This is a genomic window from Galactobacter valiniphilus, assembly GCF_003575975.1.
In the GTDB taxonomy this organism is placed as follows: domain Bacteria; phylum Actinomycetota; class Actinomycetes; order Actinomycetales; family Micrococcaceae; genus Galactobacter; species Galactobacter valiniphilus.
The window spans coordinates 112,958-162,356 of record NZ_QQXK01000004.1 but is presented as its reverse complement, the minus strand read 5'-3'; the positions used below and the strand labels follow the sequence as shown (position 1 = coordinate 162,356).

The 49,399-nt window shown below is 71.2% G+C and carries 46 protein-coding genes and 1 tRNA gene (1 of these 47 only partly in view); 26 read left to right on the top strand and 21 right to left on the bottom strand.

The window, feature by feature from the left end:
• The first annotated feature begins 356 nt into the window (after nt 1-356).
• Complete coding sequence (locus tag DWB68_RS03310; protein ID WP_233548585.1) at nt 357-2,285, top strand: M13 family metallopeptidase; 1,929 nt, start codon at nt 357-359, stop codon at nt 2,283-2,285.
• Nucleotides 2,286-2,367: 82 nt separating this feature from the next.
• Here the strand turns inward: DWB68_RS03310 and DWB68_RS03305 are convergent, their stop codons facing one another.
• Nucleotides 2,368-3,297: an alpha/beta hydrolase gene (locus tag DWB68_RS03305; RefSeq protein WP_158588191.1), complete on the bottom strand. Its 930-nt coding sequence runs from the start codon at nt 3,295-3,297 to the stop codon at nt 2,368-2,370.
• Nucleotides 3,294-4,214 carry an alpha/beta fold hydrolase gene (locus tag DWB68_RS16135; RefSeq protein WP_158588190.1) on the bottom strand — a complete coding sequence of 307 codons (921 nt, stop codon included), beginning with the start codon at nt 4,212-4,214 and terminating at the stop codon, nt 3,294-3,296. Before DWB68_RS16135 ends, DWB68_RS03305 begins: the two co-directional genes overlap by 4 nt.
• Nucleotides 4,215-4,271: 57 nt before the next feature.
• Between DWB68_RS16135 and lysS the strand changes: the two genes are divergently transcribed.
• The 6 genes from lysS (at nt 4,272) to DWB68_RS03275 (ending at nt 11,196) form a co-directional block, all read left to right on the top strand.
• Nucleotides 4,272-5,789 (top strand): lysine--tRNA ligase, encoded by a 1,518-nt coding sequence (lysS, locus tag DWB68_RS03300; protein WP_267896919.1) that lies wholly within the window; start codon nt 4,272-4,274, stop codon nt 5,787-5,789.
• A gap of 1 nt (nt 5,790) precedes the next feature.
• Entirely contained in the window at nt 5,791-6,078 is a 288-nt protein-coding gene (locus tag DWB68_RS03295; RefSeq protein ID WP_119423706.1) for a hypothetical protein, read from the top strand.
• A 429-nt stretch (nt 6,079-6,507) separates the two neighbouring features.
• Nucleotides 6,508-6,810, top strand: coding sequence for a histone-like nucleoid-structuring protein Lsr2 (locus tag DWB68_RS03290; protein ID WP_119423705.1), 303 nt, complete (start codon nt 6,508-6,510; stop codon nt 6,808-6,810).
• A 112-nt stretch (nt 6,811-6,922) separates the two neighbouring features.
• On the top strand, nt 6,923-9,490 hold the full coding sequence (locus DWB68_RS03285) for an ATP-dependent Clp protease ATP-binding subunit (protein ID WP_119423704.1): 2,568 nt from the start codon (nt 6,923-6,925) through the stop codon (nt 9,488-9,490).
• A 229-nt stretch (nt 9,491-9,719) separates the two neighbouring features.
• Nucleotides 9,720-10,238, top strand: coding sequence for an amino-acid N-acetyltransferase (locus DWB68_RS03280; RefSeq protein ID WP_119423703.1), 519 nt, complete (start codon nt 9,720-9,722; stop codon nt 10,236-10,238).
• Nucleotides 10,239-10,341: 103 nt separating this feature from the next.
• Complete coding sequence (locus DWB68_RS03275; protein WP_233548584.1) at nt 10,342-11,196, top strand: HNH endonuclease family protein; 855 nt, start codon at nt 10,342-10,344, stop codon at nt 11,194-11,196.
• A gap of 6 nt (nt 11,197-11,202) precedes the next feature.
• On the opposite strand, the gene DWB68_RS03270 is transcribed toward DWB68_RS03275, so the two are convergent.
• Together DWB68_RS03270 and DWB68_RS03265 are read right to left on the bottom strand one after the other, a co-directional pair.
• A complete protein-coding gene (locus DWB68_RS03270) occupies nt 11,203-11,511 on the bottom strand; it encodes a hypothetical protein (RefSeq protein ID WP_199700365.1) in 309 nt (102 codons plus the stop codon).
• Nucleotides 11,512-11,556: 45 nt separating this feature from the next.
• Nucleotides 11,557-12,534: an HhH-GPD family protein gene (locus DWB68_RS03265; RefSeq protein WP_233548583.1), complete on the bottom strand. Its 978-nt coding sequence runs from the start codon at nt 12,532-12,534 to the stop codon at nt 11,557-11,559.
• Nucleotides 12,535-12,654: 120 nt separating this feature from the next.
• Here DWB68_RS03265 and DWB68_RS03260 point away from each other — a divergent pair, with 120 nt between their 5' ends.
• From DWB68_RS03260 to DWB68_RS03250, 3 genes are all read left to right on the top strand, one after another.
• Nucleotides 12,655-13,299, top strand: a complete 645-nt coding sequence (locus DWB68_RS03260; protein WP_119423702.1) for a hypothetical protein — start codon at nt 12,655-12,657, stop codon at nt 13,297-13,299.
• Nucleotides 13,300-13,432: 133 nt separating this feature from the next.
• Complete coding sequence (locus DWB68_RS03255) at nt 13,433-14,338, top strand: DUF1295 domain-containing protein (protein WP_119423701.1); 906 nt, start codon at nt 13,433-13,435, stop codon at nt 14,336-14,338.
• On the top strand, nt 14,335-16,134 hold the full coding sequence (locus DWB68_RS03250) for an AMP-dependent synthetase/ligase (RefSeq protein WP_119423700.1): 1,800 nt from the start codon (nt 14,335-14,337) through the stop codon (nt 16,132-16,134). The genes DWB68_RS03255 and DWB68_RS03250 overlap by 4 nt, the downstream gene beginning before the upstream one ends.
• Before the next feature lie 19 nt (nt 16,135-16,153).
• Here the strand turns inward: DWB68_RS03250 and disA are convergent, their stop codons facing one another.
• The 4 genes from disA to DWB68_RS03230 all read right to left on the bottom strand — a co-directional run bounded on the left by disA (nt 16,154) and on the right by DWB68_RS03230 (nt 21,120).
• A complete protein-coding gene (disA, locus tag DWB68_RS03245; RefSeq protein WP_119423699.1) occupies nt 16,154-17,248 on the bottom strand; it encodes a DNA integrity scanning diadenylate cyclase DisA in 1,095 nt (364 codons plus the stop codon).
• A 78-nt stretch (nt 17,249-17,326) separates the two neighbouring features.
• Nucleotides 17,327-18,850 carry a DNA repair protein RadA gene (gene radA / locus DWB68_RS03240; protein WP_119423698.1) on the bottom strand — a complete coding sequence of 508 codons (1,524 nt, stop codon included), beginning with the start codon at nt 18,848-18,850 and terminating at the stop codon, nt 17,327-17,329.
• An 88-nt stretch (nt 18,851-18,938) separates the two neighbouring features.
• The gene (locus DWB68_RS03235; protein WP_119423697.1) at nt 18,939-19,922 is read right to left on the bottom strand and encodes an alpha/beta hydrolase; all 984 of its coding nucleotides are present in this window, start codon (nt 19,920-19,922) and stop codon (nt 18,939-18,941) included.
• A gap of 73 nt (nt 19,923-19,995) precedes the next feature.
• Nucleotides 19,996-21,120: an FUSC family protein gene (locus tag DWB68_RS03230; protein ID WP_158588189.1), complete on the bottom strand. Its 1,125-nt coding sequence runs from the start codon at nt 21,118-21,120 to the stop codon at nt 19,996-19,998.
• A gap of 267 nt (nt 21,121-21,387) precedes the next feature.
• Between DWB68_RS03230 and DWB68_RS03225 the strand changes: the two genes are divergently transcribed.
• From DWB68_RS03225 to pstB, 4 genes are all read left to right on the top strand, one after another.
• Nucleotides 21,388-22,551 (top strand): phosphate ABC transporter substrate-binding protein PstS, encoded by a 1,164-nt coding sequence (locus DWB68_RS03225; RefSeq protein ID WP_119423695.1) that lies wholly within the window; start codon nt 21,388-21,390, stop codon nt 22,549-22,551.
• A gap of 115 nt (nt 22,552-22,666) precedes the next feature.
• Nucleotides 22,667-23,602, top strand: a complete 936-nt coding sequence (pstC, locus tag DWB68_RS03220) for a phosphate ABC transporter permease subunit PstC (RefSeq protein WP_119423694.1) — start codon at nt 22,667-22,669, stop codon at nt 23,600-23,602.
• Nucleotides 23,602-24,801, top strand: a complete 1,200-nt coding sequence (pstA, locus tag DWB68_RS03215; RefSeq protein WP_119423693.1) for a phosphate ABC transporter permease PstA — start codon at nt 23,602-23,604, stop codon at nt 24,799-24,801. Before pstC ends, pstA begins: the two co-directional genes overlap by 1 nt.
• A 32-nt stretch (nt 24,802-24,833) precedes the next feature.
• Entirely contained in the window at nt 24,834-25,613 is a 780-nt protein-coding gene (gene pstB / locus DWB68_RS03210; RefSeq protein ID WP_119423692.1) for a phosphate ABC transporter ATP-binding protein PstB, read from the top strand.
• 385 nt (nt 25,614-25,998) lie between these two features.
• Here pstB and DWB68_RS03205 read toward each other — a convergent pair whose 3' ends face one another.
• From DWB68_RS03205 to DWB68_RS03185, 5 genes are all read right to left on the bottom strand, one after another.
• Entirely contained in the window at nt 25,999-27,015 is a 1,017-nt protein-coding gene (locus DWB68_RS03205; protein WP_119423691.1) for an inorganic phosphate transporter, read from the bottom strand.
• 4 nt (nt 27,016-27,019) lie between these two features.
• Nucleotides 27,020-27,634 carry a hypothetical protein gene (locus DWB68_RS03200; RefSeq protein ID WP_119423690.1) on the bottom strand — a complete coding sequence of 205 codons (615 nt, stop codon included), beginning with the start codon at nt 27,632-27,634 and terminating at the stop codon, nt 27,020-27,022.
• Nucleotides 27,635-27,926: 292 nt separating this feature from the next.
• On the bottom strand, nt 27,927-28,565 hold the full coding sequence (locus DWB68_RS03195) for a hypothetical protein (RefSeq protein WP_199700364.1): 639 nt from the start codon (nt 28,563-28,565) through the stop codon (nt 27,927-27,929).
• A gap of 290 nt (nt 28,566-28,855) precedes the next feature.
• Entirely contained in the window at nt 28,856-29,617 is a 762-nt protein-coding gene (locus DWB68_RS03190; RefSeq protein WP_119423689.1) for an ABC transporter permease, read from the bottom strand.
• A 3-nt stretch (nt 29,618-29,620) separates the two neighbouring features.
• The gene (locus tag DWB68_RS03185; protein ID WP_119423688.1) at nt 29,621-30,055 is read right to left on the bottom strand and encodes a hypothetical protein; all 435 of its coding nucleotides are present in this window, start codon (nt 30,053-30,055) and stop codon (nt 29,621-29,623) included.
• 161 nt (nt 30,056-30,216) lie between these two features.
• On the opposite strand from DWB68_RS03185, the gene DWB68_RS03180 reads away from it, so the two are divergent.
• The 4 genes from DWB68_RS03180 to DWB68_RS03165 all read left to right on the top strand — a co-directional run bounded on the left by DWB68_RS03180 (nt 30,217) and on the right by DWB68_RS03165 (nt 34,384).
• Nucleotides 30,217-30,289 (top strand) — tRNA-Lys (locus DWB68_RS03180).
• A 93-nt stretch (nt 30,290-30,382) separates the two neighbouring features.
• On the top strand, nt 30,383-30,970 hold the full coding sequence (locus DWB68_RS03175; protein ID WP_147391564.1) for a hypothetical protein: 588 nt from the start codon (nt 30,383-30,385) through the stop codon (nt 30,968-30,970).
• Nucleotides 30,971-31,014: 44 nt separating this feature from the next.
• Nucleotides 31,015-31,677, top strand: a complete 663-nt coding sequence (locus DWB68_RS03170; RefSeq protein ID WP_119423686.1) for a CueP family metal-binding protein — start codon at nt 31,015-31,017, stop codon at nt 31,675-31,677.
• A gap of 235 nt (nt 31,678-31,912) precedes the next feature.
• Nucleotides 31,913-34,384, top strand: coding sequence for a bifunctional lysylphosphatidylglycerol flippase/synthetase MprF (locus DWB68_RS03165; protein WP_158588188.1), 2,472 nt, complete (start codon nt 31,913-31,915; stop codon nt 34,382-34,384).
• A 47-nt stretch (nt 34,385-34,431) separates the two neighbouring features.
• Here DWB68_RS03165 and DWB68_RS03160 read toward each other — a convergent pair whose 3' ends face one another.
• Together DWB68_RS03160 and DWB68_RS03155 are read right to left on the bottom strand one after the other, a co-directional pair.
• On the bottom strand, nt 34,432-35,394 hold the full coding sequence (locus DWB68_RS03160) for a polysaccharide deacetylase family protein (protein WP_158588187.1): 963 nt from the start codon (nt 35,392-35,394) through the stop codon (nt 34,432-34,434).
• A gap of 284 nt (nt 35,395-35,678) precedes the next feature.
• A complete protein-coding gene (locus DWB68_RS03155) occupies nt 35,679-36,662 on the bottom strand; it encodes a polysaccharide deacetylase family protein (RefSeq protein WP_147391563.1) in 984 nt (327 codons plus the stop codon).
• 37 nt (nt 36,663-36,699) lie between these two features.
• Between DWB68_RS03155 and DWB68_RS03150 the strand changes: the two genes are divergently transcribed.
• Nucleotides 36,700-36,993 carry a hypothetical protein gene (locus tag DWB68_RS03150; RefSeq protein WP_147391562.1) on the top strand — a complete coding sequence of 98 codons (294 nt, stop codon included), beginning with the start codon at nt 36,700-36,702 and terminating at the stop codon, nt 36,991-36,993.
• Nucleotides 36,994-37,209: 216 nt separating this feature from the next.
• Here DWB68_RS03150 and DWB68_RS03145 read toward each other — a convergent pair whose 3' ends face one another.
• From DWB68_RS03145 to DWB68_RS03125, 5 genes are all read right to left on the bottom strand, one after another.
• Nucleotides 37,210-37,935 (bottom strand): hypothetical protein, encoded by a 726-nt coding sequence (locus DWB68_RS03145; protein WP_119423681.1) that lies wholly within the window; start codon nt 37,933-37,935, stop codon nt 37,210-37,212.
• A 12-nt stretch (nt 37,936-37,947) separates the two neighbouring features.
• On the bottom strand, nt 37,948-38,853 hold the full coding sequence (locus tag DWB68_RS03140) for an ATP-binding cassette domain-containing protein (RefSeq protein ID WP_119423680.1): 906 nt from the start codon (nt 38,851-38,853) through the stop codon (nt 37,948-37,950).
• The gene (locus DWB68_RS03135; RefSeq protein ID WP_119423679.1) at nt 38,850-39,212 is read right to left on the bottom strand and encodes a GntR family transcriptional regulator; all 363 of its coding nucleotides are present in this window, start codon (nt 39,210-39,212) and stop codon (nt 38,850-38,852) included. Before DWB68_RS03135 ends, DWB68_RS03140 begins: the two co-directional genes overlap by 4 nt.
• Before the next feature lie 250 nt (nt 39,213-39,462).
• Complete coding sequence (locus DWB68_RS03130) at nt 39,463-40,803, bottom strand: D-arabinono-1,4-lactone oxidase (RefSeq protein WP_199700363.1); 1,341 nt, start codon at nt 40,801-40,803, stop codon at nt 39,463-39,465.
• Nucleotides 40,800-41,999: an alanine racemase gene (locus DWB68_RS03125; protein WP_119423678.1), complete on the bottom strand. Its 1,200-nt coding sequence runs from the start codon at nt 41,997-41,999 to the stop codon at nt 40,800-40,802. The genes DWB68_RS03130 and DWB68_RS03125 overlap by 4 nt, the downstream gene beginning before the upstream one ends.
• Nucleotides 42,000-42,113: 114 nt before the next feature.
• On the opposite strand from DWB68_RS03125, the gene DWB68_RS03120 reads away from it, so the two are divergent.
• The 5 genes from DWB68_RS03120 (at nt 42,114) to DWB68_RS03100 (ending at nt 46,614) form a co-directional block, all read left to right on the top strand.
• Complete coding sequence (locus DWB68_RS03120) at nt 42,114-42,470, top strand: ArsR/SmtB family transcription factor (RefSeq protein WP_119423677.1); 357 nt, start codon at nt 42,114-42,116, stop codon at nt 42,468-42,470.
• Between the two features lie 143 nt (nt 42,471-42,613).
• Entirely contained in the window at nt 42,614-43,534 is a 921-nt protein-coding gene (locus tag DWB68_RS03115; protein WP_233548582.1) for a cation diffusion facilitator family transporter, read from the top strand.
• A 293-nt stretch (nt 43,535-43,827) separates the two neighbouring features.
• Entirely contained in the window at nt 43,828-44,991 is a 1,164-nt protein-coding gene (locus DWB68_RS03110) for an endonuclease/exonuclease/phosphatase family protein (RefSeq protein WP_119423675.1), read from the top strand.
• A 4-nt stretch (nt 44,992-44,995) separates the two neighbouring features.
• Nucleotides 44,996-45,622 (top strand): alpha/beta hydrolase, encoded by a 627-nt coding sequence (locus DWB68_RS03105; protein WP_233548581.1) that lies wholly within the window; start codon nt 44,996-44,998, stop codon nt 45,620-45,622.
• 113 nt (nt 45,623-45,735) lie between these two features.
• Nucleotides 45,736-46,614, top strand: a complete 879-nt coding sequence (locus DWB68_RS03100) for a hypothetical protein (protein WP_199700362.1) — start codon at nt 45,736-45,738, stop codon at nt 46,612-46,614.
• 66 nt (nt 46,615-46,680) lie between these two features.
• On the opposite strand, the gene DWB68_RS03095 is transcribed toward DWB68_RS03100, so the two are convergent.
• Nucleotides 46,681-47,958, bottom strand: coding sequence for a DUF445 domain-containing protein (locus DWB68_RS03095; RefSeq protein ID WP_119423674.1), 1,278 nt, complete (start codon nt 47,956-47,958; stop codon nt 46,681-46,683).
• 135 nt (nt 47,959-48,093) lie between these two features.
• Here DWB68_RS03095 and DWB68_RS03090 point away from each other — a divergent pair, with 135 nt between their 5' ends.
• Nucleotides 48,094-48,951 (top strand): glycerophosphodiester phosphodiesterase, encoded by an 858-nt coding sequence (locus DWB68_RS03090; protein ID WP_119423673.1) that lies wholly within the window; start codon nt 48,094-48,096, stop codon nt 48,949-48,951.
• 64 nt (nt 48,952-49,015) lie between these two features.
• Nucleotides 49,016-49,399: the 5' portion of an AzlC family ABC transporter permease gene (locus DWB68_RS03085; protein WP_119423672.1), read on the top strand. 315 nt of this gene lie beyond the right edge of the window; only the first 384 of its 699 coding nucleotides appear in the window; its start codon is at nt 49,016-49,018; its stop codon lies off the right edge, out of view.

The following is a 49,399-nucleotide window of genomic DNA, read 5'->3' as shown; positions in this document are numbered from 1 at the left end:
AGAGTAGGACGCCGCCGGACACAACCACACGAAGAAGGCCCCGCAGCCCCCACCAACACACGGTGGAGAGGCGCGGGGCCTTCCTCACGTTAACAACCCAACACCCACCCAGGCCCAGCCCGGCGCCGCCCCAGTCGACAGTTCGCACTCCGATCGGGGGGGAGGGCGAAGCACGGGGGCGGGGAGCTGTTCGCTCATCGCGTCACCACAGCCAGAGCAAGGGCGTTCCGGGTAGCCTCCTGAACAGGATGGAGGGTCTCGTGTCCGGTGCAGCAGCGCCCGGCCAGCCCTTCGACGTTTGGCAGCGGTCGGCCCCACAGGCGCCGCGCCTCGAGAATCTCGACAAGGAGCAGCGCGTGAGCCAGAGCCCCCGCCCCCAAGACGATCTCTACCGTTCCGTGAATCACAGTTGGTTGAGCGAGGCCAGCATCCCGGGTGACCGCGGCAGCTATGGTGCCTTCGAGATCCTGCGGGATCAGGCCGAGGCGGACGTGCACTCGCTCATCGAGGAGGCGGCCGCCTCCGGCGCCGCTGACGGCCCGGCCGGCCGCATCGCCGCCCTGTGGTCTTCGTTCATGGACGAGGCCGCCATCGAGGCCAAGGGCGCACAGCCCCTGCAGGCCACGCTGGCGCAGATCCGCGGCGTGGAGCATCTCGAGGACTTCGTCTCGCTCTCGGGAGAGCTCGCCCGCCGCGGCGTCTCGTCGTTCGTGGAGGTGGGCGCCAGCAGCGACGCGGGAAACCCCGACGTCAACCTTCTCTCCTTCCTCCAGAGCGGCCTCGGCCTGCCCGACGAGTCCTACTACCGGGAGGACTCCTTCGCCGAGATTCGCCAGGCTTACCAGGAGCACCTCACCCGCCTCTTCACGCTGGTGGGGGAGGGGGCCCCGGATGCCCAAGCGGACGCCGTCGTGCGCGTGGAATCGGCCCTGGCCTCCCATCACTGGGACGCCGTGAAGTGCCGCGACGCCGTAGCGCGATACAACCGCATGAGCGGCGACGAGCTCCTGAAGCTCGCCCCGTCCCTGGACGCCTGGCTCGCCGGTGCCGGCGTGGAGCGCCGCTACTGGGATGTCGTGGACGTGTGGCAGCCCTCCTTCCTGCAGGGCTTGCAGGAGGAGCTGACGGCCCAGGACCTCGAGGCCTGGAAGGCCTGGCTCACGGTGCAGTACGTGCGCTCGCGCGCCCCGTATCTCTCAAGCGACTTCGTGACCGAGAGCTGGAGCTTCTACTCCAAGACGCTCGGCGGCGCCACGGAGCAGCGCCCGCGGTGGAAGCGCGGCGTGGGCTTCGTGGAGGGCGGCGTGGGCGAGGACGTGGGCCAGCTGTTCGTGGCCCGCCACTTCCCGCCGGCCTCCAAGGAGCGCATGGATCAGCTCGTGGAGCAGCTGCTGGAGGCGTACCGGGTGTCCATCGAGCAGCTCGAGTGGATGTCCCCCGAGACCCGGGAACGCGCCCTCGACAAGCTCGGCAAGTTCCGCCCCAAGATTGGCTACCCGGTCAAGTGGATCGACTACTCCTCTCTCGTCCTGCACGCCGACGACGTGGTGGGCAACGCAGAGGCCGTGGCCGAGTTCGAGTTCCGCCGCGAGCTGCAGAAGATCGAGGACGGCGTGGACAAGGACCTGTGGTTCATGTACCCCCAGACCGTAAACGCTTACTACCACCCGCTGCTCAACGAGATCGCCTTCCCGGCGGCCATCCTGCGCCCGCCGTTCTTTGGTGCAGACCGCGACGACGCCGCCAACTTCGGTGCCATCGGCGCCGTCATCGGCCACGAGATCGGCCACGGCTTCGACGACCAGGGCTCGCAGTTCGACGGCGACGGCGCGCTGAACAACTGGTGGAGCGACGCAGACCGCGCGGCCTTCGAGGAACGCACGAACAAGCTCGTGGCCCAGTACGAGGCGCTGGTCCCGCCTGAGGCCCCCGAGCATCATGTCAACGGCAAGCTCACGCTCGGCGAGAACATCGGCGACCTGGGCGGCCTGGGCATCGCGTACAAGGCCTACAAGGCGGCGGTCGCCGCCCGCGGCGGGGACGCCGAGGACATCGTGGACGGCGTGAGCGGCGACGTCCGTTTCTTCGAGTCATGGGGTTCTGTGTGGGCCGTTCTCACCCGCCCGGAGACCATGGTCACGCGGGTGACCACGGATCCGCACTCGCCCGGCGAGTTCCGCGCCAACCAGGTCCCGAAGAACCTGGATGCCTTCCATGCCGCGTACGGCACCTCCGAGGGGGACGGCATGTGGCTTGCCCCCGAGGAGCGCGTCACCATCTGGTGACCCCCAGGACATAGCGCGACGCCGCCGTCCCCGTGTTGCGGGGGCGGCGGCGTCGCGCTGTTGTGACTGGTGCCCGGGGACCTCAGCGGCGGGCCACCTGAGCGTCCGAGGGCGGGGGATCGCCGCGGAAGAACGCGGCGAGCCCCGTGACGACGTCGTGCCGAACGGCCGGGATGGAGCCGTGCACGCCCTTGGGGGCGATCTCCAGCAGGGATCCGGGCACGGCCGCCGCGAGCGCCCGGGTGGTCGCCTGGAAGTACTCGGCGCTGCGCTCGCCCGTCATGAAGAGGGTGTCGGTGGGCAGATCGGCGAAGTCGGAGGCCGCCGCGCGCTCGCCGAGGGCCGCCTTGAGTTCGGCGGCCCCAGCCGGGAACACCGAGCGGGCCACGCGGGCCAGGGGCGTGCGCAGGCTGAGCGCAAGCACACCGGCCACCATCCAGGAGGGAGCCTTGGAGAGCGTGGGCGTGGCGCCAAACTCGCGGTCGGCCAGGGCCAGGGCGCGGCCGAGCTTGCCCTCGTCCACGAGGCGGGAGAAGTCCTCCACCCAGCGGGTGTCGAGCGAGCCCTCCACGTTGATGGCCGGGTCGTAGACCGCCGTGCGCGCCGGGACCAGGGCCGGGTCGTCGAAGTGGCGGTCGCCGCGGTCCTGGCCCGCGAAGGCCTGCACGGCGTTGAGCGTCACCGAGCCGCCGAGCGAGTGGCCAAGCAGGTGCCGCGCGCCGGTGGACGTGAGGACGGCGGCGACATCGGCGATCTCCGTGTCCATGGAGTAGCCCTCCGGCAGCGGGGAGGAGGCACCCTTGCCGCGGCGGTCGTAGACGTGCACGGCCCAGCCGCCCGGAAGGTTCTTCAGGAGGCCGGCCGCGAACGGCGCGTAGATCGCGGCGGGCAGGAAGGCCCCGCAGACCACCACGATGGAGTGTTCCGGGCGCGCGCCCGCGTGCCCGTGCGTGACGAGCCGCAGGGTTCCGCCGTCGGCGCTCGTGACGGTGCGACTGGGGTTCGGGCTCACTGCTCGGGCTCCTGCTCTGCGGGCCTCGGCCCGGCGTGGGTGGGGGTGGGGAAGGTCAGTCCGGCGGGGTGGCGCAGCAGGCCGCGCACCACGAGCCGGGCCAGCGAGGTCAGCGGCAGCATGACCCCGTTGTGCAGCAGGCCGGGCAGGCTCAGGTGGTCGATGCCTGGACGGGAGAGCGTCACGGCGGCGCTGGCGTCGTGGAAGTAATCGGGGGAGAGGCCGCCGTTGAGCATGAGCCCGCGGCGGGGCAGAGGGAAGGGGGCGGTCTGCTGCAGGATCGACTCCATCTCCCGCAGTGAGCCGGGCAGGGCGGCATACATGCGCCGGCCCACGGGCGTGGCGGAGCTGAGGGCGTGGCCAGCCACGCGCAGCAGCGGCAGGGGCAGGCGCGAGACGGCGCCGGCCGTGCCGAGGCCCTGCACCAGCAGCGCCCAGCCCTCATCCAGGGCGCCGGCGTCGACGAACTCGCGGAACTCGGGTTTCCACTTCTCCTGCAGCACGCCGCCCGGGTTCAGCGCGGCGTCGTAGGTGACCCACGGCCACGCATCGGGCGCCTGGCCGGCGGCGTACAGCGTCACCGTTCCGCCGTAGGAGTGGCCGAGCACCCCGCCGGCGCCGACGGCGGAGACCACGTGCACCAGATCGGCGGCCTCGGAGGCGAGCGAGTGTTCGGGCAGCTGCGGGAGCACATCGCTGCGCCCACGCCGGTCGTAGACGATCACCTCGCCGCCCCAGGCCCGCGCCAACAGCGGAGCGAAGGCGCGGTAGTCGCGCCGCGAGACGAGCGTCCCGTGCACCAGAACCAGCGGCGCTCGCCCCAGCGAGCGCCGCGGTGAGTGAACATCGGCACGCAACGCCACGCCGTCGGGCATCTGAATTCTGCGCCCGGTCCGCACCCCCATGAGCAGCACCATGTGCCCTACCCTACGACCCGCCCCGGGGCGGGCCCCGCGCCGGTAGAATGGTGAACCGTGAGCGCAGAGCAGACGATCGATACCCAGGCCGTGGACAACAACGACCAGCGTGCGGTGCGCATGGCCAAGCGTGCGGAGATCATCGCCGCAGGTGGCCAGGCCTACCCCGTTGGCGTGCCGCGCACCCATTCCCTCCTCCAGGTCCGCGAGCTGTGGGAGCACCTCGCCCCCGGCGAGGAGACCGAGGACGTTGTGGGCGTCGTGGCCCGTGTGGTGTTCCAGCGCAACACCGGCAAGCTCTGCTTCGCGACCCTCCAGGAGGGCGGCCCCGAGGGCGCCGGCACGCGCCTGCAGGTCATGCTCTCCCTCGCCGAGGTGGGCCAGGAGTCCCTGGACGCCTTCAAGCACCTCGTTGACCTGGGCGACCACGTCTTCATCAAGGGCCGCGTCATCTCCTCGCGCCGCGGCGAGCTCTCCATCATGGCCACCGAGTGGACCATGGCGAGCAAGGCGCTGCGCCCGCTGCCGGTGCTGCACGCCGACCTCAACGAGGAGACCCGCGTGCGCCAGCGCTACGCCGATCTCATCGTGCGTGACGAGGCCCGCGAGATGATCTACAAGCGCTCCAAGATCACCAAGGCCATCCGCTCCGTGCTGGACTCCCACGACTACGTCGAGGTCGAGACCCCCATGCTGCAGCTGGTGCACGGCGGCGCATCGGCCCGCCCGTTCACGACGCACATGAATGCCTTTGACCAGGACATGACGCTGCGCATCGCCACCGAGCTGTACCTCAAGCGCACCGTGGTGGGCGGCATCGACCGCGTCTACGAGATCGGCCGCATCTTCCGCAACGAGGGCGTGGACTCCACTCACTCCCCGGAGTTCACCACCCTCGAGTGCTACGAGGCCTACGGCGATCAGTTTGTCCTCGCCGCGCGCATGAAGGAAATGGTCCTGGCCGCCGCCGACGCGATCGGCGCGGGTCGTCAGATCGAGACGCCGGCCGGCACCATCGACCTGGACGGCGAGTGGAAGTGGCTCTCCGTGTACCCGGCGCTCTCCGAGGCCGTGGAGCAGGAGATCACCCCGGGGACCTCCGAGGAGGTGCTGCGCGGCATCGCCGAGCAGCACGAGGTCAAGCTCGATCCCAAGTGGGGCGCAGAGAAGATCGTCATCGAGCTCTTCGGCGAGATCGTGGAGCCCACGCTCCTGAACCCCACCTTCGTCTACGACTACCCGCCGGCCGCGCAGCCGCTGGCCCGCCCGCACCGCTCCAAGCCCGGCGTGATCGAGGCCTGGGACCTCATCATCGGCGGCATGGAGCGCGGCACGGCGTTCTCCGAGCTGATCGACCCGGTCATCCAGCGCGAGCGCCTCACGGAGCAGTCCCTCCTGGCCGCCGGCGGCGACGATGAGGCCATGAGCCTGGACGAGGACTTCCTGCGCGCGCTCGAGTACGGCGCACCGCCGATGGGCGGCCTGGGCCTGGGCATCGATCGCCTCGTCATGCTCTTCACCAACGTGGGCATCCGCGAGACCATCCTCTTCCCGCTCCTGAAGCCCGAGGCCTGACATGGCAGCCTTCTGGGACGCCGTCATGCCGTACGTGCAGGTGCTCCTGCCGACGATCGTGCTGGCCCTGCTCTTCTGGTTCGTCATGCGCGGCATCTTCAACGCCGATCGCCGCGAGCGCGAGGCGGAGGCCCGCGCCGACGCGCAGTACGCGGAGCTCCTGGCCGCCGCCAAGGCGCGGCGCCAGGGCTCGGAGGGGGCGGGCGGCGCGGCCGGTCCCGCCGGTCCCTCCGGTCCCGCCGGTCCCTCCGGTTCCTCCGAAGGGAACGACGGCGCCCAGGCCTCCTAGGCGCGTGGCGCGCCACGGCGCGTCCCGGCCGGCCCCGGCCGCGCGCCGTCGGGCGGTGGACGGACGGGTGCGCGTCCGACGCAAGCGAACGAGGGCGGGTGCCCTCCCTGTGAGGGAGGGCACCCGCCCTCGCCGTGCGCCCGGCCCGCGGCGCCCCGCGGGCGTAGAAGAATCTTTTCGACACAATTCTCATTCGACATTCTTTATTCCGCCGTACGGAGAAGTAAAAAACCGCATCAGCTCGCGGAAAACGAGTTTCCGACGCTGTCTTCATCTTTCGAGGGAAAGAAGCGGACAAGAATGCCCTTCCGGCAACGCGATGACACCGTGTTGATTAGTGGATAAGGTGCCGTTTGTCCACATGTTTTGTTGACAGTCTTCCTTCCTGTTCCTGTCATCGGAAGGCTGTTCCGCAAGAAGGAGAACGACATGGCGCGCAAGGTAGAGGTCTCGTTGATCGACGACATGGACGGCTCCGTCGCGGCCGACACCGTGAAGTTCGGCATCGACGGGCTGCACTACGAGGTTGACCTCTCGGACAAGCACGCGGATGAACTACGCGAGCTCCTCGCCCCCTACATCAAGGCCGGTCGCCGGGCCACGCCCTTCTCGGCCGAGGACGCCTCGGAGATCCGTTCCTGGGCGCAGAAGAAGGGCTTCTCGGTTTCCGATCGCGGCCGCCTGAATCAGGACATCATCAGCGCTTACCGCAAGGCCCACGGCTCGCGCTGACGTTCGTCGCGAACGGCCGCAGCGCCGACCGTTCGCCCCGTGGCGAACAGGCACCCACGCTGGGGCGCGACTGCGTAGCATCGAGAGCAAGTCAGTCGTAAGGAGTATGCGCATGTTCGAGAGATTTACCGACCGTGCTCGTCGCGTTGTTGTGCTCGCCCAAGAAGAGGCGCGCATGCTCAACCACAACTACATCGGGACCGAGCACATCCTGCTCGGCCTGATCCACGAGGGCGAGGGCGTCGCAGCCAAGGCCCTCGAGGCCCTCAACATCTCGCTCGGCGCCGTGCGCGAGCAGGTGCAGGAGATCATCGGCCAGGGCCAGCAGGCCCCCACCGGTCACATCCCCTTCACCCCCCGCGCGAAGAAGGTGCTGGAGCTCTCGCTGCGCGAGGCCCTGCAGCTCGGCCACAACTACATCGGCACCGAGCACATCCTGCTCGGCCTGATCCGCGAGGGTGAGGGCGTGGCCGCCCAGGTGCTGGCCAAGCTCGGCGCCGACTCGCAGGCCGTGCGCCAGCAGGTCATCCAGCTCATCTCCGGCTACCAGGGTGGCCAGGAGAAGGCCGGCGCAGGCGTGTCCTCCGGCGGCCAGTCCGAGGGCACCCCGGCCGGCTCCGTGGTCCTGGACCAGTTCGGCCGCAACCTCACCGCCGCCGCGCGCGAGGGCAAGCTGGACCCGGTCATCGGCCGCTCCCACGAGATGGAGCGCGTCATGCAGGTCCTCTCGCGCCGCACCAAGAACAACCCCGTGCTGATCGGTGAGCCCGGCGTCGGCAAGACCGCCGTCGTCGAGGGCCTCGCCCAGGCGATCGTGCGCGGCGACGTGCCGGAGACCATCAAGGACAAGCAGCTCTACACGCTTGACCTCGGCTCCCTCGTGGCCGGCTCCCGCTACCGCGGTGACTTCGAGGAGCGCCTGAAGAAGGTGCTCAAGGAGATCCGCACGCGCGGCGACATCATCCTCTTCATCGACGAGATCCACACCCTCGTGGGTGCCGGTGCCGCCGAGGGTGCCATCGACGCGGCCTCGATCCTGAAGCCCATGCTGGCCCGCGGCGAGCTGCAGACCATCGGCGCCACCACGCTGGATGAATACCGCAAGCACATCGAGAAGGACGCCGCGCTGGAGCGCCGCTTCCAGCCGATCCAGGTCGCCGAGCCCTCCGTGGAGCTCACCGTGGAGATCCTGCGCGGCCTGCGCGATCGCTACGAGGCGCACCACCGCGTCTCCATCACGGACGACGCACTGCAGTCGGCCGCCTCGCTGGCGCACCGCTACATTTCGGATCGCTTCCTCCCGGATAAGGCCGTCGATCTCATCGACGAGGCCGGAGCCCGCCTGCGCATCCAGCGCATGACCGCCCCGCCGGCCCTCAAGGAGATGGACGAGTCCATCGCCGAGGTGCGCCGCGAGAAGGAAGCCGCGATCGACGCGCAGGACTTCGAGGGTGCCGCCGAGCTGCGCGACAAGGAGCAGAAGCTCACCGCGGAGCGCGCCGACAAGGAGCGCGCTTGGAAGAACGGCGACCTGGACGATGTCGCCGAGGTCAACGCCGAGATGATCGCCGAGGTCCTCGCGTCCTCGACCGGCATCCCGGTGGTCCAGCTGACCGAGGAGGAGTCCTCGCGCCTGCTGAACATGGAGGACGAGCTGCACAAGCGCGTCATCGGCCAGGACGAGGCGATCAAGTCGATCGCCCGCTCCATCCGCCGCACGCGCGCCGGCCTCAAGGACCCCAACCGCCCCGGCGGCTCGTTCATCTTTGCCGGCCCCACGGGCGTCGGTAAGACCGAGCTGGCCAAGGCCCTCGCCGAGTTCCTCTTCGGTGACGAGGACGCCCTCATCACCCTGGACATGTCCGAGTACTCGGAGAAGCACACGGTCTCGCGCCTCTTCGGCGCCCCTCCCGGCTACGTCGGCTACGAGGAGGGCGGCCAGCTCACCGAGAAGGTCCGCCGTTGCCCGTTCTCCGTGGTCCTGTTCGACGAGGTGGAGAAGGCGCACGCCGACCTCTTCAACTCGCTCCTGCAGATCCTCGAGGACGGTCGCCTGACCGACTCGCAGGGCCGCGTGGTGGACTTCAAGAACACCATCATCATCATGACCACGAACCTCGGCACCCGGGACATCTCCAAGGGCGTCATGACCGGCTTCCAGTCGGCCACGGACGCCCGCACCGGGTACGAGCGCATGCAGGCCAAGGTGCAGGAGGAGCTGCGTCAGCACTTCCGCCCCGAGTTCCTGAACCGCGTGGACGACGTGGTGGTCTTCCCGCAGCTCACCCACGAGGAGATCGTGCAGATCGTGGACCTGTTCACGGGCCGCCTGCAGAAGCGCCTCGACGAGCGTTCCATGCAGCTCGAGGTCTCGCAGGCCGCGCGCGATCTGCTCGCGGACAAGGGCTACGACCCGTCCATGGGCGCCCGCCCGCTGCGCCGCACCATCCAGCGCGAGATCGAGGACGTTCTCTCCGAGAAGATCCTCTTCGGCGAGGTGCTGCCGGGCCAGACCGTTCACGTGGACGTCGAGGGCGAGGGCGACGATCGCCGCTTCACCTTCACCGCCACGGGCGGCCAGGGCCAGCTTGAGGGCGAGCTCTCGCAGGCCGCCATCCTGGCCGGTGCCCCGGCCGAGTCGGCCGATGGCCACGCCCCGGAGGCTGGCGCGGGGGAGTGATCCCCCTCGGTTTCTAGAGCACGACGACGGGCGCTCACCTCTTCGAGGTGGACGCCCGTTGCGTTGCGCCCGGGGAGGCGGGGGCGGCCGAGATGGTCCGAAAAACCGGCGTTGCGGGTGTTGCGGGCGGACCTACTGGTCAGTACGCGGACAAAAGGTGAGTGTCACACAGCGCCGCGCTGGGGGCTACGCGGGGGGCGTGCCGGGCGGGCGGTCCTAGCATGGGGGCATGGACAATACAGCAGGGATCACCATTCGCAAGGCGCGCTCGCAGGACGTCAACGCCATCCGATCCCTCGTGTCCCCCTATGCCGCCGAGCGCATCCTCCTGGAAAAGGAGGCCGTGGCCTACTACGAGGCCATCCAGGAGTTCCGGGTGGCCGAGGACGCCGAGGGCAACGTGATCGGCTGCGGCGCCCTGCACTGCATGTGGGAGGACATCGCCGAGGTGCGCACGCTGGCCGTGGCGCCCTCCACCCGCGGCACCGGGACGGGGCATCGCATCCTGCAGGCGCTGCTGCAGGACGCGCGCGAGCTGGGCATCCACCGCGTCTTCTGCCTGACCTTCGAGGTGCCCTTCTTCGAGCGCAACGGCTTCGAGGTCATGGCGGAACAGTCGGCCGTGGACCCGGAGGTCTTTGCCGAGCTGCTGCGCTCGCCCGACGACGGCGTGGCCGAGTTCCTGGACCTCGCGCGCGTCAAGCAGAACACCCTCGGCAACACGCGCATGATCACGACCCTGAGCTGAAAGCCCTTTCGCGCGGCGCCGGAAGGGACCGGGCAAAGCAAGACGTCGGGGGCTGCAAATACAATCAAGGGATTGGTTGTTTGTGTCGTTGAAAGCTTGAGTAGTGCCCTTCCCCCGCTCCCCCCGCCGTGCCCTCCTGCCCCTTCTTCTCGTTTCAGCCCTCGGTCTGAGCGCCTGCTCGGCCCTCGGTACCCTCCCGATCGGCGCCGACGGCGCCACGGGCTCCGCGACGGCGGGTGCCGCCACGGCGACCACCGCGCCGGGCGGCACGCCCGGCACCCAACCCAGCCCCGCGCCGTCGAGCACCCAGGCCAAGCCCGCGCCGTCGAGCACCGCGGCAGCGCCGAGCGTGAGCGCCCCGGCCAGCGTTGACGGGCGGCCCACCGTGGCCGCCGCGCTGAAGCAGATCCCGACCAAGGGCCGCGCCCCCAAGACGGGCTACGTCCGCACCGAGGTCTTCGGGGTCGCGTGGAAGGACGTGGACCGCAACGGATGCGACACCCGCAACGACATCCTGGCCCGCGACCTCACGGCCGTGAAGTACAAGCCGGGCACGCGCGAGTGCGTGGTGCTCTCCGGCGCCCTGGCCGAGCCATACACGGGCACGACCATCCACTTCGTGCGCGGCCAGGGCACGAGCCAGGCCGTGCAGATCGATCACGTCGTGGCGCTCTCCGACGCGTGGCAGAAGGGTGCCCAGGAGCTCACCCAGGCCCAGCGCGAGCAGCTCGCCAACGACCCGCTGAACCTGCTGGCCGTGGACGGGCCGAGCAATGCGCGCAAGTCGGACGGCGACGCCGCCACGTGGCTGCCGCCCAAGAAGAGCTACCGCTGCTCGTACGTGGCGCGGCAGGCGGCCGTGAAGCTCAAGTACGGGCTGTGGATGACGCAGGGCGAGAAGGACGCCATCACGCGCGTGATCTCCTCCTGCCCCACCCAGACGCTGCCGGCGGCCTAAGCGACCTTAGGGGCGCAGGGCGGCCAGGAACTCCTCCGGGGTCGTGACGGGCAGCGGCGGCTCGAGCTCGCCCGCGGCCTGCATGAGTCGGGCCGAGGCCGTCACGAGGGCGTCCGCCTGCAGGCGCGCCACGGCGAGGATCTCGGCGTCGGTGGGGTCGTGCCAGCCGAGGGTCTCGGCGATGGACCACGAGGTGGAGCGCGAGACGTCGGAGCGCAGCGCCGCCGTGCCCACGAGCTGATGCCCCTCCGGCGCGCTCAGGCCCTCCTCCAGCAGCAGGAGGGCGGTGGGCGCGTCCACGGCGAAGCGGGTCATGCCCGGCAGTCTTCCCCTTGAGCGGTGGTGCGGCAAGGGCGCCGCTCAGGCGGGCAGCGCCACGCCCTCGCCGTCGGCGACGGCCAGGCCGTCGGCGAGCAGCCCCGCGAGGCAGCGCTCGCGTTGCTCGGCCCCGGCGGCGAGGCGACGCAGCGCGCGCAGGGTCGGCACGGCGTCGGGCTCAAGACCCGCGTCCTGCGGAGCCGAGCCGGCCTCGGCCGGGTCCCCGGGCGTGCGCAGCGCGGCGGCGGGGACCGCTCCGTCGGCGGCGCGCAGCACGGCCATCATGGCGCCGCGCACCTGGCGATCCGTTCCCTCCCAGGCCTGGCCCTTGGGCGTGTAGTGCGGGGCCGGGCGCCCGGCGGCGATCCACGCGCAGCTGGCCTGCACGGGGCACTCGTCGCAGCGCGGGGAGCGGGCCGTGCAGATCAGCGCGCCGAGCTCCATGGAGGCGGCGTTCCAGGCGTTCGCCTCGGCGATGCCCTCCGGGGTGGAGGTGTCCGGCATGAGCTCGTGGGCCAGCCGGGCCTCGGCGCGCGTGTAGGACGGCTCGGGGAGGGCGTTGCCCGTCCAGGCCCGCGCCTCGACGCGGCGAACGTTGGTGTCCACCACGGCGGCGGGGACCCCGAAGGCAAAGCTCGCCACGGCGGCCGCCGTGTACTCTCCGACGCCGGGCAGGGCCAGGAGCTCCTCGAGATCGGCGGGCACCTCGCCGCCGTGCACCTCCACGAGCTCGCGCGCGCACGCGTGCAGGCGCAGGGCGCGGCGCGGATAGCCGAGCTTTTCCCACGCGCGGACGGCCTCGCCGGCCGGCTCGGCGGCCAGATCCTCCGGCGTGGGCCAGCGTTCCATCCAGCTCTCCCACACGGGCAACACGCGCACCACGGGGGTCTGCTGCAGCATGACCTCGGAGACGAGTACGCCCCACGGGCTGCACTCCGGCCGCCGCCACGGCAGGTCCCGGCCGTTCTCCTGGAACCAAGAGATGATGCTGCGGCGCAGGGCGCTGGCCTGAGGTGACACGGTGCTCCAACGGGTCGACGAGGGGATGCCTCGATCCTAGGCGGCTCGCGTGGCCGCGAGCGCCCGAATTCCCCGGCGCGCCGGGCCGGGGGCCGCTCCGAACCACCTATCATGGGCCACATGACCTCCGCCCCCGGTCCGCAGCGCCCGTCCGCTGCCGTGTACCGCCGCCGCCGCATCGTGGTGGGCGTGGCCGCGCTCGTGATTCTTGGTCTCATCGTCTGGGGCGCCGTGGCCGGCATCGGCGCGCTCGCTTCCGCGATCGGTGGTAATCCCGAGGCCAGCCAGAGCCAGAGCACCCAGGCCCCGCAGGGCTCTGCCACCCCCTCGGACGAGGCCAGCTCGCCCAGCGGCACGCCGGCCGGCGCGAACCCGGATGGTTCCTGCCCCGCGGCGGCCGTGCAGATCAAGGCCTCCACGGACAAGGCGAGCTACACGGCCAAGGAGAAGCCGGTCCTGCAGCTGGAGCTGGTCAATACCCTGAAGGTCGCGTGCAAGGCCAACGTGGGTCCCTCCGTGCAGGAGTTCATCGTGACCTCCGGCTCGGACCGCATCTTCTCCACGAAGGACTGCCAGAAGGACGCGCAGGACTACGAGATCCAGCTGGAGCCCGGCAAGACCGAGCAGGCCAACTTCACGTGGCAGCGCAACCGCACCCAGCCCGGCTGCACGCCCGTCGCAGCCGAGCCGCGGCCCGGCACCTACACGCTGCAGGTCAAGCTGGGGAAGACCACCTCAGAGAAGGTGCAGTTCCGGCTCAACTGAGCCGTTCGAGGTCGGAGCGGGTCATCCGGCGTCCCGCAGCCTTTCGCGGGCGTTGGCTCTCCCGTAGTCTCGGAGTAACCCGCACGCCCGTGCGGGGAACCGAGGCGGCACGGCCGCGACAAGGACCCCTCCCATGCAGTCTTCGTCCCGGTCCTGGATCGTCATCGGCGTCGCCGTCCTGCTCGGGGCCGGGTTGGCGTGGGCCGGAAGCACCGGTTCGGCCGCGCTCGGCCCGTTGTCCCTCTTCGCGATGGCCGTGGCCGCCGCCTATCTCCTCCAGTGGCTGGCCTTTGTGCCGTCGTGGTTGGCCAAGACCGAGCGCTTCTACGACCTCACGGGCGGCATCAGCTATCTGGCGATCACGGTCTTCCTGCTGCTCGCGAACCCCGGCCGCGGCGCCGCCGCGTGGATCGTCGGCGCCATGGTCGTCCTGTGGTCGGCCCGGTTGGCGCTCTTCCTCTTCACCCGTGTGCTGCGCTCCGGCGGCGACGGCCGCTTCGACGAGATCAAGCAGCAGCCGGTGCGGCTCCTGCAGACCTGGACACTGCAGGGCCTGTGGATCACCGCCACGGCCGGCACGGCGTGGGCCGTGCTCAGCGATCCCTCGGGCCGCGGGATCGACGCGTGGCTCGTGATCGGCGCCCTGATCTGGGTGGTTGGTCTCGGAGTCGAGGCCGCGGCCGACGCCCAAAAGCGGGCCTTCGCGGCGCGCAAGGAGAACCGAGGCCGCTTCATCACCACGGGGCTGTGGGCGAGCTCGCGCCACCCCAACTACCTCGGTGAGATCGTGCTGTGGATCGGCGTGGCCGTGGCCGCCGTGCCGAGCCTGCACGGCGCCGCCTGGGTCCTGCTCGTGTCTCCGCTCTTCGTGACGCTGCTGATCACCAAGGTCAGCGGCGTGCCGCTCCTGGAGAAGCGCGCCGAAGCCCGGTGGGGCGGCGACCCCGCCTACCGCGCGTACGTCCAGTCCACCCCGATCCTGCTCCCGTGGGTGGGGCGCAAGGGCCCCTGGGCGGCAAGCAAGGAGGCCACGGCGTGAGCGAGCAGACCGAGCTGAGCAGCCCACCCGCCGCCCTCGACGAGGCGCTGCGCACCACGGCGCGCATGTTCGAGGCCCGCCGGGTGGCGGCCCCGGATCACGTGGCCTTCCGCGTCATCGAGGAGGGGCCCGACGGCGCTCCCTCCTCCCTGCGCGATGTCACCACCGAGGAGTTTGCAGCCCAGGCGGAGAACGCCGCCTGCCTGCTCGCCGAACGCGGCGTGCAGCCCGGGGACCGCGTCCTCATCATGGGCCGTACGAGCTTCGCCTGGGCCGTGGCCGACTTCGCATGCTGGTACGCCGGCGCCGTGGTGGTGCCGCTGTATCCAGGCTCCCCCGCCACCCGGCTGCGCGAGGCCATCGAGGTCGTGGGCGCGGCCGCCGTGCTCACCGAGGCCGGCGACCCGGCGTTGACGGACGGCGTTCCCGCCGGGATGCCGCGAGTCGATCTCGCCGAACTCGCAGCGGCGCCCGCCGCGACCGAGCGGCAGCGTTCGGCGCTGCGCGAGCGCTGGGAGGCCGTCTCCCCGGCCGACGCCGCCACGGTGGTCATGACCTCCGGCACCACGGGCGAACCCCGCCCCGTGCTCATCACCCACGCCAACCTGACGGGCGTTGCCCAGAGCATAGGCCAGGAGTACGCGCGCTTCCTTCACGAGGGGGCAAGCACCGTCATCCTGCTGCCGCTCGCGCACATCCTGGCCCGCGGGCTGCAGCTCGTGTGCGTGCACGCAGGCATGGCCATCACGCACCTCGACGACCCCTCCCGCGTGCTCCCGGTGCTCAAGCTGGCCAAGCCGACGTTCCTCGTGGTGGTCCCGCGCGTCCTGGACAAGGTGCGGGAACGGATGCGAACGCTCGCCGCGCGCGCCAAGCTCGGCGCCGTCATGCGCTCGGCCGAGCGCCTGGCGGTCTCCCGCGCCCGGCGGGAGCAGGCGGCGAGCGGGGCTGGAAGCCGCCCCGCGTCGTCGGGCAGCGTCCTCGCCACAGCGGGAACGGCGCTCGCCGACCGGACCATCTACGCCCTCATGCGCCGGCTCTTCGGCGGGCGCGTGCAGGTGCTGCTGTCCGGGGCGGCCGCCCTGCCGGCGGAGCTGGGGCTGTTCTTCCAGGGCGCGGGCCTTCCCGTCATCCAGGGCTACGGGCTCACCGAGACCACGGCGCCCGCCGCCGGGCAGCGCTGGGGTGCGCTGCGCGCCGGCGCGGTGGGGCCGCCCGTCCCCGGCACCACCATCCGGATCGCCGCAGACGGCGAGGTCCTCGTCAAGGGACCTGGCGTGTGCGCCGGCTACGGAGTGGACCCGAAGCACGCGGAGAGCGCCACCGATGCTGAGGGCTTCTTCGCGACGGGGGACCTGGGCCGCCTCGAGGACGGCCAGCTCGTGATCACGGGGCGCAAGAAGGACCTCATCACCACGGCCTACGGAAAGACCGTCTCGCCCGCGCGGTGGCAGGACGGGATGGAGCGGGCCCCGGAGGTGGAGCACGCCATGGCCGTGGGGGAGGGGCGCCCGTTCCTGCTCGGAGTGGTGCTGCTCGGGTCCGCCGGCACGGGTGTCGGCGCACCGCTGGAGCCGCTGGGCGCCGCCCCGACGGATCTGCGCGAGCTCAGCGAAAGGCTGGGCTCCGAGGTTGCCCAGCCAGAGCGCGTGCGCTCGCTCCTCGTGTTGCGCGGCGGCATCGACGAGGACCCGGAGCTGGTGACGCGCACGGGCAAGCTACGGGCCGGGGCGCTGCGAGAGCGCCTGGCGGAGCTGATCGACGCCGAGTACGCGCGGCTGGGCGCCGAGCGCTGAGCCGGCCGCCGACTCAGGGTCAGCGGTAACGCTCCAGCAGGGAGTCCTCGGCGAAGCGACCGAGCCCCTCGCGCACGCTCTTGGCGCGCAGATCGCCGATGCCCTCCACGGCGCGCAGGTCCTCGATGCTCGCCGCCATGAGCTGCTGCAGCCCGCCGAACTGGTCGACGACGCGCTCGGCCACGGCGCGCGGCAGCGAAGAGAGACGGGTCAGGAGCCGGTAGCCGCGCGGCTGCACGTGCTTCTCCAGCGCGTCCGGGCCGCCCGTGAAGCCGAGCAGGCTCGCCACCGTGCCGAGGTCGACGATCTCGGTGCCGGAGAGCAACGGCAGCCCGGCCGCGGCGGCCTCCACGTCGATGGGGCCGTCCGCGAGGCCGGCTTCCTGGGCCGCGGCCGAGTAGTCGCGCAGGACCACTTCGGCGCCCGGGCCAGCGGAGGCCGCGAGCTCCTCGAGCTGCAGGGCGATGAGCCGGCCGTCGGTGCCGAGCTCCAGGACGTACTGCGAGATCTCCTCGCTGATGCGCCGGACCATCTCGAGGCGCTGCAGCACCAGCGCGACGTCGCGCACCGTGGTGGTGTCCTCGATCTCTTGCGTGGAGAGCGCCGCCGTGACCTGGTCCAGACGGGAGCGGTAGCGCTCCAGCGTGGCGAGGGCCTGCATGGCGCGAGCCAGGATGGACTCCGAGCCCTCGAGCTGGTGGCGGATGCCGCCCACGTAGATCGCGATGATCTGCATGGATGCGGAGACGGTGATGACGGGGTGACCGGTCTGCACCGCGACGCGCTCGGCGGTGCGGTGGCGCGTGCCGGATTCCGAGGTGGGGATGGAGGCATCGGGGACGAGCTGCACGCCCGCCTTGTGGATGACGCTCACGTCCTTGTCCAGCGTGATGGCACCGTCCATCTTGGCCAGCTCACGCAGGCGCGTGGGGGAGAACTCGATGCCGATGTCGAAGCCGCCCGTGCACAGGGACTCGACGAGGCGGTCCTGGCCCAGGACGATGAGCGCGCCGGTGCGGCCGCGCAGGATGCGCTCGAGGCCGTCACGCAGGTCCGTGCCGGGGGCCACCCTGGCGAGCGTTTGGCGCAGCGTCTCCTCAGGAGTGCGTGCCATGGTCTGCCTTCTTCCCCCGGGCTGTCCCCGCATCGGTGGTATCCCGCCCAATCCTACGTGCGGGAGCGGGCGCGCCAGCTAGTCGTTGCGCGGGGTGCGGAAGGGCAGCGGCTCGGGGGAGCCTTTCTCGCGCCACGGTGCGCCGCCCGGGGCGCGCTCGCCCGCGCCGGCCGGGTGCTGCTGGGGGCGGGGCGCGCCGTAGCGGCGCCCTCCGTCAGGCGCGTCCGGCGGGAACACCGCCTCGAGGGCCTCCAGGAGCGTGGAGACCTCCTTGACGCGGAAGCCGTTCGGCACCTTGCCGGGGCCCTGCGGGGAGGCGGGGACCACGGCGCCGCGGAAGCCGAGGCGCTCGGCCTCCGTGATGCGCCGGTTGATGTCGTGGACGCGGCGCACCTCGCCGGCCAGCCCCACCTCGCCGAACGCGACGATGCCGGTGGAGATGGGGCGGTTCAGCTGAGCGCTCGCGATGGCCAGCGCCGCCGCGAGGTCAACGGCGGGCTCGCTCAGCTTCACGCCGCCCACGGTGGCGACGTAGGTGTCCTGGCGCGAGAGGTTCAGGCCCGCGCGCGAGGAGAGGACGGCGAGCACCATGGCGGTGCGCGAGGCGTCCAGGCCCGAGGTGGCGCGGCGGGGCTGCCCGCCCGCCGCCTCGTCCAGGAGCGCCTGCACCTCGGCGACGAGGGGGCGGCGGCCCTCCACCGTCACCGTGACGCACGTGCCGGGGACGGGGTCCTTGGTGCGCGTGACAAACAGCCCGGAGGGGTCGGCGAGGCCCTCGATCCCGTCCTCCGTGAGGTCGAAGCAGCCCACCTCGTCCGTGGGCCCGTAGCGGTTCTTGATGGCGCGCAGCAGGCGCAGGCGCGAGTGGCGGTCGCCGTCGAACTGGCAGACCACGTCGACGAGGTGCTCGAGGAGCCGAGGCCCGGCCACGGAACCGTCCTTGGTCACGTGCCCCACGAGCAGCGTGGCGATGTTGCGCGCCTTGGCGGTGTTGATGAGGGTCGCGGCGACCTCGCGGACCTGCGATACGCCGCCCGCCGTGCCGTCCACCTCGGCGGAGGAGAGGGTCTGCACGGAGTCGACGATGAGCAGGTCGGGCTGGGTCGCGTCCACCTGACCCAGGGCCATGGAGAGGTCGTTTTCGGCGGCGAGGAAAAGCGTGGGTGCGAGCGCGCCGATGCGCTCGGCGCGCAGCTTGACCTGCGCCGCCGATTCCTCGCCCGTGACGTAAAGGACGCGCATCCCCTCGCGTGCCGCGCGGGCCGCGACGTCGAGGAGCAGGGTCGACTTGCCGACGCCCGGCTCGCCGGCCAGCAGCACCACGGCGCCGGGCACGAGGCCGCCGCCGAGCACGCGGTCCAGCTCGCCCACACCCGTGGAGCGGTACGCCGCCTGGGTCGCGTCCACCTCGGTGATGGGCAGGGCGGGGGAGGCCACGGTGGCCGCGGCGGTGGTCCGGGCGGAGGCGACGACGCCCGTCTCCTCGAGCGTGCCCCAGGCCTGGCACTCGCCGCAGCGGCCCACCCATTTGGCCGCGGTCCAGCCGCATTCCGAACAACGGAAGCTGGGTCCCTTGGGCGCGCGCGAGGTCTTGCTAGCCATAGGCCACACAGTACCGGCGGGCCCCGACGACGCGGCGGGCGCCCACGCGCCGTCGTGCAGTGAAAACTGCACGACGGCGCCCGCTCTCCTAGAGCGGGTGGCCCACCGCCCAACGAGTCAGGGCGGCGTACGCCGCCCCGCGCACGGGGGCCGGCGAGAGGAAGACGTCGTGGAGGGCGCCGTCGAGCCGCTCGATCGTGACGGAGCGGCCCAGCCGCGTGGCCCGCTCGGCGATCTCGTCCACCACCAGCACGGAATCGGAGCTGGCCATCTCCGGCGCCCAGCGCGTGGAGAAGGTGGAGCGGGATGAGAGCAGCGTGAGGATCGGCGCGTCGATGCTCAGCCGCGCGGCCACGGTGGCGTGGCCGGCGAGGATCGCGCGCAGCCAGCCCGGGCGCACGGGGAAGCCGCGCTCGGGGCGCCAGGCCTCGTTGTAGTCCCACTCGCCGTCGAAGCGCGAGGACACGGCGCGGGAGTAGAAACCGAAGTCGACATTGGGCAGCGTGGCGCGCGGGTCCACCCTGGCACCGGCCTCCACGAGGGGCGCGAGCGCGTGGCGCCCGGCGCCGGAGGCCTGGAACTCGAGCCACGGGGCGTTCAGGACCAGCGCGTCGGCGCGCCCGGGGTGGCGGTGCGCCCACAGGCTCAGCGTGAGCCCGCCGGTCGAATGTCCCAGGAGGACGAGCCGGCGCCCCGAGTGCGCCGTGCGCATGGCGCGCAGGGCGGCACCGATCTCGTCGTCGTAGCCGGAGAGGTCCTCGATGTAGCCGGGGGTCTGGCCCTCGCGCAGGCTGCGGCCGTACTTGCGCAGGTCCAGGGCAAAGAAGCGCGCGCCGAGCCCGGCGATCCGGCGGGCGAGCTCCGTCTGGAAGAAGTAGTCGGTCCACCCATGCACATAGAGCACGTCGGCGCCCTCCCACGGCGCGTCCGGGCCGGAGGCGCGCTCGCCGAGGTAGCGCACCAGGGTGGCGCTCAACTCGCCCTCCGCGTCCTGGCCGAGGGGAAGTGACAGCGCGGCGAAGTCCGGGCCGAGGAAGTCCTGGGCCCACCCAGCTGGAAGCCGATCGTTCATGCGCTCATTGTGCACCGCGGAGCGGCGCCGCCGCCCCGGGGCAACCTCGCTCGGTGCGCGGAGGGCGGCCGCGTCAGTCCCCGACCGAGCGCAGCGAGGGCAGGTAGGCCACGGCCTCCTCGTGACGCACGCCGGCGGCCTCCAAGAGGTCGACGGCGAGCGGGCGCAGCTGCATGAGCAGGCCCGTGAGCTGGGGGTCGTCCCCACCCAGGCGATCCGGGTCCAGCGCGGCGGCGGAGTTGACGAGCGTGTCCCGCGCCTTGGCGCGGAGCCGGTCCCTGGCGCCCGGCGAGGTCTCGGCGACCGACGCGCCCAGGAGGGCCACGCCGTCGGCCAGCGAATCCAGGAGCTCGGAGAGCGACGCGCGCGCGGCGGGGTCCAGGGCCCCGTAACTCATGAGCGAGGCCGTGCGGCGGCACGTCATGCGGACGTTGCGCACGGCGAGGTCCGCCTGCCGGCTCAGGTCGCGCAGCCCCGCGACCTCGCCGCGGTGGCGGCGGGCCGTGGGGAGCAGACGCGCGAGCTCCTCGGCCTCCGTGAGCTCGCGCGCCGAGAGGTCAACGAGGCCTTGCGTCCCGCGTGCCTCGACGAGCGTGTGCCAGGCGCGCTGAGCATCGTCGGCGGCCACGGAGGTGCCGAGGTCCCGCAAGATCCCGGCCACCGTGCGCAACAGGCGCGAGAGATCCTTGGCAGGGGCCCGGCGTGGATCCCGCGGCCACAGGGCGATGAGGATGAGCGCTACGACGCCGCCAACCACGGCGTCCAGCGAGCGGGTGAACGGGCCGCCCGGCGGCGCCGGGAGCAGCACGACGAGCAGGGCCTGGAGCCCGAACTGCATGGAGAAGACCACGCCGGAATCCAGGAAGCGCGAGATGACGAGCGAGGCAAACACGACCACGGCCGCCTGCCAGAGCCCGTGGCCCAGGCCCATGAGCATGAGGTCGCCCACCGCGATGCCGAGCGTGCATCCAAGCGCCACCTCCAGCGTGCGGCGCACATGGGAGGTGGAGGCGAAGTTCAGCGAGATGAGCGCGCTCGTCGCGGCAAAGAGCGGGCCGGGGTGGCCCAGCACCTCCTCGGCGAACCAATAGGAGAACACCGAGCCCACCGTGGCCAGGACGATCTTCGGGAGCGAGACGCGGACTCGCCGCAGGCCCGCCCTCCAGCGTGAACTGAGCCGGTGTCCGGTGCGAGTCAAGGCCGGGTGCTTCATGGCCTCATCCTCGCACCGGGGCGTTAATCCGCTGTTTCTTGACGGTATCCCGGGGCGACGTGGCGGGTCTCACAGGCGTGTCGGTCGCACAGTTCACCTGGTGTTCACCTTGGGCGGGGACTCGATTCACCCTGCCTGCTTAGCGTCACTGGTGCGGGTCGGGAACGGCGCGCCAGCCCGGGCACTCGAACGTGCGCGGTAGTGACCCGGGGACACTCCCCCCTTGATCGGCTCTGAAAGAGGAACCAGCTCGTGAAGCTCACCCGTATCGGCCAGGCGGCCGCCGTTCTCTCCATCGCTGCCCTTGGCCTGACAGCCTGCGGTGGCTCGAACAACCCCGGCACCTCCAGCTCCGGTGCGGGCACCTCCGGCTCCGGCTCCGGCTCCGCCTCGGGCTCCGCCAGCGCCTCGGATGCCCCCCAGGTCACCGGCACGCTGACCGGCTCCGGCGCCTCCTCGCAGCAGTCCGCCATGGCCGCCTGGGCCGAGGGTGCCGACGGAATCAAGTCCGTGCAGTCCGGCCTCAAGGTCCAGTACTCCCCGGACGGCTCCGGCGCCGGCGTGAAGAAGCTCATCGCCGGCCAGGTGCAGTTCGCCGGCTCCGACGCCGCGCTGGATGCCGACGAGCAGAAGCAGGTCCAGACCTTCTGTGGCCCCGAGGGCGCCATGAACATCCCGGTGTACATCGCCCCGATCGCCGTCAGCTTCAAGCTCTCCGGCGTGGACAAGCTGAACCTGGATGCCTCCACCGTCGCCAAGATCTTCTCCAACAAGATCACCAAGTGGAACGACCCGGCCATCGCCGCCCTCAACGAGGGCGTGACCCTGCCGGACGCCAAGATCACCCCGATCCACCGCGCCGACGAGTCGGGCACCACCGACAACTTCACCGAGTACCTGCACTCCGCTGCGGCCTCCGATTGGTCCTGGGACCCGGCCAAGGCCTGGCCGTCCGACCTCGCCGGCGAGTCCGCCGCGAAGACCTCCGGTGTGGTCGGCCTCGCCGCCCAGACCGAGGGCTCCATCACCTACGCCGACCTGGCCGCCGCCACCAACCTGAGCCACGCCTCCATCAAGGTGGGCGAGGAGTACGTGGTCCCCACCGAGGAGGCCGCCGCCAAGATCGTCGAGGCGTCCAAGCGCGTCGAGTCGACGAACAAGAACGACATGGCCGTCGAGATCGACTACTCGAACGCGCCGGCCGGCAGCTACCCCGTCACGATGGTCAGCTACCAGATCTTCTGCCAGACCTACAAGGACCAGAACACGGTCGACATGGTTAAGGCCTGGGGCACCTTCGTGTCCTCGCAGGCCGGCCAGACCGCCGCGCAGGACGAGGTCGGCTCGGCGCCGCTCGCCGCGTCCATCTCCGACGAGGCCGCCAAGGCCATCGCGACCATCACGGTCGCCAAGTGATCCGAGCCTGAGCACCGGGGAGGGTGCGGCGAGCGCCGCCCGTCCCCGGTCTCGGGCCGGACGCGTTGGATCCCCCTCACCGATCCGTCCCCCCCACTAAGCCTCAGGAGTCCGCGTGACCACCGTTACCGCACCCTCGCCGCTGACCGCGGGCGAGAAGGGTCGTGCCGGAGACAAGTTCTTCTCCGGTCTGACGTTCGCGGCAGGCGCCCTCATCCTGGTTGTCCTGCTGTTCGTGACGCTCTTCCTGGTCGTCAACGCCTACCCGGCCCTCGTGGCCAGCCCGGCCGAACTGACAGGCGAGTCCTTCTTCAGCTACGTCTGGCCGCTCGTGCTCGGCACGCTGCTGGCCGCCGGCCTCGCGCTGCTCTTCGCCACGCCGGTTGCCATCGGCGTCGCCCTCTTCATCTCCCACGTGGCTCCGCGCAAGCTGGCCAAGCCCGTGGGTTACGTGATCGATCTGCTCGCCGCCATCCCCTCCGTCGTCTACGGCGCGTGGGGCATGCTCTTCCTGGCGCCGCTGCTCGTCCCGATCTACGACTGGCTGCACACCTACCTCGGGTGGATCCCGCTCTTCGGTGATCCCTCGGCCACGGGTCGCACCATCCTCACCGCCTCGATCGTGCTGGCCGTCATGGTCCTACCGATCATCACGGCGCTCTCCCGCGAGATCTTCGTCCAGACGCCCAAGCTGCACGAGGAGGCCGCCCTGGCCCTCGGCGCCACGCGCTGGGAAATGATCAAGATGGCGGTGCTTCCCTTCGCCCGCCCCGGCGTGATCTCCGCGATCATGCTCGGCCTGGGCCGCGCACTCGGCGAGACGATGGCCGTGGCCCTCGTCCTCTCCTCCGGTGCCCTGGGCTGGAACCTGCTCTCCGAGGGCAACAACACCATCCCCGCCGAGATCGCGGCGAACTTCCCCGAGGCCTCCGGCCTGCGCTACAACGAACTCATCGCCGCCGGCCTGGCCCTGTTTGTCATCACGCTCGTCGTGAACCTGGCCGCCCGCTGGATCGTGAACCGCCACAAGGAATTCTCGGGGGCCAACTGATGACCACGCAGAAGACACCCCTGGAGGATTCCGTGTCCCAGCCGATCGCCGCCACCGCCTCCGGGGACGCCCCGGCCGGTCCCGAGCGCAGGCACGGACGCTCCCGCCTGACCGCGGGCCAGCTGCCCAAGTGGACGCCGTACGCCGTCGGTGCGGGAGCCCTCGTGCTCTCCGCCGCGATCATGGCGCTCATCGGCTTCAACGTGGCCGGCTGGGTCATCATCGGTGCCATCGCCTACGTGGTGGGCATGTACGTGGTGACCCTCGTCAAGGAGAACCGCCGCAAGGCCACCGACGGCCTGTGGCGCAACCTCATCATCGGCGCCTTCCTCATCGCGCTGGTGCCGCTCATCTCGGTGATGTGGACCGTCATCGCCAACGGCTGGCAGGGCATCACGCAGCCCGGCTTCTTCGCCTCCGACATGCAGGGCATCACGGGCAAGTACGACCGCGCCGCCGAGGCTGGCACCGGCCCGATCCTGGGCGGCATCGCCCACGCGCTCGTGGGAACGCTGCTCATCACGGCGGCCGCCACGATCATCTCGGTCCCGATCGGCCTGCTCGCCTCGATCTACCTCGTCGAATACAGCAACGACAACGTGTTCTCGAAGGTCATCCGCTTCTTCGTCGACGTCATGACGGGCATCCCGTCCATCGTGGCCGGCCTCTTCGCGGCTGGCTTCATGCTCGCGGTGTTCAAGCTCTTCGGGGCGCAGCCCGGCGCGCAGACCATCGGCCTCTCCGCGGCCATCGCGCTCTCGGTGATCATGATCCCGATCGTGGTCCGCTCCACGGAGGAGATGCTCCGCGTGGTCCCGAACGAGCTGCGCGAGGCCTCCGCGGCCCTGGGCGTGCGCAAGTGGCGCACCACCCTCAAGGTGGTCCTGCCCACGGCCATCTCCGGCATCGCCTCGGGCGTCACCCTCGCCATCGCCCGCGTGGTCGGCGAGACCGCCCCGATCCTCGTGACCGCCGGCTTCACGGTGGCCACCAACTGGAACCTGGTCAAGGATTGGATGATGGCCCTCCCGGTCTACATCTACTACCAGCTGACCACGCCCACCGCGCCACAGGCGCCGGAGCCCTCCATGATCCGCGCGTGGGGCGGTGCCCTGGTCCTGATCATCCTGGTGATGCTCCTGAACCTGCTGGCCCGCGCCGTCGCGAAGTGGCTCGCTCCCAAGACCGCCGGTCGCTGATCCCCCTCACTTTTCACGAAAGAAGACACCTCATGGCCAAGCGCATCGACGCCAATGACCTCAACGTTTACTACGGCAAGTTCCTCGCCGTGGAGGGCGTGAACATCAACATCGAGCCCCGCTCTGTGACGGCCTTCATTGGCCCGTCCGGCTGCGGTAAGACGACCTTCCTGCGCACGCTCAACCGCATGCACGAGGTCCTCCCCGGCGCCCACGTGAAGGGCAAGGTCCTCCTGGATGGCGACGACATCTACGGCCCCGGCGTGGACCCGGTGACGGTCCGCAGCCAGGTCGGGATGGTGTTCCAGCGCCCTAACCCGTTCCCCACGATGTCCATCAAGGAGAACGTCCTCGCCGGCTTCAAGCTCAACGGCAAGCGCCTCTCCAAGTCGGATGCGGACTCCATCGTGGAGAAGTCCCTGCGCGGCGCCAACCTCTGGAACGAGGTCAAGGACCGCCTGGACAAGCCCGGTTCCGGCCTCTCCGGCGGCCAGCAGCAGCGCCTGTGCATCGCCCGCACCATCGCGGTGGAGCCCTCCGTGATCCTCATGGACGAGCCTTGCTCCGCGCTCGACCCGATCTCCACGCTGGCCGTGGAGGACCTGATCAACGAGCTCAAGAACGAGTACACGGTCGTCATCGTCACGCACAACATGCAGCAGGCCGCGCGTGTGTCCGACAAGACCGCGTTCTTCAACATCGCCGGCACCGGCAAGCCCGGCAAGCTCATCGAGTACGCCGAGACCTCCACCATCTTCAACAACCCGGTGGAACAGGCGACCGAGGACTACGTCTCCGGCCGCTTCGGGTGATCGGCTGACACACACTTCCCTGTGGCGCGTCCGTGCGGCGCGAGCAGGGCGGGGCCCCGGAGAGCGAGCCGGGGGATTCTGAGGGGGATCAACGGCGGCGAGGCACTAGCCTCGCCGCCGTTTCCGTGCGCTCAGGAGGGCGCCGTGCGCTTCTCGGCGCCCGACGGCGCCCGACGGCGCGTGGCCGGGCTGGGTGACACCTCCCGCGTGCTCTCGTGTCCGCGTACTGACCAGTAGGTCCGCGAACGGCACCCCGGGAAGCACGAAATCGGACCAAGCGCCGAGCAAATGCTCGGGCCCCCCTTGCCTCGCGACACGGTCCGAAAACCCGTGGCAGGCAGTACCGTGACCGGACCGACTGGTCAGTACGCGGACGGGGGAGAGATCAGCGCAGGAGCGGCGAGGCGGCCAGCATGAGCGTGCCCGCGAGGAGCGCGCACGCGAGCGGTGTCGCGAGCCAGAAACCCAGGATCCGCCGGGCCGTGGCCCAGTTGACGGTGCTGTGCCGCTGGTTGATGCCGGCGCCGACGAGGGCGGCCGTCACGGCCTGTGTCGAGGAGATCGGCAGCTTGAGTGCAAAGGCGCCAACGAAGAGCAGCGTCGCGGACACGGCGTTGGCCGCGCCGGCGCGCAGGGGGTCGAGCGTCACGAGCCGCGTGGAGAGCGTGTGGGTGATGCGCCAGCCGCCGCCGAGCACGCCGCCGCCCAGGAGCAGGGCCGCGCACACCTCGAGCCAGATCATCGAGCCGTCTGGCACGGCCAGCCCGGCCGCGGAGACCGTCACCACCGTCATGGCTACGGCGCGCTGGCCGTCCTGCACGCCGTGGGCGAGCGCCACGGCCGCGGCGCCGATGGCCTGCGCTGAGCGCCCGGCCTCGTTGATCTTGCGCGGGGGAGTGTGCCGCAGGCACCAGACGATCGGGATCACCAGCGCGTACGCGAGCACTGGTGCCAGAAGCGAGGTGACGACAAGCGGCAGGAGGACCTGGCGCAAGAGGAGGGCGGCGGCGTCGGCCGGGTGTTCCAAGCCCACCGCCGCGGCGGCGAGCCCGGCGCCGGCGAGGCCGGCGAGCATGGCGTGCGTGGAAGATGACGGCTGCCCCTTCCACCACGTGAACAGGCCCCAGGTGCCCGCGGCGAGCAGGCCGCACAGGACCGTGACGAGCCCGGCCGGGCCGTGCGGGACGGAGGACTGGAAACGATCGGCTAGGGTGGAGCCGAGGCTCGTTGCCAGGAAGGTGCCCGTCGCCGTGAAGAGCGAGACGATGATGATCGCGAGTCGGGGCGTGAGGGCCCGCGTGCGCACGGCGGAGGAGACCGCGTTGGAGGCGTCGAGGAAGCCGTTGAGGAAGGTCACGCCGGCCAGCACGGCCAGCGTGATCACGAGCAGGAGGGATTCCACCGGCTCAGGATTCCTTCACGAGCACGTGCCCCAGGTGGTCGGTGAAGCCGAGGAGGGCGTCCGAGGCGCCCTGGAGGTCGCGCGCGAGCACCTGCTGCGTCACGACCGTGGAGACCTTGGTCTCGCCGGCCTGATCCAGCTGCCAGGCGCGCTGCGTGCGGCGGGCGCGGGAGGAGAGGCGCAGGAGGTCGAGCCAGAGGTCCTCGAGCTCCTCGAGCCGGCCCAGGCCAGCGAGGGCCTTGCGGCTGAGGTCGGCCTGGCGGCCCAGGATCTCCAGGAGCTCGGTGACCCGGTCCCTGCGGCGGTCGGCGGCGTGCGGCAGGCTGGAACCGGCGGAGGCGACGAAGCCGATGGCGCGGGCCAGGTGCTTGGAGAAGGTGTAGAGATCCTCGCGCGGCAGCGGGTTCACAAACGAGGTGCGCAGGTGGGTCAGGAGCGCGTAGTGCAGATCCGTTGACTTCAGTTCGAGGGCCTCGAGCCGCTCGCGCAGGGCGCCGGCGCCGGCCTCCTCGGCGGAGAAGAGCTCGGACGCGGTCGCGAGGGCCTCACGCAACACATCGGCCAGGGAGGTCAGGAGGCTCAGGCTCCGGGTCTCACTGGGGAAAAAACGCAGGCTCACGACGACCTTTCCGACATGCGCGGTGGGGATGCGTGGCCAGTGTACCGATACCGGGTGAACCGGGATTTTGGCGCGTCTTTTCGGGGCTTGAGGAAGCCCGCGGGAGGGAAGTTGAAGCGACGCCGGACCAGGAGCGCCTCTCGGCGGAAGGCCGCTCTAGGCGGCGAAATGTGGAGCCCGGGGCTGCCGCAGCCCGACGTCGCCCCACCAGTGTGCTGCTCGCCGAGCGGGCGCGTCAATCTGGTGCGCTGTCCGCGTAGTCGCCCCCCGGGGCGCCCGCGTTTGAGCGGACCTAGCTGAGGTCGCCGTCGCGCCAGAGCGCGGCCGCGGCGTCCAGATCGTCGGCCGTGCCGCCCAGGCGGTGGGCGGCGCGCGTGAGCGCGGAGCCGCGCTGCGGGTCGGCCAGATCGGCGGCGTCGGCGTGCGCGGTCTCCCCGAGCGCCACGACGCGGCAGAACGCGGCTGCCCGGTGCAACGCGACGTCATAGTCGCCCGTGAAGGCGCCGGCCAGGATCGCGGTGGTCATGTCGACGAGCTCCTGGGGCCCTGGCGGTTCAGCGACGCCGGCGATCGCCTGGTGCACGGGAGCTTGGGCGCGGCCGTCGCGGAAGTACGCGGCGAGCCGCTCGGGGTCCTGCAGCACGGTCCGGCGCAGCGCGTACAGCCGCCACAGGGTGCCGGGCAGGGTCTGCGCGGGCGAGGCCGACCACAGCTCGGCGACCTCCTCGAGCCCCTCGGCGTCGGCGAGGCGGATGAGCTTCTCCAGCACCACCGGATCCTCGTTGGCGCGGCCGCGGTTCACGAGCGCCCCGGCCGTCACGTGCGCCGCCTCCGAGAGGCGCGCGGGATCGGCTCCGCCCTCGTAGCGATCGATCATGTCGGAGGTGAAGAGGGTGGGGCGGTGGTACTGGCGCCGGGTTCCTGAAGACATCGCCACCGAGGGTACCGCCCGCGCCTGGGTGCGGCCCCGGGCGAGCAGGTATTTCTCCAAGGGCACACCGGTGTGGTCCGAAAACCCGGGGATTCGGGTGCCGCTCGCGGACCGACTGGTCAGTACGCGGACAAAGGGGGGAAGCGGGGGAGGGCAAGGCAAAGGCGAAGGCGAAGGAAAGAGCACGACGGCGCGGCGGGGCCACCGTTCGACGACGCGGCCGTGAGCGCCACGGCACGACGGCGGGGCGTCGCCTCAGGGCGGAAGGGCACCCTTGGGTGCCGTCCCGCTTAGGCGCCGGACGCGCCGTCGGGCGCTGGAAGGAGCGGCGACCCGGCCGCCCACCATGTGGCCAGGCTTGCTGTCACGGACTGGCCCAGGAAGATGCCGACGAGCACCACGAGTTGGAAGGCCGCGGCCTCGAGGGGCGAGGCGCCGCCGAAGAGCGCGCCGACAAACGCGCCCGGCAGGGTCACGAGGCCCGTCGACCTGGTCTGGTCGAGGTTGGGGATGAGGGACTCGCGGATGGCCTCGCGGCGCAGCTCGGCCGTGGATTGCGTGGGCGTGGCGCCGAGGGCGAGCCAGGCCTCGACCTCGCCGTGGCGGTCGCGCAGCAGCGAGGCGAGCCGGCGCAGGGAGAGCGTCGAGGCGGTCATGGCGTTGCCGATGAGGATGCCCGCGATCGCCACGAGCTCCTGCGAGCTGCGTTCAACGAGCCCCAGGCCAACGATCGCGCCGACCGAGATCACCGCCCCGGCGCTGATGCCGAGCAGGGCAGCGGCCCGGCCGCGCGGGAGCCCGGAGGCGCGGCCAGCGCCCGTGAAGCCGGCCGTGACCAGCATGAGGAGCAGGAAGGCCGCGAGGGCCCACCACCACTCGAGCACGCCGCGCATGAGTAGGGCCACGACCGCGAGCTGCACGGCGGCGCGTAGCACCGCGATCCACGGCAGGGCGCCGAGGCCCACGCGCTGCGAGCGCAGGATGAGGACGCCGGCCGCCACGAGCGCCGCGAGGCCCGCGGTGAAGAGGAGCCAGTGGGTGAGCCCCGGCATCGGTTACGCCGCCGTGGCGAGCGTGGCGCCGAGCTTCTCGGCGGCGCTCTTCACCGTGTCCGCGTCCTTGGCCGAGCCGATCGTGGCCCAGTTGTTGCCGTAGATGGTGGTGGTCGCGGTGACGTCCTTGCCGTCGCGCGCCGCCGCCTGGTTCACGAGCTGGGCCAGCGCGGCAGGGTCGTGGAAGACCACGATGTTCAGCGACGTGAAGTCGGGGTTCTGGCAGGTGCTCATGCTGACCTTGTCCGTCTGCTGCACGAGCTTCACGTCGTTGCACGCCATCCCCGCCTTGTCCATCGCCGCCGCGAGCTCGGCCGAGGTGGCGAAGGTGGTGCTGCCCACCATGATCTTGGGGTTGCCGGTGCAGGCGGTCAGGGCAAGCGCGAGGCTCGCTGCGCAGGCGAGCGGGGCGAGGACGCGGGTGGCGGGGGCCGGCATGGCGGTGGGTGCTCCTTGGGGACGGCGGGTCTGTCTCCATTGAATCAAGCCCGGCTGGGAGCGACGGGTTGCTGGGCTGGCCGGCGGGCGGCAGGCCGCGGCGCCTCGGGGCCGCGCGGTATGGAAGAATCGACGCGGTAGTTGGCGTCCGCGCCGGCTACGGGCCTATAGCTCAGCTGGTAGAGCATCGGACTTTTAATCCGCTGGTCGCGGGTTCGACCCCCGCTGGGCCCACTGCTTGACGAAGGTCTTCGCCGCATCCGCGGCGGGGGCCTTTGTCGCATCCGGGGCGGCACTCGCCGACTTCGGTGGCTCTCGAGGGTGGTGATGATGACGTTTCCGGCGGCGTTTCCGGACGGCATGAGCGCGGATCATCCGTATGGGCCCTGGCAGGCGCTCGCCGACGGATGCCTCGCGGTCGGTGCCGTGGCGTTGCTTGGCCTCTTGGTGTTGGGCGTGATGGCGCTGGCCGGCGCGCTTCGCCCGCCGGTTCCCGGCGCTGGTGGACGCCGGGAGATTCCCTTGGCCGAGCGGCGGCGTCGTCGGATCGTGAAGATGGCGGGCTTCTTCGCCCTGGTGTGCGCATTCCCGGCGGCGTATGCCGGATGGGCTGCGGTGAGGCTTGCCCCTTCGGACGCGGTGACGGGCCGAACGTGGGCCTACGAGGGTGAAGCGGCGGTACTCAAGGTCTCAAGCGGGAAACAGTCGTGGGTGCGCTTGCGGTTGGCGGGCGGTGAAGAGGTCGTGCTTCACGGCATCTCCGATTTTGAACTGAACGAGGAACTGGGTGAGCTCCCGTTCGGTGCATCGAGACCGGTTTCTGTGCGCTGCCAGGCCTGGCATCGCTGGTTCCCCGGCGAGGGGGACTACGTCTCCGCGTGGTGCGAAAACCCTTCCTACTGGGTAGAGGACTGACCCGCCCAGCGGGCACCCAGGCTCGGCTAATACCCTCAGGGGGTATGACGACTTCGCGCCGCCCGTACCTGCTCATCTCCGCTCCCGCGCTCGCCGCCCTCCTGGCGCTGAGCTCCTGCACGGCCCCCGGAGAGGCCGGGGATGGTTCTTCCGCCCAGAGCGCGACGGCGGGTGGGGTCCGGGTGCCCGGCGGCGCCGAGGCCCAGGCGGGCTCGGGAAACGCCGTCACAATCCTTACTGCGGCTGGCCTGGGCGAGCTGGGTTCCGCGCCCGCCGAGACGGTGGTGGAGGCCCTCGAGGCGATCCCGGTGAACGAGCGCCCGGACGGCCTCTCCGCCTCGGTCACGGCTGGTGCCGTGCGGCTCTCCGGCGCGGACGGCGCGGAGGCGAGCCTGCCGCTCGATCGTTTCTACCTTTCGGTCGCGCCGTTCATCACCACCACCCACGAGTGCACCTTCCACGCCCCGGTGGGATGCAAGGGCGAACTCGCAAGCACCGAGGCGCGCTTCACGATCACCGACACCTCGTCGGGGGAGGTGCTGGCCAGTGGGATGCGCCGCACCGCCTCGAATGGCTTTGCCGGGTTCTGGCTGCCCACGGACCGCGCCGTGACCGTCTCCGTCGAGGCGGCGGGCAAGAGCGGCTCCGTGACGACGGGAACGGGTCCCAACGATCCGACCTGCCTCACGACCCTGCGGCTCGGTTGAGCCGCGCCGTGCCGTGCCGTGCCGCGCCCCTCGGGTCACCCACGCCGCGCCCGGGTGAACGAAGCACTCACCCGGCCGCGCACCGTCGTTCTCTGGAAGATACATGGGCGAAGGCTGTGACCCTGCGCCGATTCCGGTCTCCGATGCGACCGTGCGGCCGCAGAAGCGGCACAGTATCCCCGTGTCCTCTTCGCAGGAAGCCGGCCCGGCGCCCGCTTCGCCACCTTCGCCGCCCGTGCGCGCGCGGCCCCGGCACGATGCCCGCCTGGGCGCCGTCGCCGCCAGGGCGCTCCGGCTCGCGGCCTCGGCGCCCTTTTCACTGCTTTTTGCGGCGGCGATCGTTGTGGCTGCGATCCTCACGGGCCTGGAGCCGGAGAACGGGTGGGCCGCGAGCGCCGATGCAACGCTGAGCCGCATGCAGTGGTGGACGCCCTTGTCCTCGCTCGTGGGATCGGCCTCGCTCCTGGGGGTCGTGGTCGCCGTCCTCCTGAGCCTGAGCGCGCTGGTCTGGGCCGAACGCGCGCTCGGCACGCTGCGCACGGTCGGCGCGGTGCTCATCGGCGGCGCCCTCGCGGTCACGACTGGTGTTTTCGCGGAGGCAGGAATCGCCCGCTGGCCCGGCTTGAGTCCGGCAGAGGGCGAGTGGATCGCCTCGCCTACGGTCGGCATGGTCGTAGCCGTGACGGCCGCGAGCGGCGGCCTCGGAACGCTCTGGCGGCGGCGCGTCGTGGTCCTCATCGCCGTCATGGTCGCGCTGTTTGCGCTGTACTCCTCCGATCCGGCCTCGTGGGTGCGGCTCGTCTCCTTCGGCCTGGGCCTGGCCCTCAGTTGGCGCTGGTACGGCGTCGCGAAGCCGCTCGTGCGGGTGAACTCCTCCCTCGAGGAACACCGCCGTCTCGTCTCTGGATTTGTCGCGCTCGTGGGGCTCGGCCCGCTGGCCGGCCTGCTCAGCGGCGGCGGTCGCGGGCCTATCGCCCATGCGGCCGAGCTCTTTGCCGACGTCGACCGCCGGCTCGTGGCGCGTTGCGCCGTCCAGGATCTCAGGATCTGCGACAACGAGACCGTCGCTGTCATCACGCACGGCGCAGGGCCCGCGTTGCTGGCTGCCGTTCCGCTCGCGCTGCTCGTCGTTGCCGCCGTCGGCCTGCGATCCGGCCGCCGGGCCGGATGGTTCATGGGGCTGGGAACCTCCGCGCTCCTGGCGGCCGCGGCCATCGTCGCGGCGTCCACCGGCTCCGTCGTGGTGGGCGGCGCTGGCGTTGACCATGTGCTGGAGGCCGTGCTCTGGGGAGCCTCGGCCATCGGGCTCCCCATCGCCGTCGTGCTGGTGTTGCTCTCCGGGCGCCGATCCTTTGCCGTTCGCGCCCCGCGGCGCGAAGCCGTGCGCCTGGCCGTGGACCTCGCGGTGGTCCTCGTGGTGCTCGCTGGCGGGTACCTGCTGGCCGAGTTCCTGCTGCGCGCCGACTGGAACGAGCGGATGAGCGGCTCGGAGGTGCTCGACGAGGCGCTGGGTCGCTTCCTTCCCCAGAGCCTGCTGTATGACACGGGCGCGCCCGCCTTCCCGCACCGCGGCGCCGCCTTGGTGCCGTGGGGCTGGGTGGACGTCATCTTCTGGATCGTCGTGATCTGCGGCGTGCTGTGGCTCTACCGGCGGGTGGCCGTGGCCGGCGCCCACGACCGCGGCGCCTACGTGAAACTCCTGCGTGACCGCGATGCCGGGAGCCTGGGGTGGATCGGCACATGGGAGGGCGTGTCCTATTGGTTTGCCCCGGGCGGCGCGGCCGCCGTGGCCTATCGGCTCGTCTCCGGCGTGGCCCTGGCCATCTCTGACCCGGCGTGCTCCGCCGAGGATCGCCAGTCCACCCTGAGCGGCTTCATCCACTACGCCAACGAGCACGGCATGACCCCGGTCTTCTACAGCGTCCACGAGGACACCGCTGCGGCGCTTCGCGAGCTCGGCTTTTCCGACATGACCGTCGCCGAGGAGGCGGTGCTCGACCTGGAGACGTGGAGCATGGCCGGCAAGGCGGGCGAAAAGGTGCGCCAGCCGTACACGCGCGCCCAGCGCGAGGGCCTGCGCATGAAGTGGTGCACCTTCTCCGAACTGACCCCGCGCGAAAACCTCGCGCTGCGCGCGCTGAGCGAGGAGTGGGTGGCGGCCAAGGCCCTGCCGGAGATGGGCTTCACGCTCGGCGGCCTGAAGGAAATGCAGGACGACGACGTGCGGCTGGCTTTGGCGCTCGACGCCCAGGACCGCATTGTTGGCGTGACGAGCTGGCTGCCCACTTACCGGGAGGGCGAGCTGCGCGGCTACACCCTCGACGTCATGCGCCGCGTGCCGGACGGGCCGAACGGGGTCATGGAGTTTCTCATCGCCTCCGTCGCCCTGCGGGTGCGCGAGGACGGTGGGACGGAGCTCAGCCTGTCGGGCGCCCCGCTGGCCACCTCCGAACCGCAGGAGCAGGGAAGCGTCATGAACGCCGTGCTGGGACGGGTGTCGGGAGCCCTCGAGCCGCTCTACGGCTTCCACTCGTTGCTGAGGTTCAAGAAGAAGTTCCGGCCCGTCCACCGTCGCATGGCGATGTCGTACGCCGATCCTTTGCAGCTGCCCTCCATCGGGCTGGCTGTCGCCAGGGCTTACCTCCCCCAGGCCACGCGCCGCGAGGCCCTGGCCATGGCCCGGCGGCTCGTCGAGCGCGCCGAGTAAGCCAAGAAGGGGGAGGCGGGGCGCCGCCCTCCGGCCCGCGTCGCTGCTTACCGCCGCACGCCGGGCGCGAGGCCCTTCCCGTAGCCCACGTGCTCCTTCGGGTGCCCGCCCACGAGGGTGGAGAGCGTCACGAGGTGGAAGCCGCGCTTCTGCAGCTTCTTGATGATGGCAGGCACGGCGTCGACGGTGGAGGAGTGGATGTCGTGCATGAGCACGATGTCGCCCGGCCGGGCCGCCCCGGCCGAGGCCACGGTGGCGCGCGTGCTGCGGGTCTTCCAGTCCTCGGTGTCCACGTCCCAAAATGCGAGCGGCATGCCCAGGCTCTTGCGCTGCTTCTTGCTGACGTCGCCGTAGGGCGGGCGCAGGTACAGCGGCGTCACGCCGGAGGCCTTCTCGACCGCCCGCTGGGTGCGTCCGATCTGCTCGTTCACGTCGGCGGCGCGCGTGCGCGAGAGCTGCGGGTGATCCCACGTGTGATTGCCGATCTCCATGCCGGCTTCGGCGGTGGCCTTGACGATCTCGGGGTGCGCCTTGGCCTGCTTGCCCACCACGAAGAAGGTGGCCTTGGCGCCGGCCTTCTCCAGCGCCTCGAGGATCCGCGGCGTGCCGGGGCCCGGGCCGTCGTCGAACGTCAGAGCCACGCACTTCTCCTTGGCGCAGTCGATGCCCTTCTGCACCAGGGGCCCGCTCGTGTGGGCGGGCTTCTTCTTCGCCTCGGCGCGGCGCCGCGCCGGCGTCCTGGTGCCGGGCAGTCGCGGGTGACCGAGGAAGTGACCCGTGGTCGGCAGAGCGGAGGGGGAGGGAACGGTGCCGTTCTTCACCGAGGCGCGCTCGCCGATTGACGGGGCCACGGAGGCCGCAGTGGCTGTGCCGTCGGCAGCGCCGACAGCGGCGTTCTCCGCCGCGCGGGCCACGCTCACGGACGCGAAGCCGTGGCCCACCAGCAGGCCAAGGACAGACAGGGTGGCCAGGATCGCGGGCGCGGGGGAGCGACGCGAGAGAAGGGGCATGTCTTCCACCATCACAAACCCCGACCCCGAAAGTCCACCTGGCACGCCGCCTGGCGGCCCCTTGCAACCGCTTCGTGATCCGGGGCCGCCGCCCCGTCCCGCCCGGCCCCCCGGATCCCGCACTTTTCGTTGAATCCCGGTCAATCCGTGCGGGATTGAACGAAAAGTGCGGGAGGGGAGGCCGGACTTGCCCGACGGCGCGTGGCTCGCTCAAGCGGGCCACGCGCCGTCGGGCGGGTATGGGGGCGTGTGAGGGGGCTGGCGTGGGGCGGGGCGGCGCGGCGTCAGGAGGTGGTGCCGGAGATGCTGCGCGGGCGCAGCGGATCCAGCACGGACTTGGGGTCGAAGAAGTGCGAGAGCACCTTGCGGCCCTCGAGCGCCGCCTTGAGGGAGATGCCGTCCACGTTGATGCGGGCCTCGCGCAGGTAGCCCTTGCCCCATTGCCCCCACTGCGGGGTGGAGCCGTCCACGTTGAAGTAGAAGTTGTAGCCGGCGCCCTTGAGGAAGTCGTACTTGGGGCCCGCGTACTTGGGCAGCCCGGAGATGTCCGCGCCGAAGGGGTAGATCAGCAGATCCGTGGGCCCCGTGATGGGCTCGACGTCCTTCTTCCAGCGCGCGGTGTCTGTCTTGATGCGGCCCAGCGAGGACTTCGTGAAGTTGATGTGCCCCCAGGAGTGGGATGCGAACTCCCAGCCGGAGGCCTTCAACGCGTTAGCGACCTTGGTGGCCTCGGCGATGTCCGTCTGCAGGTTCGGGTTCTTGTGATCGGCGTCCCCGCCGGGCCCGTACATGCTGGGCGAGGAGCGGTAGCCAAGCACGCCGTTGTAGCCCGTGAGCGCGATGACACCCTTGTGTCCAAACGGCGCGAAGTCGGGGTGCTCCTTCACGAAGGCGTCGACGAGCGGCATGACGTCGTAGGCGCCGATCTTCTTCTCGGTGCTGCCGGGGGCCACGTACTCGTTCTGCACGCTGCCGTCCGGCGCCACGACGAGCTTGGTGGGGAAGCCCTCACCCTCCATGTACTCGTAGTAGGAGACGTCGTCGATCGAGAAGACGAGCGGTTTCTTGCCCTTGGGTACCTTCAGCGGCGTGGGGTGCATGACGCCCTTGGCGTCCACCTTGCCGAGCTGGTGCGGCGAGACGAGCACGTAGCCGTTGTCGTAGACCTGCTGCAGGACCTTGTTGAACTCGTCCACCGTGACCATGTAGTCGAGGTAGCCGGCGGCCTTGCCGCGGTTCTTGAGCCCGAACGCGGTCTTGGGGTCCACCACAAGAGAGTGGAAAAAGAGGTGCGGGACCATCGAATTGTCGGGCCACACGGTGGTGGCCCCCGCCGGGACGGTGGGCTTGAAGTCGGTGGCCGGGGCGGGCGTGGCGCTCGCCGAGGGGCTCGAGCCCGGCTCCGAGCTGGAGCTCGCGTCGCCGCTCGGGGAGGCGCTGACGCCGCCCGAGGCGGAGGGGCTCGCCCCGGCGCTTAACGACGGCACGGGGCCGGACGAGGCCGCGCCGGTGGACGGACCCGAGTCCGTGCACCCGGCCAGCGCGCCGAGCGCGAGCGCGGCCGCGAGGCTCAACGAGGTCAACATGGTGCGGGGCTGACGTGGACGCATGACTGCGCGGCTCCTTGGCATCGACTGGGCTTCTGCGCCCCTGACCCTGGCCACCGTAGTCCCGGGCGGCGTCGCTTTGAACCGTTGCCGCGGGGACGTTGTCACATCGTGATGAGTGGAGTCGAAGGGAGGCACACAACGGCCCGACGCCGCCCGCTCACGGTGAGCGGGCGGCGTCGGGTGGGTGGGTGGGTGGTTCCGGCCGTTAGGCCGGCACCTTGCGGATGAGCGCCCAGGAGACGAGGATGCCGAGCGCGGCGATCAGCGCGGTGATGATGGCGACGTTGCCGGGGAAGCGGTCCAGGGGGAACCAGGCCTGCAGGGTGGGCCACCAATCGCCTTGAATGCTCAGGTACAGCAGGGCGATGAGGGCGCCGACGGTGCCGGTGATCGCGAGGGTCAGGCCGGCGGGGCCGAAGCGCTTGTAGACGGTGCCGAAGGCAAAGCCGACGGAGAGCGCCATCATGGCCATCAGCGCGTAGAGCAGGAGGTACCAGGGGCTACCGGCCTCGGGGATGTTCACTCCGCCCTCCAACTTGAGGGGAAACGCGAACATCCTGCCGTTCATCCACCAGCCGCCCGTCGCGCGCTCGACCAGGCCGAGCAGCCACAGCAGCGTGCCGAACAGGAGCGAAAAGACGCTGAAGTTCAGCATGGCGCCGAGCCAGAAGTCGCGGCGGGACAGCGAGAGGGCCTGGGTGAAGGGGAAGGTCAGTGCCACGGTTTGCGCGCCGACCACGAGGAGGTACCAGAAGGGCGCCTGGACCGAGCCGGAAAACAGCTGGGCCTCAGCACTCGCGGTCTTCACGACCCACCAGATGGCGAGGGTGAGGGCCGTGGAGCCGCCGAGCACGAGGAGCGGGACCCACACGAAGGTGTTGCGGTTGGTGGCCTGCACGCGGGCCGAGACGAGGATGGGTGAGGATGTCATGACAGCCTCCTGTCAGAGTTCGGCGCGCTCGCCGGCGCGGGTCAGGAAAACGATGGTCTGCTGCAAGGTGGCGGGCTCGATGCCGATGCCCTGAGCCTCGGCGGCCGCCAGGGCGGCACCCTCGAAGCGCCCGCGCACGGTCAGCTGGGTGACGGGGCCCAGGTCCTTGCGGGCCAGGACGGGGAGGGCGCCCGCCGCCTCGAGGACGGCCGCCGTGGAGCCGTGCAGCGTGGTGACGCCGCCGCGGACCTCGTCGGCCGGGGCGTCGAGCACCAGCTCGCCGTCCTCCAGAAGCAGCACGTGTTCGAGCACGTCGGCGACCTCGTCGATGAGGTGGCTCGAGAGCACGATGGTGCGAGGGTGTTCCGCGAAGTCCTCCAGGAGGCGGTCGTAGAAGACCTGCCGCGCCACGGCGTCGAGTCCCAGGTACGGCTCGTCGAAGAAGGTCAGCTCGGCGCGCGAGGCGAGGCCGATGATGATGCCGACGGCCGAGAGCTGGCCGCGCGAGAGCTTCTTGATGCGCCGGTCGGTGGGCAGGCGCAGTTCTTGGGTGAGGCTCCGCGCGAAGTCCTCGTCCCAGTGGGGGAACGCGAGCGAGGCCGAGTGCAGCGCGTGGCGCACCTCGAAGTCGTCCGGGTACTTCTGGGACTCCTTGACGAAGCAGATCTTCGCCAGCGTGGGGCGGTGTTCGTAGGCCGCGTGGCCGAACACGAGCGCCTCACCGGAGGTGGGGAAGGCCTGCGCGGTGGCGAGCGCCATGAGGGTCGACTTGCCGGCACCGTTGCGACCGAGCAGGCCGTAGATGCGCTCGGGTTCGAGCGTGGTGCTGACGTTCTCCAGGGCGGCCACCGCGCCGCCGCGCTTGCGGTAGTGCTTGCTCAGGGAGCGCAGTTCGAGGGCCGGGGCGGTGGTGCTCATGCTTCCTCCTGGGTGCTCAGGAGCATCTGCGCGAGCTGCTCGCGCGTGATGCCCAGGCGTGCGGCCTCGGCCAGCACGGGGGTCAAGTAGGTGGCCGCGAAGTCCTCGCGACGGCGGTGGCGCAGCTGCTCCTGCGCTCCGGCGGAGACGAACATGCCGATTCCTCGCTGCTTGTGCAGGATGCCGGCGTCCACCAGGAGGTTCAGTCCCTTGGCGGCGGTGGCCGGGTTGATCCGGTGGAATGACGCGAGCTCGTTGCTGGAGGGGGCGCGGGCGCCCTCGGGCAGCGTGCCGTCCAGCACCTGCTCCTCCACTTGTTCGGCGATCTGGAAGAAGATCGGCCGCGACTCGTCGAACATGCCCGGTCCTAGCTTCGGTGGTTCATTACTCGACTAATGAACCACCGAAGCGTGGGGACTGTCAAGGGGTGGCGAGGTGCCCGCCCCAGGCGGCGCGCGCCGTCGTGCGTTCCGGGATCAAAGAATCGACGGGAGATCGCCTCAGAGGCGATCTCCCGTCGATTTCTTGATCTCCGCCGGCGCAGTGCCCGCCGGCGCGTGCCCGACAGCGCGTGCCCGACGGCGCGTGGCCGGGGCCGCGGGGTGGGGCTCAGGCGCGGCCGGGCGCCTGGCCCAGCACGCGATCCAGGTACGCGTTGGCGAAGACCCCACCCGGATCCACCGCGTCCCGCACCGCGAGGAAGTCGTCGAAGCGCGGGTAGACGGTCCGCAGCTCCTCGGCCGTGCGCGTGTGCAGCTTGCCCCAATGCGGGCGCCCGGCGGCGGCCTTCAGGATGGGCTCTACGGCGGCGAAGTACGGAACGTGGTCCTCCTTCACGAAGCGGTGCAGCGCGATGTAGGCGCTCTCGCGGCCCGAGGCGGTGCCGAGCCAGGTGTCGTCGGCGGCGGCAGCGCGCACCTCGAGCGGGAAGGTGATCCCGGCGCCGAAGCCGTTCACCGCCGCCATGACCTCGGTGAAGACCGCCTCGAAGTCCTCGAGCGGCACGGCGTACTCCATCTCGCGGAAGCGGGTGCGCCGCGGCGACACGAAGATGCGATCCGAGCGGTCCGTGTAGACGCGGGAGGCGAGCGCCTTGGTGGCGAAGCGGTTGAGCGCCGGAACCGTGCCGGGGACGAGCCGCCCCAGCTCGCACAGCGCGCGGTGGCCGCCGTTGCTGAGCAGCTCGTCGTCCAGCAGGATCTGTCGGCGCGTGAGCGGGGCGCGCTCGGCGTCCGCGGGCAGGCGGGTGTTGACCTTGGCGGCCACCTGCGTGGCGTGCTGGAACCAGTAGAACTCCACGTGGTCCTCGTGGCGGCACAGGTCCACGAAGGACGGCAGCATCTCGGCGAGTTCCACCGGGTGCTCGTCGGCGCGCACCACAAAGGACGGGACGCAGGCGAGCGTGACCTCGAGGATCACGCCGATGGCGCCCAGGCCCACGCGCGCCGCCTGGAAGAGCTGGGGGTTCTCCTCGGCGCTTGCCGTGACCACGCTGCCGTCGGCCAGCGCGAGCCGCAGCCCGCGGACGATCCCGGAGTATCCGGTTAGCCCCAGCCCCGTCCCATGGGTGCCGGTGGAGAGCGCGCCGGCGATGGACTGGCGGTCGATGTCGCCCATGTTCGGCAGGGCCAGGCCGTACGGTTCCAGGGCGTCGGAGATGGTCCACACGCGCGTGCCGCCGCGCATCGAGACCCACCCCGTGGTGGGGTCAACTCGCGTGAGGCCCTGCAGCTTGTCGAGGCTGATGAGCGTCCCGTCGGTCGCGGCGATGTCGGTGAAGGAGTGGCTGCCTCCCACGACCTTGACGCGGCGCCCCTCGGGGTGGGCGGCGGCGAGGAGGGAGCAGAGCTCGTCCTCGCTGCCGGGCAGCGCCACGGCGGACGGGGTGGAGCTCGCGCTGCGGCCCCAATTGCTCCAGCGGCCCAGGCGATCGACGAGCTGCGTGCTCACAGGAAGGCCTTCCCTTCTCCTCGGTACGTGGGGACGGTGCCCACGATGGCCCCGCCCTCGAACAGCGCCAGTTCGTTGACTCGCTCGCAGAGCTCGCCGGCCTTCGCGTGCCTGAACCACACGACGTCGCCCACCCGGAGTCCCGCCGCACCCTCGCCGACCAGCGGGGTCTGGACCTCGCCGGCGCCCTCCGTGCCGCGGAAGCGCACGCGCTCGGGCCAGGCCACGGTGGGCAGGCGGTCGGGGCCCGGCGCGCCAGAGGCCACCCAGCCGCCGCCGAGCACCGTGGCGGTGTCGGGGGCGGGGCGGCGCACCACGTCGAGCCCGAAGTGCAGGGCGTGCCGCGGGTGGAAGTGCGTGTAGTGGTCGAAGAGGCCGGGCCCGTAGACGCCGGAGCCCGCCGCGATCTCCGTGACGGCGTCCTCGGCAGCCGTGGATTCGATGGACCCCGTGCCGCCGCCGTTGACGAACTCGAGATCGGCCACGAGGCGGACGGCCGCGACGGCCTCGGCCCGGCGGGTCGCCAGCTCGCGCGCCGAGGCGGCCTGCATGGCGCGCACCGCCGCGGCGCGCACGGAGCGCCCGGCGTTGCCGACGCCGGCGATCTGGCCCTCGTAGGCCATGAGGCCCACCAAGGCGAAGCCCGGACGACGCACGACGGCGCTCGCGAGGCTCGCGAGCTCGGCCGCCGAATGCTGGGGGGAGCGGGCGGCGCCGACCATGAGGCCGGGGCCCAGGCGGTAGGAGGCGTCCAGCTCCAGGGCGACGCGCAGCTCGGGGTGCCCCGGGACCTGGGCGTCGATGTAGTCCAGATGCTCCACGGAGTCGATCATGAGCGTGATGGCGGCGCGGGCCCGCTCGTTGCCAGCGAGCTCCCGCAGGCCCTCGGCGTCGGCCGTGGGGTAGCCGATCACGAGGTCGTCGAGGCCGTGCTCGGCGAGCCAGAGCGCCTCGGCGAGCGTGAAGCACAGCAGCCCGGCGAACGCCGGATCGGCGAGGACCCGTTCCAGGACGGCGCGCGAGCGCAGCGACTTGGAGGCCAGGCGCAGGGGCTTGCCGGCCGCGCGGCGGGCGAGATCGGCCACGTTGGCGGCGACGGCGTCCAAGTCGAGGATGGCCACGGGGCGGCGGTCCAGGCCGGCCGCGCGCAGCGCCTCGAGGTAGCCGGAGAAGGGCTGGGGGGTGGCGTTGGGCACGCTCGTCCTTTCCGATGAACTCACTTGAGCCGGAGCCTATCGGGCGGTACGCGGCGCCAACAGGGATGTGGCGCGGGAATTGCGCGGCGGGGATCTGCGGGAAGAATGGCACCCATGCAGCCTGAATCTGTCCCGGAACTCAGCGTCGAGAGCGAGTACGTGGAGGTCGCGGCCGAGGTCTTCTCGATGCTCGCCGACGCGACCCGCGTGCGCCTCATCTTGGCGCTGCGGGAGGGTGAGGTGCCCGTCGGCGCGCTCGCCGAGCGCGTCAACAAGTCCACCGCGGCCGTCTCCCAGCACCTGGCCAAGCTGCGCCTGGCCCACCTCGTGGCCACGCGCCAGGAGGGGAATCGCGTCTACTACCGCCTCGCGAATCCGCACGCGGCCCGGCTCGTGGTGGACGCCCTGCATCAGGCCGCCCACGCGACCGACGCCGTGCCGCTGGGGCACGAGGAGCCGCGCGAGGCCTGAGCAGGAGGCGCCCACACGCCGTCGTGCATTGTGGGCCAGCGCCCGGCACACTACTATTTGCGTAAATACGCAAATAGATGCGGTGCCGCGCTCGCGAGGACCGCCCGCCCGTGCGGCGGCCAGGCAGGACGGGGGCCCTTCAGGTGGGGCACGATCACGATCATGCGCACGCGGCGGCGGGACTGAACCGCCGCCGACTGCTCATCGCCTTTGCGCTAACCGCCGGCATCCTAGTGGTCGAGGTGGTCGGAGCGATTCTCACCGGCTCGCTCGCGCTCCTCGTCGATGCGGCCCACATGCTCACCGATGTCCTGGGGCTCGGGTTGGCGCTCACGGCGGGGCATCTGGTTCGGCGCCCCGCGACCGGCCGGTACACGTGGGGCTTTGAGCGCGCCGAGATCATCTCGGCCGTGACGCAGGCGGCGATCCTGCTCGGCGTGGGCGTCTTCGCGCTCATCGAGGGCGTCCGGCGCCTCGGTGAACCCGCGGAGATCCCCGGCGGCGCGCTCCTGTTCTTTGGCGTGGTCGGCCTCGCGGCGAATCTCGCGTCGATGCTCGTGCTGCGCGGCGGCCAGCACGACAACCTCAACATGAAGGCCGCCTTCCTCGAGGTGCTCAACGACGCGCTGGGTTCCGTGGCCGTCATCGCCTCCGCCGTGGTGCTGCTGACGCTCGGGTGGCCCTGGGTGGACACCGTGGCCGGCCTCATCATCGCGGCGCTCATCCTGCCGCGCTCGCTGCGGATCCTGCGCCAGGCCATCCGCGTCCTCATGGAGGCGGCACCCGAGGGCATCGAGGCCGGCGAACTGCGCGAGCACCTCGAGGAGGTCCCACGCGTGCTGGCCGTGCACGATCTGCACGTCTCGCGGCTGTCTTCGACCACGGCCGTGCTCACGGCGCATGTGGTGGTGGAGGAGGCGGCCTTCACGGACGGCGGGGCCATCGAGATCCTCGAGCGCCTGCGCACGTGCGCCTCGGAGCACTTCGAGGTCTGCTTCGACCATGCGACCTTCCAGCTGGAACCGCCGGGGGAGCGCGAGGCGGAGGGTGAACTGCACGCCTGAGGGCCTCGGTTAGGGCCCGGATTCCCGCGGATTTGACATTATTCAATGCCCGACGGCGGGGCGCCGGGGTGCCCTCAAAAGGTCACGGAGGGGTCTCGGTTGGGTATCGGTCTACTGTGGAGTTTTCCGAGCGTATTTTGTCTATCAAAACGATATAAAGGAGCACTTCGCATTGTTCGCGCGGAGTTTGTTGGCCTCGCTCACGAAAGCGCTTTCCCTCACGGTGTGACATGATTCACAGTCGTCGGGTGGAGTGTCTTGCGGGCGCCTGCCAAATCCCTACTGTGGAGTTTATGAATCGAGTCCGTGCCGCGGCTGTTGCCGCCCTCGCCGCTGTGGCGATGCTTGGCACCCCCGTCGCAGCGTGGGCCTCGCCCACTGCGGCCGGGCCGCTCGATTCCGTCGCGGACACCGCCCGTGACGGGGGCGCCTCGACGTCCCTCACCGTGGCCACCGTGGAGGCAGACCTGAGCCGCAGCGGCGAGGGTGACCTCGCCGCGGACCTGGCCGCCCACGACGATGCGCAGGCGATCGCACTCTCCGAGGCGGTGCAGCGCGAACGCCCGGATGTCCTCGTGGTGACCGGCGTGGACGTTGACGCGGACGGCGACGTCGTCGCGAGCCTGCGGGACGACTACTTCGCGGTGGACCGTGGCGAGCGCTCCGGCATCCGCTACGACTACAGCTACGCGGCTCAGACCAATGTGGGCCAGCCCTCCGGCACCGACCTGGATGGCGACAACGTGGTCGGTGGCCCCGGGGACGCCTACGGGGACGGCGACTTTGCCGGGCAGCGCTCGTTGCTCGTGTTCTCCACGCGCCCCATCGACACCGCCAATGTGCGCACCTTCACGTCGATGCTCTGGAAGGACCTGCCGGGCAACCAGCTGGGTGCGTCCGGCCTGGGTTCCGTGGCGGGCGACAGCATTCCGCTGCAGTCCACGAGCGTCTGGGACCTTCCCCTCCGCGTCGGAGGCCAGACCGTGCACATCGTGGCCACGGCCACCACCAGCGGCACCTCGCCCGCGGACGCCCTGCGCCGCGCCGACCAGCTGCGCTTCCTGCGCGAGTACGTCTCCGGCTCGGCCTCCCTCTCCTCCATCGCTGACGACAAGGGCCGCGAGGGGGCCCTGCCCGCCGGCTCCCGCGCCATCGTGGCCGGAGCGCTGGGCCAGGAGGCCGCCGGCACCGCCAAGGGTGGGCTGCTGGACGGCACGGTGCTGAACGATCCGACCACCGCGAGCCTCTCCGAGCTCGGCAGCACGTGGTGGGGAACCGCCATGGCCCGCCTGCAGGCCGGTGCCGAGTCCAGCCGCGTGGACGCCGAGGGCGTCGGCTCGCGCGCCGACTACGTCCTGCCCAGCACCTCACTCGACGCGTCCTCCTCCGGCTCCGTGGACGCCATCGACCGGGCGGGAAGCAAGCACCGCCTCGTCTGGCTGCGCGTCTCCGTCTGAGCCCGTGGAACCAGAGGACCTCGTCACCTCGCGCCCGCTCGCGGAGGCGGCGGGGACCGACCTCGTCCTGATGCTGCACGGCTACGGCTCCGACACCGGCGCCGTCACCCCGCTCTTCGACGTGCTTCCCCTGACCGCCACCGGCGTGGCCGTGCGCGGGCCGTTCGAGATGGACGACGACCAATACGGATGGTTCCTCCTGGATTGGGGGCTGCGCCCCGACCTCTCGCGTGTCATCGAGGCGGCGAGCTCGGTGCTCGCCCTGCAGGACCGGCTGGCCCCGAGCTTCCGCTCCGTGTCCGTCCTCGGGCACTCCCAGGGCATGGCCATGGCCACGACCCTGCTGCGCCTGCGCCCTCACGCCTACCGGTGCGCCGTGGGGCTCTCCGGCTTCGTGGTGGAGCAGCCCTTGCTTGACCTCGGGAACGACGGCGCCCCGCGGATTCCCTTTTTCTGGGGCCGGGACCCGGGGGAGTTTGTCATCAACCCCGACGCCCAGGAGAGCGCCGGGGCGTGGCTCGAGGAGCATACGGCGCTGACGGCCCGCACCTACCCCGGGATGGGTCACGGCATCGGCGTGGACGAGATCCGCGATGTGGGGACCTTCCTGCGCCACTACCTCGCGGCTTGAGCCGCGCCGCGCGCCGGGACGGGTGGTGCCAGGCTGTGCCCTCGGCTGAACTGGCGGGCGGGTGAGCCCCGACGGGGCGGACGCCCAGGAGCGTGTCCTACGCTTGGCACACCATGAGCAAGAAGAAGAAGCGCAGCGGCGGTGTGTTGCCGCAGGAGACCAAGGTGGCCCTGGGCCGCCAGGTGAGCGGCGAGGACGGCCGCCCGGCCAAGGGCGTGCAGGCAGCGATGCTGCGCGTGCTCGGCGTGCAGCGCCCGCTCGTGCTGGCCTACGTGAAGCGGCTCAAGGCCAAGCGCCCGCAGGCCACGGCCGCCCAGCTCATCGCCATCGCCGAGCGCGACTACCTGCGCACCGTCACCGGGACCGGCGCGGCGGGCGGCGCCACGGCCGTGGTGCCCGGGCTCGGAACGGTCGCCTCGCTCGGCGTCTCCGCCGGCGTCACGGTGGCCTTCCTCGAGGCAAGCGCGCTCTACGCCCAGACCGTGGCCGAGCTGCACGGCGTGGCCGTCAAGGATCCGGAGCAGGCCAAGACCCTCGTCATGGCGGTCATCCTCGGCGACGAGGCGGCCGGGCTGCTCGCGGGCGTCTCCGAACAGTTCGCGAGCGGTTCCAAGGGTCCGTGGGGCGCCGCCGTCTCCACGCTCGGCGGCAAGGGCGGGACCTGGTCCATGGTGGGCCAGGAGATCCAGTCGCGCTTCCTGCGCCACTTCGCGGCATCGCAGGCGGCCGGCGCCGTGGGGCGCGCTCTGCCCTTCGGCATCGGCGCCGCGGTGGGCGGCGTCTCCTCGCGCGTGCTGGGGCGCCGCGTGGTGACCTCCACGCGCCAGGCCTTCTCCTCGCTCGAGACGCTTGACGCGCGCGAGCTGGGCGCGGCCGTGGCGGCCGCACCGACCGACGCCGCGCAGCTCAAGGCCCTCGTGGCCGCCGAACGCGAGGCCGCCGGCGACGTTGAGCGCGCCATCGAGGAGGAGCGCGGCCGCCGCGCCTCCTAAGCCTCACCACGCGCAACGGCGCCAGCCCACGTGGCGTGGGCCGGTCCCGTCGTGCTCTTGCCGGAGTTAGCCCCCCAGCACGGCGTGGGCGATCGCGAAGATCGCCAGACCGGCGAGCGAGCCCACCACCGTGCCGTTGAGCCGGATGAACTGCAGATCGCGGCCCACCATGAGCTCGATCCGCTCGGAGGCCTCCTGGCCGTTCCAGCTCGCCACGGTGTCGGTGATGAGCTCGGTGGCGCGGTGGCGGTAGTTCTTCACGACGTAGCCGGCGGCGTCGCGCAGCCAGCCGTCCACCTTGTCCGCGAGCGGGTCGCCCGAGGCCAGGCGCGTGCCGAGGTCGCGCAGGCCCGACTCGAAGGCGATGCGCAGCTCCGAGGCGGGGTCCTCCGCTGCCTCGCTGAGCGAGTCCTTGAGCCGGTTCCAGGAATCGAGGGCCACCTGGCGCAGGCGCGGGTCCTCGATGAAGGAGCGCTTGACGCGTTCCACGGCCTCGATCGTCTCCGGCTTGCTCTGCATGTCCTGCGCCAGGCCGGCGAGCCACTCGTCCAGGGAGCGCCGCGCCGCGTGCTGCGGATCGGCGCGCACGGCGCCGAGGAAGCCCGTGAGCTCGCGGTGCAACCGCTCGCCGATGAGCCGCTGCACGGCGGAGGGAAGCCAGGACGGCGAACGGTCGGAGACGATCTCCGTGATGCGCTCGGGGTGCTCGTTGGCCCAGGCCAGCGCGCGGTCGGCGAGCACGTCCACGGCGCCGCGGTGATGACCGTCCTCGACGAGCCGCTGCAGCAACAGGCCCAGGGTGCCCGACCATTCCGGCTCGAGCATGTGTTTGCGCACGAGCTGCTCGGCCACGCGCTGCACGTCCTCGTCAGAGACCACATCGAGCACGCCGCGCAGCAGCACGGCGCCCTCGCCGGCCGCGAAGCTTGCGTTGGTCGGCACCGCGAGCCACGCGCCGGCCTTGGCCGCGACCTGCAGCGAAGCCAGTTTGGAAACGAGCACCTCGTCGGAGAGGAAGTTCTCCTCGACAAAGTCGCCGAGGCTCTCGCCGATCTGGTCCTTCTTGCGCGGAATGAGCGCCGTGTGGGGGATCGGCAGGCCGAGCGGGCGCCGGAAGAGCGCCGTGACGGCGAACCAGTCGGCGAGGGCACCGACCATGCCGCCCTCGGCCGCTGCGCGCACGTAGGCGAGCCACGGGTAGCGCTCCTGCAGCGCAAACGCGATGACAAAGACGATCGCCAGGACGATCAGCAGGCCCGTCGCGATGGCCTTCATGCGCCGCAGCGCGGCGCGGCGTTCCTGATCGGCGGCGCTGCCGCCGCCGAGGGCTGGAAGGGTGCTCATAGCCCCATCCTGCCGCAGCGCGGCTCCGTGCACGACGACGCGCGGCCGGGTGGGTGCACGCCGCGCCGCCGTGTGGCACGCCCTGGTGCCCCGACGTTCACCCTCCGTTGGGGCGGCGGGACTACCGTGGGGCCCATGCCGCGCATCTTCGCCCACCGGGGCTCCTCCGCCAGCTACGCCGAAAACACCAGGGCCGCCTTTGAACAGGCCCTCCTGGACGGTGCCGACGGCATCGAAACGGACGTGCACCTGAGCGCGGACGGTGTGGTGGTGTGCCATCACGACGCCACCCTCGGGCGCACGAGCAACGGCTCCGGCTCCGTGCGCGAGCTGAGCCTGGAGCAGCTGCGCTCCTTCGACTACAGCTCCTGGAAGGGCGCCGAGCTGCCCGCGGCCTTCGGCACCGTCCAGGAGCAGTTCTGCACGCTCGCCGAGCTCGTCGAGATTGCCGCGCGGGCCGGCCGCGACCTGGAACTCGCGATCGAAACCAAACACCAGGACGGCGACGACCCGCGGCTCGAGGCCGCCGTGCTCGCCACGCTCGAGGGGCTCGGCTTCGACCCCGCCACGCGGCGCCGGGGGAACCTCACGGTCTCCTTCATGAGCTTCGAGCCGAACGCGGTGGATCGCCTGCTCGAGCGCGTCCCGCGCGAGGGGGTGTGCCAGCTCATCGAGGAGGTGGACGCGGACTGGATGCGCGAGGCCTTCGCGATCCAGCACCCCGACTTCCGTCCCCGCAGCGAGCCCGAGCGACTCTTCGCCGGTGCTGCGCAGCGCCTGCTGCGCGGGGACGCCGGCCTGGCCGGCCCGGGCGTCGACCTCGTCCGCGAGCTGGAAGAGGTGGCTCGCTTCTGGTTCTCCCGCGCCACGGCCCGGATTTGGACGGTGGACAGCCTCGAGGACGCGCAGTATCTGATCGGCCTCGGCGTGCAGGAGCTCACGAGCAACGTGCCGGCCCGCCTGCGCGAGCAGCTCGCCGCCGCCAACGCTTAGGGCCCCGCGTCGAGGCGCCGACACAAGACTTGGGTGCGCGGCTGCTTCCCGGGATGCTGGAGGGGTGAGTCGCCGCAGCCCCGTTGTTTCCCAGAGCCTGGGCCTCTCCGTGGCGACCGGCCTCTACGGCATCTCCTTCGGCGCGCTCGGCGTGGCAGCGGGGCTGAACCTGTGGCAGGTCGTGGCGCTCTCGGCGCTCATGTTCACGGGCGGCTCGCAATTTGCCTTCATCGGCGTCCTCGCGGGCGGCGGGGGCGGTCCGGCGGCCTTCGGCGCGAGCGCCCTGCTCGGGGTAAGAAATGCCGTCTACGGCATGCAAATCAACGCGCTGGTCCGGCCCGGGCGAACCCCTCTGGCCGCCCACGTCACGATTGACGAATCGACGGCACTGGCGCTCTCGCAGGACGACCCGCGCGAACGCCGGCGCGCGTTCTGGCTCACCGGCGTC

What these genes read in the sequence shown, in the direction of transcription:
- DWB68_RS03095 (WP_119423674.1), bottom strand. Translation starts at nt 47,958, where the DNA reads ATGAGCACCCTTCCAGCCCTCGGCGGCGGCAGCGCCGCCGATCAGGAA.
- DWB68_RS03120 (WP_119423677.1), top strand. Translation starts at nt 42,114, where the DNA reads ATGCAGCCTGAATCTGTCCCGGAACTCAGCGTCGAGAGCGAGTACGTG.
- DWB68_RS03270 (WP_199700365.1), bottom strand. Translation starts at nt 11,511, where the DNA reads ATGACCCGCTTCGCCGTGGACGCGCCCACCGCCCTCCTGCTGCTGGAG.
- DWB68_RS03295 (WP_119423706.1), top strand. Translation starts at nt 5,791, where the DNA reads ATGGCAGCCTTCTGGGACGCCGTCATGCCGTACGTGCAGGTGCTCCTG.
- DWB68_RS03090 (WP_119423673.1), top strand. Translation starts at nt 48,094, where the DNA reads ATGCCGCGCATCTTCGCCCACCGGGGCTCCTCCGCCAGCTACGCCGAA.
- DWB68_RS03190 (WP_119423689.1), bottom strand. Translation starts at nt 29,617, where the DNA reads ATGCCGGGGCTCACCCACTGGCTCCTCTTCACCGCGGGCCTCGCGGCG.
- DWB68_RS03185 (WP_119423688.1), bottom strand. Translation starts at nt 30,055, where the DNA reads ATGCCGGCCCCCGCCACCCGCGTCCTCGCCCCGCTCGCCTGCGCAGCG.
- DWB68_RS03175 (WP_147391564.1), top strand. Translation starts at nt 30,383, where the DNA reads ATGATGACGTTTCCGGCGGCGTTTCCGGACGGCATGAGCGCGGATCAT.
- DWB68_RS03255 (WP_119423701.1), top strand. Translation starts at nt 13,433, where the DNA reads ATGCAGTCTTCGTCCCGGTCCTGGATCGTCATCGGCGTCGCCGTCCTG.
- DWB68_RS03145 (WP_119423681.1), bottom strand. Translation starts at nt 37,935, where the DNA reads ATGACATCCTCACCCATCCTCGTCTCGGCCCGCGTGCAGGCCACCAAC.
- radA (WP_119423698.1), bottom strand. Translation starts at nt 18,850, where the DNA reads ATGGCTAGCAAGACCTCGCGCGCGCCCAAGGGACCCAGCTTCCGTTGT.
- DWB68_RS03285 (WP_119423704.1), top strand. Translation starts at nt 6,923, where the DNA reads ATGTTCGAGAGATTTACCGACCGTGCTCGTCGCGTTGTTGTGCTCGCC.
- DWB68_RS03195 (WP_199700364.1), bottom strand. Translation starts at nt 28,565, where the DNA reads ATGTCTTCAGGAACCCGGCGCCAGTACCACCGCCCCACCCTCTTCACC.
- DWB68_RS03100 (WP_199700362.1), top strand. Translation starts at nt 45,736, where the DNA reads ATGAGCAAGAAGAAGAAGCGCAGCGGCGGTGTGTTGCCGCAGGAGACC.
- DWB68_RS03235 (WP_119423697.1), bottom strand. Translation starts at nt 19,922, where the DNA reads ATGAACGATCGGCTTCCAGCTGGGTGGGCCCAGGACTTCCTCGGCCCG.
- DWB68_RS03160 (WP_158588187.1), bottom strand. Translation starts at nt 35,394, where the DNA reads ATGCCCCTTCTCTCGCGTCGCTCCCCCGCGCCCGCGATCCTGGCCACC.
- disA (WP_119423699.1), bottom strand. Translation starts at nt 17,248, where the DNA reads ATGGCACGCACTCCTGAGGAGACGCTGCGCCAAACGCTCGCCAGGGTG.
- DWB68_RS03110 (WP_119423675.1), top strand. Translation starts at nt 43,828, where the DNA reads ATGAATCGAGTCCGTGCCGCGGCTGTTGCCGCCCTCGCCGCTGTGGCG.
- DWB68_RS16135 (WP_158588190.1), bottom strand. Translation starts at nt 4,214, where the DNA reads ATGGTGCTGCTCATGGGGGTGCGGACCGGGCGCAGAATTCAGATGCCC.
- pstB (WP_119423692.1), top strand. Translation starts at nt 24,834, where the DNA reads ATGGCCAAGCGCATCGACGCCAATGACCTCAACGTTTACTACGGCAAG.
- DWB68_RS03260 (WP_119423702.1), top strand. Translation starts at nt 12,655, where the DNA reads ATGACCTCCGCCCCCGGTCCGCAGCGCCCGTCCGCTGCCGTGTACCGC.
- DWB68_RS03135 (WP_119423679.1), bottom strand. Translation starts at nt 39,212, where the DNA reads ATGTTCGACGAGTCGCGGCCGATCTTCTTCCAGATCGCCGAACAAGTG.
- DWB68_RS03280 (WP_119423703.1), top strand. Translation starts at nt 9,720, where the DNA reads ATGGACAATACAGCAGGGATCACCATTCGCAAGGCGCGCTCGCAGGAC.
- pstA (WP_119423693.1), top strand. Translation starts at nt 23,602, where the DNA reads ATGACCACGCAGAAGACACCCCTGGAGGATTCCGTGTCCCAGCCGATC.
- DWB68_RS03290 (WP_119423705.1), top strand. Translation starts at nt 6,508, where the DNA reads ATGGCGCGCAAGGTAGAGGTCTCGTTGATCGACGACATGGACGGCTCC.
- DWB68_RS03140 (WP_119423680.1), bottom strand. Translation starts at nt 38,853, where the DNA reads ATGAGCACCACCGCCCCGGCCCTCGAACTGCGCTCCCTGAGCAAGCAC.
- DWB68_RS03170 (WP_119423686.1), top strand. Translation starts at nt 31,015, where the DNA reads ATGACGACTTCGCGCCGCCCGTACCTGCTCATCTCCGCTCCCGCGCTC.